The organism is Pseudomonas sp. W5-36 (assembly GCF_046540455.1).
GTDB classification, from domain to species: domain Bacteria; phylum Pseudomonadota; class Gammaproteobacteria; order Pseudomonadales; family Pseudomonadaceae; genus Aquipseudomonas; species Aquipseudomonas graminis_B.
Genome location: NZ_JAXCIQ010000017.1, coordinates 55860 through 113530, shown reverse-complemented (window position 1 = coordinate 113530; position 57671 = coordinate 55860). Strand labels below are relative to the sequence as shown.

Annotated in this window: 40 protein-coding genes and 1 pseudogene (1 of these 41 only partly in view); 27 read left to right on the top strand and 14 right to left on the bottom strand. The window is 62.4% G+C overall.

Annotation, left to right across the window (positions count from 1 at the left end; all coding sequences use genetic code 11):
• Positions 1-124: 124 nt before the first annotated feature.
• From SLW74_RS22385 to SLW74_RS22355, 7 genes are all read right to left on the bottom strand, one after another.
• Positions 125-2101, bottom strand: a complete 1977-nt coding sequence (locus SLW74_RS22385; protein ID WP_410930157.1) for an acetyl/propionyl/methylcrotonyl-CoA carboxylase subunit alpha — start codon at positions 2099-2101, stop codon at positions 125-127.
• On the bottom strand, positions 2101-2952 hold the full coding sequence (locus SLW74_RS22380; RefSeq protein ID WP_410930156.1) for a gamma-carboxygeranoyl-CoA hydratase: 852 nt from the start codon (positions 2950-2952) through the stop codon (positions 2101-2103). Before SLW74_RS22380 ends, SLW74_RS22385 begins: the two co-directional genes overlap by 1 nt.
• A 17-nt stretch (positions 2953-2969) precedes the next feature.
• The gene (locus SLW74_RS22375; protein ID WP_410930155.1) at positions 2970-4577 is read right to left on the bottom strand and encodes a carboxyl transferase domain-containing protein; all 1608 of its coding nucleotides are present in this window, start codon (positions 4575-4577) and stop codon (positions 2970-2972) included.
• Positions 4578-4593: 16 nt separating this feature from the next.
• Positions 4594-5757: an isovaleryl-CoA dehydrogenase gene (locus SLW74_RS22370; protein WP_410930154.1), complete on the bottom strand. Its 1164-nt coding sequence runs from the start codon at positions 5755-5757 to the stop codon at positions 4594-4596.
• 690 nt (positions 5758-6447) lie between these two features.
• On the bottom strand, positions 6448-7347 hold the full coding sequence (locus SLW74_RS22365) for a hydroxymethylglutaryl-CoA lyase (RefSeq protein WP_410930153.1): 900 nt from the start codon (positions 7345-7347) through the stop codon (positions 6448-6450).
• A gap of 54 nt (positions 7348-7401) precedes the next feature.
• Positions 7402-7782, bottom strand: a complete 381-nt coding sequence (locus tag SLW74_RS22360; protein ID WP_410930152.1) for a MerR family transcriptional regulator — start codon at positions 7780-7782, stop codon at positions 7402-7404.
• A 232-nt stretch (positions 7783-8014) separates the two neighbouring features.
• Positions 8015-8959 carry a LysR family transcriptional regulator gene (locus SLW74_RS22355; RefSeq protein WP_369317842.1) on the bottom strand — a complete coding sequence of 315 codons (945 nt, stop codon included), beginning with the start codon at positions 8957-8959 and terminating at the stop codon, positions 8015-8017.
• A 157-nt stretch (positions 8960-9116) separates the two neighbouring features.
• Between SLW74_RS22355 and SLW74_RS22350 the strand changes: the two genes are divergently transcribed.
• Positions 9117-10349, top strand: coding sequence for an acyl-CoA dehydrogenase (locus SLW74_RS22350; RefSeq protein WP_369317843.1), 1233 nt, complete (start codon positions 9117-9119; stop codon positions 10347-10349).
• Positions 10350-10401: 52 nt separating this feature from the next.
• Here the strand turns inward: SLW74_RS22350 and SLW74_RS22345 are convergent, their stop codons facing one another.
• Positions 10402-11757 carry a substrate-binding domain-containing protein gene (locus tag SLW74_RS22345; protein WP_410930151.1) on the bottom strand — a complete coding sequence of 452 codons (1356 nt, stop codon included), beginning with the start codon at positions 11755-11757 and terminating at the stop codon, positions 10402-10404.
• Positions 11758-11887: 130 nt separating this feature from the next.
• Positions 11888-12700, bottom strand: coding sequence for an exodeoxyribonuclease III (gene xthA, locus SLW74_RS22340; RefSeq protein WP_410930150.1), 813 nt, complete (start codon positions 12698-12700; stop codon positions 11888-11890).
• Between the two features lie 211 nt (positions 12701-12911).
• Here xthA and SLW74_RS22335 point away from each other — a divergent pair, with 211 nt between their 5' ends.
• From SLW74_RS22335 to SLW74_RS22325, 3 genes are all read left to right on the top strand, one after another.
• On the top strand, positions 12912-13562 hold the full coding sequence (locus SLW74_RS22335) for a GNAT family N-acetyltransferase (RefSeq protein WP_065990601.1): 651 nt from the start codon (positions 12912-12914) through the stop codon (positions 13560-13562).
• A gap of 66 nt (positions 13563-13628) precedes the next feature.
• On the top strand, positions 13629-15359 hold the full coding sequence (locus SLW74_RS22330) for an autotransporter assembly complex protein TamA (RefSeq protein WP_192131762.1): 1731 nt from the start codon (positions 13629-13631) through the stop codon (positions 15357-15359).
• A gap of 68 nt (positions 15360-15427) precedes the next feature.
• Positions 15428-19048, top strand: coding sequence for a translocation/assembly module TamB domain-containing protein (locus SLW74_RS22325; protein ID WP_410930168.1), 3621 nt, complete (start codon positions 15428-15430; stop codon positions 19046-19048).
• A gap of 106 nt (positions 19049-19154) precedes the next feature.
• Here the strand turns inward: SLW74_RS22325 and SLW74_RS22320 are convergent, their stop codons facing one another.
• On the bottom strand, positions 19155-20150 hold the full coding sequence (locus tag SLW74_RS22320; RefSeq protein ID WP_410930149.1) for an aldo/keto reductase: 996 nt from the start codon (positions 20148-20150) through the stop codon (positions 19155-19157).
• A gap of 126 nt (positions 20151-20276) precedes the next feature.
• On the opposite strand from SLW74_RS22320, the gene SLW74_RS22315 reads away from it, so the two are divergent.
• The 8 genes from SLW74_RS22315 (at position 20277) to SLW74_RS22280 (ending at position 34125) form a co-directional block, all read left to right on the top strand.
• Complete coding sequence (locus SLW74_RS22315; protein WP_410930148.1) at positions 20277-21206, top strand: LysR family transcriptional regulator; 930 nt, start codon at positions 20277-20279, stop codon at positions 21204-21206.
• Between the two features lie 87 nt (positions 21207-21293).
• Positions 21294-21794: a thiol peroxidase gene (tpx, locus tag SLW74_RS22310; protein ID WP_192131756.1), complete on the top strand. Its 501-nt coding sequence runs from the start codon at positions 21294-21296 to the stop codon at positions 21792-21794.
• Positions 21795-21991: 197 nt separating this feature from the next.
• Positions 21992-23332, top strand: a complete 1341-nt coding sequence (locus SLW74_RS22305) for an MdtA/MuxA family multidrug efflux RND transporter periplasmic adaptor subunit (protein ID WP_410930167.1) — start codon at positions 21992-21994, stop codon at positions 23330-23332.
• Complete coding sequence (locus tag SLW74_RS22300) at positions 23329-26424, top strand: MdtB/MuxB family multidrug efflux RND transporter permease subunit (RefSeq protein WP_410930147.1); 3096 nt, start codon at positions 23329-23331, stop codon at positions 26422-26424. The genes SLW74_RS22305 and SLW74_RS22300 overlap by 4 nt, the downstream gene beginning before the upstream one ends.
• Before the next feature lie 94 nt (positions 26425-26518).
• Complete coding sequence (locus SLW74_RS22295; RefSeq protein ID WP_410930146.1) at positions 26519-29626, top strand: efflux RND transporter permease subunit; 3108 nt, start codon at positions 26519-26521, stop codon at positions 29624-29626.
• 8 nt (positions 29627-29634) lie between these two features.
• Complete coding sequence (locus SLW74_RS22290; RefSeq protein WP_296306357.1) at positions 29635-31113, top strand: efflux transporter outer membrane subunit; 1479 nt, start codon at positions 29635-29637, stop codon at positions 31111-31113.
• Positions 31114-31239: 126 nt separating this feature from the next.
• Positions 31240-33330 carry a putative bifunctional diguanylate cyclase/phosphodiesterase gene (locus tag SLW74_RS22285; protein WP_410930145.1) on the top strand — a complete coding sequence of 697 codons (2091 nt, stop codon included), beginning with the start codon at positions 31240-31242 and terminating at the stop codon, positions 33328-33330.
• 48 nt (positions 33331-33378) lie between these two features.
• Positions 33379-34125, top strand: coding sequence for an SDR family oxidoreductase (locus tag SLW74_RS22280; RefSeq protein WP_410930144.1), 747 nt, complete (start codon positions 33379-33381; stop codon positions 34123-34125).
• A gap of 166 nt (positions 34126-34291) precedes the next feature.
• Here SLW74_RS22280 and mapR read toward each other — a convergent pair whose 3' ends face one another.
• Complete coding sequence (mapR, locus tag SLW74_RS22275; protein ID WP_410930143.1) at positions 34292-35728, bottom strand: GntR family transcriptional regulator MpaR; 1437 nt, start codon at positions 35726-35728, stop codon at positions 34292-34294.
• Between the two features lie 228 nt (positions 35729-35956).
• Here mapR and SLW74_RS22270 point away from each other — a divergent pair, with 228 nt between their 5' ends.
• Complete coding sequence (locus SLW74_RS22270; protein WP_065990617.1) at positions 35957-36502, top strand: MgtC/SapB family protein; 546 nt, start codon at positions 35957-35959, stop codon at positions 36500-36502.
• Positions 36503-36776: 274 nt separating this feature from the next.
• Here SLW74_RS22270 and SLW74_RS22265 read toward each other — a convergent pair whose 3' ends face one another.
• Positions 36777-36953: a hypothetical protein gene (locus tag SLW74_RS22265; protein ID WP_369317850.1), complete on the bottom strand. Its 177-nt coding sequence runs from the start codon at positions 36951-36953 to the stop codon at positions 36777-36779.
• Positions 36954-37328: 375 nt separating this feature from the next.
• On the opposite strand from SLW74_RS22265, the gene SLW74_RS22260 reads away from it, so the two are divergent.
• From SLW74_RS22260 to glgB, 3 genes are read left to right on the top strand one after another with little or no spacing between them, the layout of a single operon-like run.
• On the top strand, positions 37329-39365 hold the full coding sequence (locus tag SLW74_RS22260; protein WP_410930142.1) for an alpha-1,4-glucan--maltose-1-phosphate maltosyltransferase: 2037 nt from the start codon (positions 37329-37331) through the stop codon (positions 39363-39365).
• Positions 39366-39381: 16 nt separating this feature from the next.
• A complete protein-coding gene (treS, locus tag SLW74_RS22255) occupies positions 39382-42702 on the top strand; it encodes a maltose alpha-D-glucosyltransferase (RefSeq protein WP_192131744.1) in 3321 nt (1106 codons plus the stop codon).
• A gap of 2 nt (positions 42703-42704) precedes the next feature.
• Positions 42705-44954 carry a 1,4-alpha-glucan branching protein GlgB gene (glgB, locus tag SLW74_RS22250; protein ID WP_192131743.1) on the top strand — a complete coding sequence of 750 codons (2250 nt, stop codon included), beginning with the start codon at positions 42705-42707 and terminating at the stop codon, positions 44952-44954.
• Positions 44955-45190: 236 nt separating this feature from the next.
• On the opposite strand, the gene SLW74_RS22245 is transcribed toward glgB, so the two are convergent.
• Entirely contained in the window at positions 45191-45382 is a 192-nt protein-coding gene (locus SLW74_RS22245) for a hypothetical protein (protein WP_410930141.1), read from the bottom strand.
• Here SLW74_RS22245 and SLW74_RS22240 point away from each other — a divergent pair.
• From SLW74_RS22240 to SLW74_RS22230, 3 genes are all read left to right on the top strand, one after another.
• Positions 45381-46064 (top strand): TIGR04211 family SH3 domain-containing protein, encoded by a 684-nt coding sequence (locus SLW74_RS22240; protein ID WP_410930140.1) that lies wholly within the window; start codon positions 45381-45383, stop codon positions 46062-46064. The genes SLW74_RS22245 and SLW74_RS22240 overlap by 2 nt on opposite strands.
• 162 nt (positions 46065-46226) lie before the next feature.
• Entirely contained in the window at positions 46227-47954 is a 1728-nt protein-coding gene (ggt, locus tag SLW74_RS22235; protein WP_410930139.1) for a gamma-glutamyltransferase family protein, read from the top strand.
• 193 nt (positions 47955-48147) lie between these two features.
• Complete coding sequence (locus SLW74_RS22230; RefSeq protein WP_410930138.1) at positions 48148-49332, top strand: DUF1624 domain-containing protein; 1185 nt, start codon at positions 48148-48150, stop codon at positions 49330-49332.
• Between the two features lie 37 nt (positions 49333-49369).
• Here the strand turns inward: SLW74_RS22230 and SLW74_RS22225 are convergent, their stop codons facing one another.
• Entirely contained in the window at positions 49370-50512 is a 1143-nt protein-coding gene (locus SLW74_RS22225) for a MalY/PatB family protein (RefSeq protein WP_410930137.1), read from the bottom strand.
• A 249-nt stretch (positions 50513-50761) separates the two neighbouring features.
• On the opposite strand from SLW74_RS22225, the pseudogene SLW74_RS22220 reads away from it, so the two are divergent.
• From SLW74_RS22220 to SLW74_RS22185, 8 genes and pseudogenes are all read left to right on the top strand, one after another.
• Positions 50762-53077 (top strand): annotated as a pseudogene (locus tag SLW74_RS22220) (type VI secretion system Vgr family protein); the annotation flags it as partial.
• Positions 53078-53224: 147 nt separating this feature from the next.
• On the top strand, positions 53225-54787 hold the full coding sequence (locus tag SLW74_RS22215; protein ID WP_410930166.1) for a T6SS phospholipase effector Tle1-like catalytic domain-containing protein: 1563 nt from the start codon (positions 53225-53227) through the stop codon (positions 54785-54787).
• A complete protein-coding gene (locus SLW74_RS22210) occupies positions 54784-55422 on the top strand; it encodes a DUF2931 family protein (RefSeq protein WP_065990638.1) in 639 nt (212 codons plus the stop codon). Before SLW74_RS22215 ends, SLW74_RS22210 begins: the two co-directional genes overlap by 4 nt.
• A complete protein-coding gene (locus SLW74_RS22205) occupies positions 55409-56083 on the top strand; it encodes a hypothetical protein (RefSeq protein ID WP_410930136.1) in 675 nt (224 codons plus the stop codon). Before SLW74_RS22210 ends, SLW74_RS22205 begins: the two co-directional genes overlap by 14 nt.
• Complete coding sequence (locus SLW74_RS22200) at positions 56080-56391, top strand: DUF2931 family protein (RefSeq protein ID WP_410930135.1); 312 nt, start codon at positions 56080-56082, stop codon at positions 56389-56391. Before SLW74_RS22205 ends, SLW74_RS22200 begins: the two co-directional genes overlap by 4 nt.
• On the top strand, positions 56340-56717 hold the full coding sequence (locus tag SLW74_RS22195; RefSeq protein WP_279615260.1) for a DUF2931 family protein: 378 nt from the start codon (positions 56340-56342) through the stop codon (positions 56715-56717). Before SLW74_RS22200 ends, SLW74_RS22195 begins: the two co-directional genes overlap by 52 nt.
• Positions 56718-56814: 97 nt before the next feature.
• On the top strand, positions 56815-57453 hold the full coding sequence (locus SLW74_RS22190) for a DUF2931 family protein (RefSeq protein WP_410930134.1): 639 nt from the start codon (positions 56815-56817) through the stop codon (positions 57451-57453).
• A 217-nt stretch (positions 57454-57670) separates the two neighbouring features.
• Position 57671, top strand: partial view of a PAAR domain-containing protein gene (locus SLW74_RS22185; RefSeq protein ID WP_065990645.1) — a 1-nt sliver only. The gene runs 263 nt beyond the window's last position; a 1-nt sliver of its 264-nt coding sequence is all that appears in the window; its start codon straddles the right edge of the window (only 1 of its three bases is visible, at position 57671); its stop codon lies beyond the right edge, outside the window.

Genomic DNA, 57671 nt, shown 5'->3' with positions numbered 1-57671 from the left:
CGCTTAGTAGGACCGGCTTTAGCCGGGAAGAGGCCGGTGTTAACACCCTCAATTGTGTGGTGTACCCACTGCCGCTTTCCCGGCTGAAGCCGGTCCTACATAACTGCAGCCGGCCAGCAGCCGATCATTCGGCCTGTACCACAGCTTCCAGTTCCACCAGCACTGTCCCTTCCTTGACCATCTCACCTTCGCTGCAATACAGCGCTGTCACGGTGCCGGCGGTGTTCGCGCGGATGCTGTGTTCCATTTTCATCGCTTCCAGGACCACAAGCGGAGTGCCGACCTGCACCTGTTCGCCCACGCCGACCAACACCCGAACGATGCTGCCGTTCATGGGGGCGGTGAGGCCGCCGTGGTGGCCGTGGTTTGAATCCACGTCGGCAATCGGGTCAACCGGGCGGATCCCATGCACATCGCCCTGCCATTGCAGGTAAAGCGTGTCAGCCCGGCGGATCGCAAGGGTCTGCCGGCGCACGCCGTCCTGCTCGATCAGCAAATGCTCGCCGTTCAGCCGAACGCCCTGCCGGGAGTCACTTCGCAACACCATGCTTCGAGACTCTGCGCCACACGCCAGGTGCAACGTCACTTCGCTTGGGCCGCCCAGGCGCAGCCCGGTGCGGGCCGACCAGGGCGAATGGGCGTCGTCGGCTCTGACCGTCACTGGCGCGGTGCTCAGGTATGCCTGCGCCGCCACCTGCCAGAATTCCTCTGTCAAACCCTCGGCCGCTGGCAGCAGATCCTCTTGATAGCGAGGGATAAAGCCGGTGTCCAGCTCCGCGTCGGCGAAGGCCGGGTGGGCGATGATGCGGCGCAAAAACCCGAGGTTGGTGCGCAAACCGCCGATGGCGAATTCGTCGAGCATCGCCAGCAATCGCAAGCGCGCTTCTTCGCGGGTCTGGCCCCAGGCAATCAGTTTGCCGAGCATCGGGTCGTAGAACGGCGAGACCTCGTCGCCTTCCGCGACGCCGCTGTCGACGCGACGCCCCGGCCCCGCAGATGATTCGCGATACAGCGTCAGCGTCCCGGTGGCGGGCAAAAAGTCGTTGGCCGGATCTTCCGCATACAGCCGCACTTCAATCGCGTGGCCGTTCAGCGGCACTTCGGCCTGGGTGATCGGCAGCGGCTCGCCCTGGGCCACGCGAATCTGCCAGGCCACCAGGTCCAGTCCGGTAATCGCTTCGGTCACCGGGTGCTCGACCTGCAGGCGCGTGTTCATTTCCATGAAGAAGAAATCGCCTCCGGCCTCCAGCAGAAACTCCACCGTGCCGGCGCCGACGTAGCCGATCGCCTGTGCCGCGCGCACCGCCGCTTCGCCCATGGCCTGACGCATGTGCGGTGTCAGGCCCGGCGCCGGGGCTTCTTCGACGACTTTCTGGTGACGGCGCTGAATCGAGCAGTCGCGCTCGTTGAGGTACAGGCAGTGGCCGTGCTGGTCGGCAAACACCTGAATCTCCACATGGCGCGGCTTGAGCACGTACTTTTCGACGAGCATGCGCGAGTCGCCAAACGACGACTGGGCCTCACGTTGCGCGGACGCCAGCGCCTCGGCCAGATCCTCGTCGCGCTCGACCACTTTCATGCCCTTGCCGCCACCGCCGGCGGTGGCCTTGAGCAGCACCGGGTAGCCGATGCGGGCGGACGCTTCGCGCAAGGTCGCGGCGTCTTGGGCCTCGCCGTGGTAGCCGGGTACCAGTGGCACGCCAGCGGTTTCCATCAGCGACTTGGCCGCTGATTTGCTGCCCATGGCGTCAATGGCCGAGGCGGGCGGGCCAAGGAAAATCAGGCCGGCCTGTTCCACCGCGCGGGCAAAACCTGCGTTTTCCGAGAGAAACCCATAACCGGGATGGATGGCCTGGGCGCCGCTGGCTTTGGCTGCTTCGATCAGCTTGTCGATTTGCAGGTAGCTTTCGCTGGCCTTGCTGCCACCCAGGTTCACCGCGATGTCCGCCTCGCGGACGTGCCGCGCGTTGCTGTCATTCGCGCTGTGCACGGCGACGGTGGTGAGGCCCATGGCCTTGGCCGTGCGCATGACGCGGCAGGCGATTTCGCCACGGTTGGCGATCAGCACCGAATTCAGTGGTTGCATGTGCGGGACGCTCATCAGTGCGACTCTCCTTGTGGGGGCCGCGGGCCTTGCAGCGGTTGGGATAGCGTGCGGGGCTCGCCGCGCCAGGCGGGTTCGCGCTTCTGCAGAAACGCGCGCAGACCTTCCTGGCCTTCGGCGCTGACGCGGATGCGCGCGATGGCGTTCTCGCAATAGCGGCGCAGGGCAGGGGTCAGCTCACCGTCGGCGACTTCGCGCAGCAGGTCTTTGCTGACGCGCATGGCCTGGGGGCTGTTGAGCAGCAGGTTGGCGATCCAGTGTTCCAGGTGCTGTTCCAGCTCGGCAGCGGGGTAACACTCGGCCAACAGGCCGATCTCCCGCGCCCGGGTGCCGTCGAAACGTTCGGCGGTCAGCGCGTAGCGTCGCGCGTGACGTTCGCCAATCGCCTGCACCACGAACGGGCTGATCACCGCCGGAGCAAGGCCGATCTTCACTTCCGAGAGGCAGAACTGCGCGTCATCGGCGCCGATGGCCATGTCGCAGCAGCTGATCAGGCCCAGTGCGCCGCCATAGGCCGCGCCTTGCACCACGGCGAGGGTCGGCGCCTTGAACTTGGCGAGGTTGTACATCAACTCACCCAGCTCGCGGGCATCGCCCAGGTTGGTGTTGTAGTCGAGGTTGGCCGACTCCTGCATCCAGGCCAGATCGGCACCGGCGCTGAAGTGCCGGCCGCGTCCGCGCACCAGCAGAAACCGCAGGCTGTCGTCCCGCTGCAACTGGTCAAGGGCGATGATCAGCTCGCGAATCATCTGCGCGTTGAAGGCGTTGTTTTTCTCCGGCCGGTTGAGCCAGAGCGTGGCGAACCCGCGTGGGTCGAGGGCGATGTCGAGGGTGGCGAAATCATTCATGGGGCGATTCTCTCGGGTCACATCCGGAACACGCCGAAGCGGGTCGGTTCGATGGCGGCGTTGAGCGAGGCGCTGATGGCCAGGCCGAGAATGTCGCGGGTCTGCGCGGGGTCAATGACACCGTCGTCCCACAGCCGGGCGCTGGAATACCAGGGATGGCCCTGATGCTCGTACTGATCGAGGATCGGCTGGCGCAACGCCGCTTCCTCCTCGGCGCTGAACGTCTGGCCGCTGCGTTCGGCCTGTTCACGCTTGACCTGCACCAGCACGCCTGCGGCCTGTTCGCCGCCCATGACGCCGATCCGCGCGTTGGGCCACATCCACAGAAAGCGCGGGTCATAAGCGCGGCCGCACATGCCGTAGTTGCCCGCGCCAAAACTGCCGCCGATGATCACCGTAAACTTCGGCACGTTCGCGCACGCCACGGCAGTCACCAACTTGGCGCCGTGCTTGGCGATGCCCCCGGCTTCGTACTTCTGGCCGACCATGAAGCCGGTGATGTTCTGCAGAAACAACAGCGGAATGCCGCGCTGGCAGGCCAGTTCGATGAAGTGCGCGCCTTTCTGCGCGGCTTCAGCGAAGAGAATGCCGTTGTTGGCGAGGATGGCGATCGGGTAGCCGTGCAGATGGGCGAAGCCGCACACCAGCGTGGTGCCGAACAGCGCCTTGAATTCATCGAACACCGAAGCGTCCACCAGCCGCGCAATGACTTCGCGCACGTCGAACGGCTGCTTGGCGTCCGCCGGGATCACGCCGTACAGCTCGTCATCCCCATATAACGGCGACTGGGGTTGGCGGGTCTGCAACTGGCCGAGCTTGCGCCAGTTCAGGTTGGCCACGCAGCGCCGGGCCAGCGCCAAGGCGTGGTCATCGCTGTCGGCGTAGTGATCGGCCACCCCGGAGACCTTGCAGTGCACATCGGCCCCGCCAAGGTCTTCGGCGCTGACCACTTCGCCTGTGGCGGCTTTCACCAGCGGCGGCCCGGCGAGAAAGATGGTCGCTTGTTCGCGGACCATGATGGTTTCGTCGGCCATGGCCGGCACATAGGCGCCGCCGGCGGTGCAGGAACCCATGACCACGGCGATCTGGGCGATGCCCTCGGCGCTCAGGTTGGCCTGATTGAAGAAGATCCTGCCGAAGTGCTCGCGATCGGGGAACACCTCGTCCTGGCGGGGCAGGTTGGCGCCGCCGGAGTCCACCAGGTAAATGCACGGCAAGCGATTCTGTTGGGCGATGGTCTGGGCGCGCAGGTGTTTTTTCACGGTCAGCGGGTAGTAGGTGCCGCCTTTCACCGTGGCGTCGTTGGCGATGATCATGCATTCGACGCCTTCGACCCGGCCAATGCCGGCGATCAGCCCCGCAGCCGGGACGTCTTCGCCGTACACGTCATGGGCGGCGAGCTGGCTGAGTTCGAGGAAGGGCGAGCCGAGATCCAGCAGGCGGTTGATCCGCTCCCGGGGCAGCAATTTGCCCCGGGAGGTGTGGCGTTCCTGCGCCTTGGCACCGCCGCCGCGCTGAACGTGGTCGAGCAGGTTGTGCAGCGCGTCGAGCTGCTTGCGCATAGCCTCGCTGTTGGCGGCGAATTCCGGCGAACGCGGGTTGATCTGGGTGTGCAGAGTGGTCATGGGGCCTCCGGCGCTGTCAGCGGGTTTCGTTGAACAGCTCACGCCCGATCAGCATGCGGCGGATTTCGCTGGTCCCGGCGCCGATCTCGTAGAGCTTGGCGTCGCGCAGCAGTCGTCCGGCGGGGAATTCGTTGATGTAGCCGTTGCCGCCGAGAATCTGGATGGTGTCCAGGGCAAATTGCGTGGCGCGCTCGGCGGCGTAGAGGATCACCCCGGCGGCGTCCTTGCGCGTGGTCTCGCCGCGCTCGCAGGCCTGGGCCACCGCATACAGGTAGGCGCGGCTGGCGTTGAGCTGGGTGTACATGTCGGCAACCTTGCCCTGGATCAGCTGGAACTCGCCGATGCTCTGGCCGAATTGTTTGCGGTCGTGAATGTAAGGCAGGACGACGTCCATGCACGCCTGCATGATCCCGACCGGCCCGCCCGAGAGCACGACGCGCTCGTAATCCAGGCCGCTCATCAGCACCTTCACGCCGCCGTTGAGCGCGCCGAGCAGGTTTTCTTCCGGCACTTCGACGTCATCGAAGAACAGCTCGCAGGTATTGGAGCCGCGCATGCCGAGCTTGTCGAACTTGTTGCCTCGGGAGAAGCCGTGCCAGTCGCGTTCGACGATGAACGCGCTGATGCCGTGGGCGCCTTTTTCCAGGTCGGTCTTGGCGTAGATCACGTAAGTGTTGGCGTCAGGGCCGTTGGTGATCCAGGTCTTGCTGCCGTTGAGCACGAAGCGGTCGCCCCGACGGTCGGCGCGCAGCTTCATCGAGACCACGTCGGAGCCGGCGTCGGGTTCGCTCATCGCCAGGGCGCCCACGTGCTCGCCGCTGATCAGCTTGGGCAGGTAGCGGGCTTTCTGTTCGGGGGTGCCGTTGCGGTTGATCTGGTTGACGCAGAGATTGGAATGGGCGCCGTAGGACAGTGCCGCTGAGGCAGAACCCCGGCTGATTTCTTCCATGGCGATGACATGGGCCAGGTAGCCCAGGCCTGCGCCGCCGTACTGCTCATCGACGGTGATGCCCAGCAGGCCCATGTCGCCGAACTTGCGCCACATGTCGGCGGGAAAGAGGTTGTCTTTGTCGATCTGTGCGGCACGCGGGGCAAGCTCGGCGGCCACGAAGGCGCGCACCTGGTCGCGCAGCATGTCGAGGGTTTCGCCGAGGCCGAAATTGAGCGTGGGGTAATTCATGGACTGCATCCCGTGTTGTTATTGGAGGGCTGACAGGGGGAAAAGAAACTGCGTCACCTTTACGTTAACGTAAGCCTGCAGTCGTGGTGATGTCAACGACGATGAAGTGCTATCGCTGGGGATAATCGGGAGGGGAGGTTTACGAATGACGAATAGCACGAAGGGGAGCCTGGGCTCCCCTTCAAGTTCGATTGCATGCTCGTTTTTATTAGTAAGTGGCCTGTTGTTGTTTTTGGCAGCCAGCTTCTTTTGCTTTTCTGAGCGACCCCCAAGCGGGGGCCAAGAGCAAACGTATTTTTTTGAGCGCTGATCCGCTTCGATCTTTCGATCCGACTCGTCTGGTAGCTGCCTGAACGCAGTTTTATTGTTCTCAGTCCGGTCGTGAGGCCAAGGCCTCAAGTAGAGCGATCCACTCCAAAAAAATCAGTTAGCTGCGTCTCTGTCCGTGTTGTTCTTGTTATGTCAGAGCCGATACATCTTGTTTTTATTGGGTGATTGAATTTGTTATTTTTGTTGTACGTAAGACATAGCAGAAGCCATGCCAACTTTTCAGAGTTCCCGGTTTGCGGGGCTTTGCGGATTTCACCGGCCTGGATTCACTGCTGAATCTGTCGCCAGGTGTTTCCGTGTTACCCGTTTCCCTGAACGCGATGGCGGGCAGGGTAACACTGTGTGACAAGTTGTCGCACATCAGGCCGACAGACGTGCCTTCGCCACCCGTGACCCATTTGCCCGACCGAGGGTGTCGCTGATGCGCTGACCGGCTGCAATCAGCTTGTCCAGATCGATACCCGTCTCAATGCCGAGGCCGTTCAGCAGGTAAACCACGTCCTCGCTGGCCACGTTGCCGGTCGCGCCTTTGGCGTAGGGGCACCCGCCGAGGCCGGCCACGGAGCTGTCGAACACGTGAATGCCTTCCAGCAGGCTGGCGTAGAGGTTGGCCAGCGCCTGGCCGTAGGTGTCGTGGAAATGCCCGGCCAGCTTGCCCCGGGGGATTTGTCCGGCGACCACGTCGAACAGCGTGCGGGTGGCGCCCGGCGTGCCAGTGCCGATGGTGTCGCCCAGGGACACCTCGTAGCAGCCCATGGCGAACAGCTCGTTGGCGACTGACGACACTTGCTTCGGTGAAATGTCACCTTCATAGGGGCAACCCAGTACGCACGACACGTAGCCGCGAACGCTGATGCCGTGCAGGCGCGCGGCTTCCATGATCGGCACAAACCGGTCCAGGCTCTCGCTGATCGAGCAGTTGATGTTGCGCTGGGAGAACGATTCCGAGGCGGCGGCGAATACCGCGACCTCTTTCACGCCCGCTGCCAGCGCGTCTTCGAATCCGCGCAGGTTGGGTGCCAGCGCGGCGTAGGTCACGCCTTCCTTCGGCTGGATGCCGGCGAACAGTTCAGCGGAGCCGGCCATCTGCGGCACCCATTTCGGCGACACGAAACTGCCCGCTTCGATATAGCTGACGCCCGCGTCGGCGAGGTCGTGCACCAGTTGCAGCTTGTCGCTGACGCTGACCGGGCGGGATTCGTTCTGCAGGCCATCCCGAGGGCCGACTTCAACCAGACGCACACGTTGAGGGAGAGACATAGCGGCATCGTTCCTGAAAGATTTGGCTTTAAGTTGTTCTTCTATGCAACTGAATCAGCTGGATATTTCCAGTGCGGCCTTGCAGCGTTCTTCTGCTGTGTCGAGTTCCAGTTGCATGTGTTGAATGTCCAGAAGCTGCTGATCCAGTTGCGCGCGACGCTCGGCGATTTTTTCCAGCATGGTGCTCAATTGTTTGTGGTTGCCGCCGTCGGGGTCGTACAGACCGATGAGGTCGCGGCATTCGGCGAGAGAGAAGCCGATGCGCTTGCCGCGCAGAATGAGTTTGAGGGTGACCTTGTCACGGGCCGAATATACCCGCTCCATCCCCCGGCGTTCGGGGCTGAGCATGCCTTGTTCTTCGTAGAAACGGATGGTGCGGGTGGTGATGTCCAGCTCGCGGGCGAGGTCGGAAATGCTGTAGGTGGTGGCGGTCATGGCAGTGCTCGATACGGAAGGCCTGGGCGTAACGTAAGTGGGGCTTTACGTTAACGTCAAGGGTGTTATCAAACACTGGACAGCTTTTGCCAATCGTAGGATGGCGTTTTGAATGTAGGACCGGCTTCAGCCGGGAAAGGGCTAGCAGCGACACCGCAAAATGGATGGTGTTCATACGGGCCTCTTCCCGGCTAAAGCCGGTCCTACATTGACTGCAGGCGCCGCTGAACCTTCACTTCACTGCTTCAAGGGTCTTGCCCAATTTACGTTCCTGGGCGGTAACGAGTTGGCAGAGCTCGATGATCTGCTCACGCATCCATCGGTTGGCGGGGTCCTGATCGGTGCTTTCGTGCCAGTAGAGGTGGGTTTCGACGGTCGGCACGTCGTTGACCGGCAGGTACACGAAATGCAGGTCATTGCGCCGGGCGAAGCGCTCGGGAACGGTCATCACCATGTCGGTTTGCTGCAACACCTGCGAGGCCATCAGGTAATGCTGCGAACGCAACGCCACCTTGCGCTGAATACCCATTTTTCCGAGCGCCAGATCCACATAACCCAAGCCACTGCGCCGGCTGGAAATATGGATGTGCGCGACGCCGAGGTAGTCATCCAGGCTGATGGCCTCCTTGTTCGCCAGCGGGTGGCCCCGGCGCATGGCGCACACATAGCGGTCTTCCATCAGCTTGACGTGGCGCACCTGGGGGTCGGTATTCAGCGGCGCGTCGACGGCGAAATCCAGTCGGCCCGCCGCGAGTTCCTTGGTCGTCTCCCGGCGCTTGGACAGAAAGCTTTCGATGGTCACGGCGGGCGCCAGGCGCCGCAGCCGCTGGAACAGTGCCGGCAGAATCACCGCTTCGGTGAGGTCGGTCATGCTGATGCGGTAATTCTTGTTGGCCTGCAGCGGATTGAAAATCCGGCTCTCCTGCACCGACACCCGCAGCAGCGACAGGGCGTTGCGCACCGGGCCGATGATGTTCTGCGCCATCGGGGTGGGCACCATGCCCTGGGCGGTGCGCACGAACAGTGGATCGTTGAAGGTTTCGCGAAGGCGCGACAGGGCGTTGGACACCGCAGGCTGGGTGATGCCGACGATCTGACCGGCGCGGGTCAGATTGGCTTCGGTGTAGATGGCGTCAAACACAATAAAGAGATTGAGATCGACCTTGCTCAGGTTCATTGCTGTGCGCCTCGTGCAGTTCTTGTTGTTTGGAATGCGCCGAATCATATATCGGTTATGAATGTTTATACACGCCGAGAATAGGTTAGATAAATGGGGGGCGCTGATCTAGCATCGGCTCACGACCTGACAACACCTCATAGAAGGCAGCCGCCCCATGGATTTCGCTTACTCCCCCAAGGTTCAGGCACTGCGCGAGCGCGTGACGGCCTTCATGGACACTCACGTGTACCCCGCCGAGCCCGTGTTCGAGCGCCAAGTGGCTGAAGGCGACCGCTGGCAGCCGACGGCGATCATGGAGGCGCTCAAGGCGAAGGCAAAGGCCGAGGGGCTGTGGAACCTGTTCCTGCCGGAATCCGAATGCGGGGCAGGGCTGTCGAATCTCGAGTACGCGCCGCTGGCGGAGATCATGGGCCGCTCGCTGCTCGGCCCGGAGCCGTTCAACTGTTCGGCGCCGGACACCGGCAACATGGAGGTGCTGGTGCGCTACGCCAGTGAGGCGCAGAAGGAACGGTGGCTGGAACCTTTGCTGCGCGGCGAGATTCGCTCGGCGTTTGCGATGACCGAACCCGATGTGGCGTCCTCGGATGCCACCAATATGGCCGCGACCGCAGTGCGTGATGGCGATGAGTGGGTCATCAACGGCCGCAAATGGTGGACCTCCGGCGCCTGCGACCCGCGCTGTAAGATCATGGTGTTCATGGGCCTGAGCAACCCGGACGGCCCGCGTCATCAGCAGCATTCGATGATCCTGGTGCCGACTGACACGCCAGGGGTAAAAATCCTGCGGCCGCTGCCGGTGTTCGGCTACGACGATGCGCCCCACGGTCACGCCGAAGTGCTGTTCGAAAACGTGCGCGTGCCGTACGAAAATGTCCTGCTGGGTGAAGGACGTGGTTTCGAGATCGCCCAGGGTCGCCTCGGCCCGGGCAGGATTCACCACTGCATGCGTTCGGTCGGCATGGCGGAGCGCGCGCTGGAACTGATGTGCAAACGCTCGGTGCAGCGCACTGCGTTTGGCCGACCGTTGGCGCGACTGGGGGGCAATATCGACAAGATCGCCGACTCGCGCATGGAAATCGACATGGCCCGCCTGTTGACCCTGAAAGCCGCCTACATGATGGACACCGTAGGCAACAAGGTGGCGAAGAGCGAGATCGCGCAGATAAAAGTGGTCGCGCCGAACGTCGCTCTGCGGGTGATCGACCGGGCGATCCAGATGCATGGCGGTGCGGGGGTGTCCGGCGATTTCCCGCTGGCCTACATGTACGCCATGCAGCGCACCCTGCGCCTGGCCGACGGCCCGGACGAAGTCCACCGCGCGGCGATCGGCAAATTCGAGATTGGCAAGTACGTGCCCAAGGAGATGATGCGCAGCGAACATCGGTGACCGACCACGACGTCGCCGGTAAGCCGTACAGTGCTGGCGGGCTTGAACCGCATCACTCCACCCACACCTCCACCCGGCGGTTCTTGATCCGGCCTTCATCGCCGTCATTGGTCGCCACCGGCATTTCGTCGCCGAAGCCGCGCACTTCACGCAGCACCACCTGATGTTTCAGCAACTCCCGGCGCACTGCCATCGCGCGCAGTCTGGACAGCAACTGCGCCCGCGCCGGGTCGCTCTTGGCATCGCCAAATCCCACCAGCGTGACCTTCTGATCCAGCTTGTCATGGGCCTTCAGATAGTCGACCACGCGCTTGAGATCGAGCATGGCCTTGGTGTCGAGGGTCGCGCTGCCCTGGGCGAAACGGAAATTCACCGACAGCCGCTCGGCCTCCCGCGCCAGATTTTGATACGCCAGCGGCATCTGCGTCGTCGCCCGCACTTTTACCGCCTGCACCGTCTGCGCCACAAACCCGTTTTGCGCCACGATGGACTGTCCCTGCGGACTCTGGGCGAACCGCACCAGCGCCTTGGCCCAGCGCTGTTTCGCCTCAGGCGGCAGGTAGAAATACAGGCGGCGTGACAGCGGATAGTCTTCGGTGGCGATCAGGCTGACCGTGGGCAGCATCGGTTTGGACTCGCCATCGATGATCGCCACGGCCTTGGCCTGCCGGACGTAGGGCAGGCCGATGAAACCGATGCCCTGGCGGTCCTGGCTGACCTGATCGGACAATTCCTCGCTGGACTCGAACCGCCGGGCCTCCTTCGACAACGTCTTGCCGGACTTGGCCAGCACCAGCTCGTTGAAGGTGTCGAAGGTGCCCGACTGCTGATCCCGCGCATATAAATGAATGGCCCCGGCAGTGCCGCCCAATTGCTCCCAGTCGCGGACCTCCCCGGCAAAGATTTTCGCCAGTTGCACTGTGCTCAGCTCCCGCAGCGGGTTGCCGGGATGGAGAATCACCGCAACGCCGTCGATGGCGATGACCTGCTCGGCCTGATGGCTGCGCAAGTCGCCCAAGGCTGCCAGCTCCATGGCTTCACTGTTTTTGATGGGGCGCGAGGAGGCTGCTACATCTGCCAAGCCGTCCTTCAGGGCCACGAAACCTGTGCTCGATCCGTGTGCCGCAATGTCGATGCTGACATTCTGGCCGGACGGCAACTGGGCGGTGATACGCCGCTCGTTGGGGTGCGCGCCCGCTTGTTCCTGAATGGACTGTGCGCCTTGCTGCGCCAGCAGGCCTTTGACCAGCGCCGGCCCCAGTTGCGCGCCAATCGTGTTCGAGCCCTGAATGCGCAAGGCCGGCGAGCCGTCACTGGGCGCGGGCAGGGCAGCGGCGTGGGTATCTACCGAAAAAGCGAAGAGTGAAGCGAGGAAAATGAAAACACCGGTGCGCAGCATGTGCGGCATCTTTATAGGAGTGGAGGTGGCCGGAGAATAAGACAGGCCAATGACGCGCAGATGACAGCCCGCGGCTTATAGCGCCTCGGACGATGAAGCCGCGGGCAGGGCGCCGCGCGGCTCACCTGTGATGGTTCGGTTATTCCAGCTCAAGCCAGATCGGCGCGTGGTCGGAAGGCTTGTCCATCGACCGCAAATGGTAGTCCACGCCCGCCGCCTTGATGCGCGGTTGCAGGCCATGGGACGTGAGGATCAGGTCGATGCGCAGGCCACGCTTGGGCTCGTCTTCAAAGCCGCGGCTGCGATAGTCGAACCAGCTGAACTGATCGACCACTTCCGGGTACAAGTGACGGAAGCTGTCCACCAGGCCCCAGTTCTTCAGCTTGCCGAGCCACTCGCGCTCTTCCGGAAGGAAGCTGCACTTGCCGGTTTTCAACCAGCGCTTGGCGTTGTCGGCGCCAATGCCGATGTCGCTGTCCTCCGGGGAGACGTTGACGTCGCCCATCACCACCAGCGGCTGGTCGTTGCTGAATTTCGTTTCCAGCAGGTTCTGCAGATCTGCATAGAAGCGCAGCTTGGCCGGGAACTTGGTCGGGTGATCACGGCTTTCGCCTTGTGGGAAATAGCCGTTCATGACCGTCACCGGATTGCCGTTGCGATCAGCGAATGTACCCCAGATGAAACGGCGCTGGGCCTCTTCGTCGTCATTGTCGAAGCCCTTGTGGATCGACAGCGCCGGCTGACGCGAGAGCAGGGCGACGCCGTAGTGACCTTTCTGACCGTGGAAGTGCACGTGGTAACCCAGCGCTTCGATATCGGCCTGGGGAAACTGCTCGTCGGACACCTTGGTTTCCTGCAGGCCAATGACGTCGGGCTGATGTTTCTCGATTAACGCCGCCAGTTGATGCGGTCGGGCGCGAAGGCCGTTGATATTAAAAGACACAATTTTCATGGGCGGCGGTCCTGGCAAAAACAAACGGCGATGCTAGCCGACCTGCCCGGCCACGGCCAGCGTCAGAGGCGCTCTGTGCGATGGCGGTTGCGCTGTGTGCATTTCTGATCGGCGGCCACGTCGCGGGAACTGCGCTGGCGGGCGGCGACTCGAAGCCTTGAAGTCAAGCACCCGAGCGGCCGCCCCGGGGCTCATCAAAAGGACGCACACCATGCCTGAACTGCCTAGCGAAACGGCGGAGATCCGTCAGCTCGACAGCGGCTACTCCCGCGAAACCCGCGCGCTGCTGTACCTCGCCTACCGCCAGGAGCCGAGTTTTGCCTACCTCTTCGAATCCGGCCGCTCCGGCTACGACCATCGGGTTAAAGCGACCATCCGGGCGCTGGTCAAACAGCACTATCTGCAGGACCTGCCGGCGTTGGGGCTGTTCGTGGCGGACCGCCTGGTCGGCGTTGCCCTGATTGCGCCTCCGCAGCGGCGGCTGGGGATCACCGAAAGCTGGGCCTGGCGCATTCGCATGTTGATGACCACCGGCCTGCGCTGCACCCAGCGCTATCTGGAGTACTACCACGCCGTGCTGGCCTGCGTGCCTTCGGAAGCGGTGCATGTCCTGCCGTTGTTCGGCGTCCATCCCGACTTCCAGGGGCGGCACTACGGCGAGCGGTTGCTGCTGGCGTTGCATGACTGGTGTGCCCAGGACAGAAATTCCCAGGGCATCGTCCTCGACACCGGCAATGGCGATTATCTGGAGTTCTATAACCGACAGGGTTATGAGGAAATCGGTGAGGTGGCAGTAGGACCTGTCCGCGAACACATCTTTTTCCACCCAAATCCGCAGGTTTCATTGGGTTCTGTGGCCTGAGCCGCGCACGCTTCTCCATTTCCGCGGGTTCCAGCAGCCCGCGTCGCTCGTGTAGCATTCGCGCCTATGAAGTTTCCCCATCGATACACCAGTGGCTTTCTCCTGATGTTGTCCAGTTGCGCGGCGTTTGCCGATGCGCAGCTGGAAGTCCGGGTCAAGCCGTCCAATGCCGCGCTCAAGTCCAACATCGAAGGGTATGTGGGCAGCCTCGGCGAGCGCGACGAGCCAGCGCTCGAACGCTTCAGCGTCGGGGCCGTCGAGCAGGCGCAAAAGGCCGCTCAGGCCCTTGGCTATTATCAGGCGCAGATTGACAGCGAAGTCCGCCACGTCGACAACAACCTGCAACTGCTGTTGAAGGTTCAGGCCGGCGAGCCTGTGCACCTGCGCAACGTTTCCATCCGCGTGACCGGGCAGGCGACCCAGCTTAAAAGCTTCCGGGTGCCGAAGGGTGACGCCCTGAAGCCCGGCGCGGTGCTCAACCATGGTGTCTACGAGGACGCCAAGCACCTGATTGAAACCCAGGCGGCGCGCTACGGCTTCTTCAAGGGCCGGTTCGTGACCCAGCGCCTTTCCGTCGACCCGCGCGCCGGTGTCGCCGACATCGAACTGGTCTACGACAGCGGGCCGCGTTTCTCCCTTGGCAAAGTGACCTTCAGCGGCGACGCGCCATTCGATGAAGACTTGCTGCGGCGCATGGTGCCGTTCAAACAAGACACGCCCTACGACTCCGAACTGATCGCCGAACTCAATCAGGCCATGCAGTCGAGCGGCTATTTCGAAGGCGTTCGGGTCAACGCATCGCCCACCGATGCCCAGGCCCAGGTCATTCCGGTCGACGTGCAGTTGCAGACCCGCAAGCCGCGGACCATGGGGCTCGGGGTCGGCTATTCGACCGACGTCGGCCCACGGGTAAAGGCCAACTGGACGCGCCACTGGGTCAATCCCCAGGGCCACAGTTATGGCGCCGAGGCGGAAATCTCCGCCCCTCGGCAGAACGTCGGCCTGTTCTACGACATTCCGCTGGACCCGCCCCTGACCGACAAATTGCGATTTGCCGGTGGCTATCAATATGAAGAAATCGCCGACACCGACAGCCTCAGCAAACTGCTGACCGTTGGGCCCGAATGGCACAGCAAACTGCCCAGCGGCTGGGAGCGCGTGATATCGCTGAAGTGGCAGCGCGAAGAATACCGGCTGGGCAACGACGAAGGCCTCAGCACCTTGCTCATGCCCGGCGTCAGCTATTCGTACCTGCGCAGCGACAACCGCATCGACCCGCACAACGGCTACCGGCTGCGGTTCGACACCCAGGTCGCCAAGGAAGGGCTGGGTTCTGACGCCAACCTGCTGCACGGCACGGTGATGCTCAAAGGGCTGACCACCGTGGCGCAGAACCACCGCTTCCTCGGGCGTGTGCAGGTTGGGGGCAGCGCCAGCAACGGCTACAAGTCGATCCCGCCATCCCTGCGCTTTTTTGCCGGTGGCGACCAGAGCGTGCGCGGCTATGACTACCAATCGCTGTCCCCGGAGAACTCCGACGGTGACAAGATCGGCGGCCGTTACATGATCGCCGGAAGCGCCGAGTACCAATACTCGATCGCCGAAAAATGGCGGGTGGCGGCGTTCGTCGATCAGGGCAACTCGTTCAATTCACTGGACCTGCCGAGCCTGAAAACCGGCGTCGGCATTGGCGTGCGCTGGGTGTCGCCGGTGGGGCCGCTGCGCCTCGACCTCGCCCACGCGCTGGATGAAGACGGCGGTATTCGTCTGCACTTCTCGATGGGACCTGAACTGTGACGAAGCTGGCTTTGTTGAAACGCACCGCGGCAATCACGGCGATTACGCTGCTGTCGCTGATCATTTTGATGGTGCTGACGGCCACCATCCTCCTCGGTACGCAAAGCGGCAGCCGTTGGGCCCTCGGGTGGGTGCCGGGCCTGACGGTCGAAGGGTTTTCCGGTCGTCTGGGCGGCGCGTGGCAGGCGGATCACCTGGTCTGGCAGCAAGGCCAGAGCAAAGTCGAAGTCGACGCACCGGTTTTCGACTGGTCACCCGCGTGCCTCGCGCGCATGACGCTGTGCATCGACAACCTGCAGACGGGCGACATCAGGCTGCAGTTTCCGCCTTCCAGCGACGAGGCTGCCAGCGGGCCGATCACGCTGCCGGACCTCAAGCTGCCGCTGGCCCTGCAACTGGGGCGCGTGCAGATCGGCAGTCTTCATCTGGACGGCACCGAACAGGTTCGCGACGTGCGGCTGGCGGCGCACTGGACCGCTGAGGGGTTGAAGATCGATTCGCTGCACGCCGGTCGTGATGACATCGCCCTTGATCTGTCGGGCCTGCTCAAACCCGAGGGTAACTGGCCGTTGACCGCCGAAGGACAGCTGAAGCTACCCGACGTCAGTGGTCAGCCGTTGTCACTGGCGCTGAACATTCAAGGGGACCTGCTCAAGACTTTGACCCTCAACGCGCAGAGCAAGGGCTACCTCGACGCCACGCTCGTCGGGCAGTTGCAACCGCTGGTGGAGAACCTGCCGGCGGACATCGCCATCACCAGCGACCACTTCAAGCCAAGTGCTGATCTGCCGGACACGTTGCAGCTCGATCATCTGCTGCTCAACGCCAAGGGCGATCTTGCTCAAGGCTACGCCATCACCGGCAACGCCAGCCTTCCGGCGGAAAAAGGCCCGGTGGCGCTGGCATTACAAGGCCGGGTCGACGCCAAGGGCGCGGACATTACGGCGCTTGATCTGACCGCCAGTGACAACCAGCGCCTCAAGGCGAGCGGCAAACTGGACTGGCAACAGGGCCTGCGCGCCGACGCGAAAATCGACTGGCTCGACTTTCCCTGGCATCGCCTGTACCCGTTGATCGACGAGCCCCAGGTCAGCGTGCATACGTTCACCGGGGAAGTGTCCTACACCGACGGCAAATACCTCGGCCATTTCGCCGGCGACTTCAAGGGCCCGGCGGGTCCATTCACGTTGCAGAGCCCCTTCAGCGGCGATTTGCAGGAGATCTTCCTGCCTCAACTTGAGCTGGCAGCCGGGCAGGGCAAGGCCAGCGGTCACCTGAATCTGCAATTTGCCGACGGCATCGCCTGGGACACGGCACTGGATCTCAGCGCCATCGATCCCGCTTACTGGGTCGCGGAATTGCCGGGCTCCCTGGCGGGTCCGCTGCGCAGCAAGGGTTCAATGCGCAACGAGCAACTCACCCTGAACGCCGATCTGGACCTGAAGGGGCGCCTGCGCGGTCAGCCCGCTGTGCTGCAGGCCAAGGCCGATGGCGCCGACAACAAATGGAACCTCAACGCCCTGGACATCCGCCTGGGCGACAACCGGATTCAGGGCACAGGAAGCCTTCAGCAGAAAATCGCCGGCCAGCTGGACATCAACCTGGCGCGACTGGGTCAGCTATGGCCTGGCCTGCAAGGCCAGATGAAAGGGCGCCTCGACGTCGCCGGTACGGTACAGGCGCCCCAGGGGCAACTGGCCTTGCAAGGCACGCAACTGGCGTTCCAGGCGAACACGCTGCAGAGCTTGACCTTGGCCGCCAGGCTCGACAGCGCCCAGCGCGCCACCCTTGACCTGAAGACCTCCGGCATTCAGGCCGGCGACACGGCGCTGGGCGCGCTGACGGTTAATGGCCAGGGCGACATCAAGCGTCAGCAAGTCAAACTCGATCTCAAAGGGCCGCTGCTCAAACTGGCCCTGGCGCTGGATGGCAATCTGGACAAAGGTAATTGGCGCGGGCGTCTGGCCAGCGGCGACATCCAGAGCGGCGGGCAGGACTGGAAGCTGCAACAGCCGGCCAAGCTGGAGCGTCTGGCCGACGGCAAGGTCAACTTTGGTGCTCATTGCTGGGTGTCGGGGCCTGCGAGCCTGTGCGGCGAAGATCAGCGCCTGATGCCCGAACCGCGCCTGCGCTACCACCTCAAGCGCTTCCCGCTGGAAAGTCTGGCGCAGTGGCTGCCCAAGGATTTCGCCTGGAAGGGCGCGTTGAATGCCGACATCCAGCTGGACGTTCCCGCTGCCGGCCCCAATGGCCAGGTGGTCATCGACGCCAGTGGCGGGACGCTGCGGGTCAAGGACAAGAACCAGTGGCTGGATTTCCCCTACGACACGCTGAAGCTGACCAGCAGCCTGACCCCGAAGAAAGTCGACACCAGCCTCAATTTTCGTGGGGGCAAGCTCGGTGAACTGCTGGCGCGGCTGAGCATCGATCCGATCGCCAGGAACAAGCCCGTGACCGGCGACTTCACCCTCAGCGGCCTGGACGTGTCGGTCGCAAGGCCGTTTGTGCCCATGGTGGAAAAGCTCAACGGCAAGCTCAACGGCAGCGGGCGGATCTCGGGCGGCCTGCTGGCGCCTCAGGTCAACGGCAACGTGACGCTCAACGACGCCGAAGTCTCCGGTCCCGAATTGCCGGTGAGTCTTGAAAAGCTCAATGTGCAGGCCCTGATTGCCGGCGAGCGCGTTGATCTGACCGGCAACTGGCGCAGCGGCACGACGGGTCAAGGCAGCATTGGCGGGCATGTGGCCTGGGCCAATGCGCTGGATGTCGACGTTGACCTGAAGGGCACGCACCTGCCGATCACCGTTGAACCGTACGCCAAGCTGGAAGCGGCGCCGGACCTGAAGATTACCCTGCAGGGCGACAGGCTCGCGGTATCCGGCAAGGTGCTGATCCCGAAAGGCGAGATCACGGTGCGCCAGCTGCCGCCTTCAACGGTGAAAGTCTCTGATGACACCGTGATCGTGGGCCAGCAGACCGAACAGGGCAAAACCCCCTTGGCCATCGCCATGGATGTGAACGTCGAAGTGGGCCAGGAGACCTTGAGTTTCAGCGGCTTCGGTTTGACTGCGAATCTGGTCGGCCACGTGCACATCGGCGACAACATGGACACCCGCGGCGAGCTGAACCTCAACGAAGGCCGCTACCGCGCTTACGGCCAGCGCCTGACCATTCGCAAGGCGCGCCTGCTGTTCGCAGGACCGGTCGACCAGCCGTATCTGGACATCGAAGCCATCCGCCAGACCGACGACGTGATCGCCGGCATTCGCCTGAGCGGCAGCGCCGAACAGCCGACCACCACGGTGTTCTCCGAACCGGCCATGAGTCAGGAGCAGGCGCTCTCGTATCTGGTGCTGGGCCGTCCGCTGAGCACCAAGGGCGAAGACAGCAACATGGTCGCCCAGGCGGCGCTGGCATTGGGCCTGGCGGGCGGTTCGTCGACGGCGGGCAAGCTGGCGTCCGGGCTGGGGATTCAGGATTTCGATCTGGACACCTCGGGCAGCGGCGACAAGACGGCGGTGGTCGCCAGCGGCAAGATCACCGACAAGCTCAGCCTGCGTTACGGCGTGGGGGTGTTCGAGCCGGCCAACACCCTGACCTTGCGCTACCTGCTGAGCAAGAAGGTGTACCTGGAGGTCGCGGGCGGTGTGGCGAGTTCGCTGGACATCTTCTACAAGCGGGACTTCTGACAACCCGGCGAAACGGGGCGGGACAGGGCCTGCTGGCGGCGGAGTGTCGCCGCTAACAGGCCGGGGTTCATCGAAGACGCAGCGATGATTGGAGAGCGTTACCCGCTTACCCGTTGACCAGCTTCATCGCCGCATCGGGATAACGGCCGCCTGCGACAGCGTTAACCGGGAACAGGTCTTTCAGCGCCTGCAACTCTGCTGCGCTGAGGGTCACGTCCAGCGCAGCGACGTTCTCTTCCAGGTATTTGCGCTGCTTGGTGCCGGGAATCGGAATCACGTCATTGCCCTGGGCGAGGACCCAGGCCAGCGCCAATTGGCCAGCGGTGATGCCTTTTTCTCCCGCCAGTTGCTCGACCTTCTTCACCAGCAGCAGGTTTTTCGCGAAGTTCTCGCCCTGGAACCTCGGACTGCTGCGGCGATAGTCATCGGCGGCGAAGTCGTCCGGGCTCTTCAGTGCGCCGGTCAGAAAACCGCGCCCCAACGGGCTGTACGGCACAAACGCAATGCCTAGCCGGCGGCACGTGTCGAGCGCGCCGTTTTCTTCCGGCTCGCGGCTCCACAGTGAATATTCGGTCTGCAGGGCGGCAATGGGATGAACCTTGTTCGCGCGTTCGAGGGTGCTTGCCGACGCCTCGCTCAAGCCGAGAAAGCGCACCTTGCCTGCCTTGACCAGCTCGGCCATGGCGCCAACGGACTCTTCGATCGCCACGCCGGGATCAATGCGGTGCTGGTAATACAGATCCAGGGTGTCGATTTTCAGACGCTGCAACGTGCCATCGATCGCGGCGCGGATGTATTCGGGGCTGCCATTGACCCCGCGCGCGCCGGCGTCGCCTGGCGTACGCACGATGCCGAACTTGCTGGCGATGAACGCCTGATCCCGCTTGCCAGCCAGCGCCTTGCCCAGCAGTTCCTCATTGGTGTGGGGGCCGTACATATCGGCGGTGTCCAGCAGGGTGACGCCCATCTCCAGCGCCCGGTGCAGGGTGGCGATGGCTTCGTCGGCGTTGCCGCCCGTCGTATAGAAGTCGGTCATGCCCATGCAGCCCAGGCCCAGGGCCGAGACATGCGGGCCGTTTTTGCCAAGTTGACGCGTTTGCATGATGGGTGCCTTGTCGATCAAGAGGACCACCATTCTTGCGCCTCGACAGCGTCGGGATAAACCGGCTAAAAGTGCTTTCACTATTGGTGATTTCTAAACAATCTCTCAGCGGAACCGTGACAAGCCATGGATAAATTCAACGCGATGCGGGCCTTCACGCGCATTGTCGAGCTGGGCGGTTTCGCCAGGGCCGCCGACAGCCTGCACATGCCCCGGGCGTCGGTGACCATTCTGATCAAGCAGCTGGAGGCACAGCTTGGCGTGCAATTGTTGATGCGCACCACGCGGCAGGTGACGCCGACGCCGGACGGTCAGGCCTATTACCACCGCTGCGTCAGCGTGCTGAACGAGCTTGAAGCGGCCGAATCGTTGTTCTCTTCGGTGGCCCGGGATCCGGAAGGGGTGTTGCGTGTCGACATGCCGTCGGGCATCGGCCGACTGATCATCATGCCGCTTCTGCCGGAGTTCACCGAGCGTTATCCCCGGCTGGCAATGGAAGTGGGCATGAACGATCGTCCCGTGGACCTTATCCGGGAGGGCTACGACTGCGTGATTCGCGGCGGACAGCCCCTCGATCACTCCCTGGCGGCCCGACCGCTCGCTCACATGCGCCAGGTGGTGTGTGCCAGTCCCGGGTATCTGCAGCGCAGGGGCACGCCGCTCTGCCTGGCCGATCTGCAGCACCACCAGATCATCGAATACTTCTCTTCCACCACCCACAAACGCTATGGGCTTGAGTTCGTCATTGATGGCCGAGTTCAGGCGCCCGACCTGCCCAAGGCCCTGGCGACCAACAGCGCCGATGGCTACCTCGCGGCGTGCAGCGCAGGGTACGGACTGGTGCAGACGCCGTACTACCACGTCGCCGAATCGTTGCGCCGCGGCGAGCTGATCGAAGTGCTGGGCGACATCGAACAACCGCTGTTGCCCCTGACCGCGCTGTACCCGGCACACCGGCAGACGTCGCGGCGGGTGAGGGTATTCGTCGACTGGGCAGTGGACGTCTGCGCCCGCCCGGGGCTGATGGACAAACCGGTAATGCCCCCCGTTTCCTGACAATAAAATCGTTTCTGGCGGTAGGTTGCCACGCTTTTTCATGGTTAACTTCCGCCCTTGAATGCCACTCAAACAAGGACTCAGCTCATGCCACAAGTGACTCGTAGAGGCTCTCCGGTACAGATCAGCGGCGAACTGCCGACCGTCGGCAGCAAGGCGCCGGCCTTCAAACTGGTGGCGGCCGATCTGTCCGACGCAACCCTGGAAACCTTCGCCGGCAAGCGCAAGGTGCTGAACATCTTCCCGAGCGTAGACACCCCGACCTGCGCCACCTCCATCCGCACGTTCAATGCCCAGGCCAACGAGCTGAATAACGCCGTTGTGCTGTGCATCTCCGCTGACCTGCCGTTTGCCCAGGCGCGTTTCTGCGGCGCCGAAGGTCTGGAAAACGTGAAGAACCTGTCGACCATGCGCGGCGCGCAGTTCATGCAGGACTACGGCGTTGCCATCGCCGACGGGCCGATGGTGGGGCTGACCACCCGTGCTGTCGTGGTGCTGGATGAAAACGACACGGTGCTGCACAGCGAACTGGTACCGGAGATCGGCCAGGAGCCGAACTACGACGCGGCGCTGGCCGTATTGAAGTAAGCTGGCAAGCGGCGTATTGCCATCAGTCGGCGGCATTACCCGGCAACATCCAGGCGGCCTGACACCCTCAGGCCGTTTTTTATGGGTACGTCAGCACCTTATTCCAAGTAAGCACTAGGTAAATTGCCGGTAAAGCCCCTTTGCCTTGCCGGACTCTATGCTTATTGTTCAGCCTCCCGAAGACGCTCACGCGCACACTGGTTGATTTATCCATGCAATTGTCTGGCCCCCGTAATTCCCGTCGCTGGCTGATGAGCCTGTTGGTTCTGTTGATCGTCGCTGGCCTGTGCTGGCGCTTCTGGCCGGGATCCGCGTCGCAACCGAACGCCACGGCGCAGAAAGGCGATCAGGCCCAGGCCAGCGCAAGCCGCAGCGGCGGCAACGGCAAGGCGGTGGCCAAGCGTCCCGGGTTCGGCGGCTCCACCGCCCCGGTACCGGTGCGGGTCGCAGTCGCGAACACCGGCGACTTCCCCATCTACTACAAAGCCCTTGGCACTGTGACCGCGCTGAACACGATCAACGTGCGCAGCCGCGTGGCAGGCGAATTGATGAAGATCAATTTCCAGGAAGGCCAACAGGTCAAGGCCGGCGATTTGCTGGCGGTGATCGACCCGCGCAGCTACCAGATCGCGCTGCAACAGGCGGAAGGCACGCTGATGCAGAACCAGGCGCTGCTCAAGAATGCTCAACTCGACGTACAGCGTTATCGGGGCCTGTACAAAGAAGACAGCATCGCCAAGCAAACCCTGGACACCGCCGAATCCCTGGTCGGCCAGTACCAGGGGACGATCAAGACCAATCAGGCAGCCGTGGGCGACGCGAAGCTCAACCTGGAGTTCTCGCAGATCCGGGCGCCGATCTCGGGCCGCATCGGCCTGCGCCAGCTGGACGTCGGCAATCTGGTCGCTGCCAACGACACCACCGCCCTGGCGGTGATCACCCAGACCAAACCGATCACTGTCAACTTCACGCTTCCGGAAAAAGACCTCGCCGAGGTGCTGAGCCGTTACCGCAGCGGCGGCAAGTTGCCGGTCGAGGCGTGGGACCGTGGCGACCTGAAGCTCCAGGCCACCGGCGTGCTCGCCAGCATCGATAACCAGATCGACATCACCACCGGCACGTTGAAGTTCAAAGCGCGGTTTGATAACGACAACGAAGCGCTGTTCCCCAATCAGTTCGTGAACGCACGCCTTCTGGCCAATACCCTGAAAAACGTGGTGCTGGTGCCGTCGGCCGCGGTGCAGTTCGGCGTCAACGGCACCTTCGTGTACGTGATGGACGGCGACAAGACCGTGCGCATTCGCGCCCTCAAGACCGGGCCAAGCGACGAGAACTCCACGGTGATTACCGAAGGTCTGACGGCCGGCGACCGTGTGGTGCTCGAAGGCACCGACCGCCTGAAAGACGGCAGTGCGGTGGACGTGGTCAACGACAGCAAGGACGTGCCGGCCTCGCCGGGTCAGCAGTTGCAGGGCAAGCCCTCGAAGGAGCCCGGTGAGTCAGCGGGCACCGAGACCGCGAAGAAAGGCAACGTATGAACCTGTCACGCCTGTTCATCCTCAGGCCGGTCGCCACCACGCTGAGCATGCTCGCCATCGTGCTGGCCGGTCTGATCGCGTACACGCTGCTGCCGGTGTCGGCGCTGCCGCAGGTGGATTACCCGACCATTCGGGTGATGACGCTGTACCCGGGCGCGAGTCCGCAAGTGATGACCAGTGCCGTGACCGCGCCCCTTGAGCGCCAGTTCGGGCAGATGCCGGGCCTGACCCAGATGGCCTCGACCAGTTCCGGCGGGGCCTCGGTCATCACCCTGCGTTTCAGCCTCGACATCAACATGGACGTCGCCGAGCAGGAGGTGCAGGCGGCCATCAACGGCGCGACCAACCTGCTGCCGAGCGACCTGCCGGCGCCCCCGACGTATAACAAGGTCAACCCGGCCGACACGCCGGTGCTGACTTTGGCCATTACGTCGAAAACCATGCTGCTGCCCAAACTCAATGATCTGGTCGACACGCGCATGGCGCAGAAGATTGCGCAGATCAGCGGGGTGGGCATGGTCACCATCGCCGGCGGCCAGCGTCAGGCGGTGCGGATCAAGGTCAACGCCGACGCACTGGCGGCCAACGGCCTGAACCTCGCGGACGTCCGGACGCTGGTCAGCGCCTCCAACGTCAACACGCCCAAGGGTAATTTCGACGGCCCGACGCGGGTGTCGATGCTCGACGCCAATGACCAGCTCAAGTCCCCCGAGGAATACGCCAACCTGATTCTGGCGTACAACAACGGCGGCCCGCTGCGACTCAAGGACGTCGCCGAGATCGTCGACGGCGCCGAAAACGATCGCCTTGCCGCGTGGGCCAATGAGAACCAGGCCGTGCTGCTGAACATCCAGCGTCAGCCAGGCGCCAACGTGATCGACGTGGTCGACCGGATCAAGGCGCTGCTGCCCAGCATCACCGAGAATCTGCCCGCCGGGCTTGACGTCACCGTGCTCACCGACCGCACCCAGACCATCCGCGCGTCGGTCAGCGACGTGCAGCACGAGCTGATGATTTCCATCGTGCTGGTGGTGCTGGTGACCTTCCTGTTTCTGCGGCGCTTCAGCGCGACGATCATTCCCTCGGTGGCCGTACCGCTGTCGCTGATCGGCACCTTCGGCGTGATGTACCTGGCCGGCTTTTCGGTCAACAACCTGACGTTGATGGCGATGACCATTGCCACCGGTTTCGTGGTCGATGACGCCATCGTCATGCTGGAGAATATTTCCCGGCACCTGGAGGAGGGCGAGACGCCGTTGCAGGCGGCGCTCAAGGGCGCCCGGCAGATTGGTTTCACGCTGATCTCGCTGACCATCTCGCTGATTGCCGTGCTCATTCCGCTGTTGTTCATGGCCGATGTGGTCGGGCGGCTGTTCCGCGAGTTCGCCATCACCCTGGCCGTGGCGATCCTGATTTCCCTCGTGGTGTCCCTCACCCTGACGCCAATGATGTGCGCGCGCTTGCTCAAACGTGAGCCGAAAGAAGAAGAGCAGGGCCGGTTCTACCGGGCCAGTGGTGCCTGGATCGACTGGCTGGTGGCCGCCTACGGGCGCAAGTTGCAGTGGGTGCTCAAGCACCAGCCACTGACCCTGCTGGTCGCCATCGCCACCCTCGGGATTACGGTATTGCTGTATCTGGCCGTGCCCAAGGGCTTCTTTCCGGTGCAGGACACAGGCGTGATTCAGGGCATTTCCGAAGCGCCCCAGTCGGTGTCGTTCGCCTCCATGAGCCAGCGCCAGCAGGCCCTGGCGAAAATCATCCTGAAGGACCCCGCGGTCGCCAGTCTGTCGTCGTACATCGGCGTCGACGGCGACAATGCGACCCTCAACAGCGGTCGCATGCTGATCAACCTCAAACCCCACAGCGAGCGGGATGTGACGGCGTCCGAAGTGATCCAGCGCCTGCAGCCCGAAGTCGATCAGCTGTCGGACATCCGCCTGTTCATGCAGCCGGTGCAGGACCTCACCATCGAGGACCGGGTCAGCCGCACCCAGTACCAGTTCAGCATGTCCTCGCCGGACGCCGACCTGCTCAATCTGTGGAGCGGCAAACTGGTGGAGGCGCTGGCTCAGCGGCCGGAGTTGACCGATGTCGCCAGCGACTTGCAGGACAAGGGTCTGCAGGTGTTTCTCAACATCGACCGCGATGCTGCCAGTCGGCTGGGCGTGACCGTCGCCAACATCACCGACGCGCTCTATGACGCCTTCGGCCAGCGGCAGATTTCTACCATCTACACCCAGGCCAGCCAGTACCGGGTGGTGTTGCAGGCCGACTCGCGCAGTGAGCTGGGGCCCGAGGCGCTGGAACAGATTCACGTCAAGACCACCGACGGCGGGCAGGTCAAGCTGTCGAGTCTGGCCCGGGTCGAGCAGCGTCAGGCGCAACTGGCGATTGCCCATATCGGGCAGTTTCCGGCGGTGATGATGTCGTTCAACCTGGCGCCGGGCGTCGCGCTGGGCAAGGCCGTGGAAGTCATCGAGCAGGTGCAGAAAGACATCGGCATGCCGATCGGCGTGCAGACGGAATTCCAGGGCGCAGCCGAAGCCTTCCAGGCCTCGCTGTCCAGCACGCTGCTGCTGGTGCTGGCGGCGGTGATCACCATGTACATCGTGCTGGGCGTGCTCTATGAGAGCTACATCCACCCGATCACCATTCTGTCGACCCTGCCGTCGGCGGCCATCGGTGCGCTGCTGGCGCTGATCCTCAGCGGCAATGACCTGGGCATGATCGCCATCATCGGCATCATCCTGCTGATCGGCATCGTCAAGAAGAACGCGATCATGATGATCGACTTCGCCCTCGACGCCGAACGCAACCGCGGCATCGACCCGGAGACCGCGATCTACGAAGCGGCCCTGCTGCGTTTCCGCCCGATTCTGATGACTACCCTGGCGGCACTGTTCGGCGCGATCCCGCTGATGTTCGCCTCGGGCTCCGGGGCCGAGCTGCGCCAGCCCCTGGGTCTGGTGATGGTCGGCGGCTTGCTGGTTAGCCAGGTCCTGACGCTGTTCACCACGCCGGTCATCTATTTGTACTTTGATCGGTTGGGGCGCCGGTTTGCGCGGCAGCCCAAGACCGAGGCGGCGCTATGACCGGCAGCCACAAGCTTCAAGCGGCAAGCTACAAGAGTGGAGTTCGCCGCAGATTCACTTGCAGCTTGAAGCTCGCCGCTTGGAGCTCCCGCCCATGAATCTGTCCGGGCCCTTCATCAAACGCCCCGTAGCGACCATGCTCTTGAGCCTGGCAATCATGCTGCTGGGCGGGATGAGCTTCGGTCTGCTGCCGGTGTCGCCGCTGCCGAACATGGATTTTCCGGTGATCGTGGTCAGCGCTTCGTTGCCCGGCGCCAGCCCGGAAATCATGGCGTCGAGCGTGGCGACGCCGCTGGAGCGCTCCCTCGGGGTGATCGCCGGGGTCAATACCATGAGCAGCCGATCGAGTCAGGGCTCGACGCGGATCATTCTGCAGTTCGACATGGACCGCGACATCAACGGTGCTGCCCGGGAAGTGCAGGCGGCCATCAATGCGTCGCGCAGCCTGCTGCCCAGCGGGATGCGCAGCATGCCGACCTACAAGAAGGTCAACCCGTCCCAGGCGCCGATCATGGTGCTGTCGCTGACCTCCGACGTGCTGGAGAAGGGCGAGCTGTACGACATGGCGTCGACGATCCTTTCCCAGAGCCTGTCCCAGGTGAACGGCGTCGGCGAAGTGCAGATCGGCGGCAGCTCGCTGCCCGCCGTGCGCGTGGAGCTGGAGCCCAAGCTGCTGTCCCAGTACGGCGTGTCGCTGGACGAAGTGCGCACGACCATTTCCAATTCCAATGTGCGCCGCCCGAAAGGCTCGGTGGAGAACAGCGAGCACAACTGGCAGGTGCAGGCCAACGACCAGCTGGAGAAGGCCAAGGATTACGAATCGCTGATCATCCATTACGCCAACGGCGCGGCGTTGCGGCTCAAAGATGTGGCCAAGGTCAAGGATTCGGTGGAAGACCGCTACAACAGCGGCTTCTTCAATGACAAGGCCGCCGTGCTGCTGGTGATCAACCGCCAGGCCGGCGCCAACATCATCGAAACCGTAGCGGCGATCAAAGCGCAGTTGCCAGCGTTGCAGGCCGTGCTGCCCGCCAGCGTCAAGCTCGACCTGGCCATGGACCGCTCGCCGGTGATCAAGGCCACCCTGCACGAAGCCGAAATGACCCTGCTGATCGCCGTGGTGCTGGTGATTCTGGTGGTGTTCCTGTTTCTCGGGAATTTCCGTGCCTCGCTGATCCCGACCCTGGCCGTGCCGGTGTCGCTGGTGGGCACCTTCGCGATCATGTACCTGTACGGGTTCTCGCTGAACAACCTGTCGCTGATGGCGCTGATTCTCGCCACCGGTCTGGTGGTCGACGATGCCATTGTGGTGCTGGAGAACATTTCCCGGCACATCGACGACGGCGTGCCGCCCATGGAGGCGGCTTATCTCGGCGCCAAGGAAGTCGGCTTTACGCTGCTGTCGATGAACGTGTCGCTGGTGGCGGTGTTCATCTCGATCCTGTTCATGGGCGGGCTGGTGGAGAGTCTGTTCCGCGAGTTTTCCATCACCTTGTCGGTGTCCATCGTCGTTTCCCTGGTGGTTTCGCTGACCCTGACGCCGATGCTGTGCGCGCGCTGGCTCAAGCCCCATGTGCCGGGCTCGGAAAACCGCCTGCAGCGCTGGAGTCAGCGGGTCAACGACCGCATGGTTGCCGGTTATGACCGCAGCCTGCGCTGGGTGCTCCGCCATCGGCGCCTGACCCTGCTGACGCTGCTGCTGACCATCGTCGGCAACATCGCCCTGTACGTCGTGGTGCCCAAGACCTTCCTGCCGCAGCAGGACACCGGCCAATTGATGGGGTTTGTACGGGGGGATGACGGCCTGTCGTTCTCAGTGATGCAGCCGAAGATGGACACGTTTCGCTCGGCGATCCTCAAGGACCCGGCCGTGGAGAGCGTCGCGGGCTTCATTGGCGGCAACGGCGGCACCGGCAACGCGTTCATCATCGTGCGCCTGAAGCCGATCAAGGAACGCAACATCGGCGCCATGGAAGTGGTCGAGCGGCTGCGCAAGGAAATGCCGCTGGTGCCGGGCGGGCGCCTGTTCCTCCAGCCGGATCAGGACCTTCAACTGGGCGGCGGCCGCGAGCAGACCACCTCGCAATACCAGTACATCCTGCAAAGTGGCGACCTGGAAACCCTGCGCCTGTGGTATCCGAAGGTCGTCGCGGCACTGAAGTCGCTCAAGGAGCTGACTGCCATCGACGCTAACGATGGCGGCGGCACCCAGCAGGTGACGCTGATCGTCGACCGCGATGCGGCCAAGCGCCTGGGCATCGACATGAACATGGTCACCACCGTGTTGAACAACGCCTACAGCCAGCGTCAGGTGTCGACCATCTATGACCCCCTGAACCAGTATCAGGTGGTCATGGAGGTCAACCCGAAATACGCCCTCGACCCGACCACCCTGGAGCAGGTCCAGGTGATCACTGCCGACGGCGCGCGGGTGCCGCTGTCGACCATTGCCCGTTACGAGCGCAGCCTGGAAGACGACCGGGTCAGCCACGACGGTCAGTTCGCCTCGGAAAACATCTCCTTTGACCTGTCCGACGGCATCACCCTCGACCAGGCCAACGCCGCCATTGAACGCGCCGTCGCGGCGGTGGGCCTGCCCGAGGACGTGATCGCCAAGATGGCCGGGACCTCCGACGCTTTCGCCGCCACCCAGAAGAGCCAGCCGTGGATGATCCTTGGCGCGCTGGTGGCGGTGTACCTGGTGCTGGGCATTCTCTACGAAAGCTACATCCACCCACTGACCATTTTGTCGACGCTGCCCTCGGCGGGGGTCGGCGCGCTGTTGAGCATCTACCTCACCGGCGGGCAATTCAGCCTGATCTCGCTGTTGGGGCTGTTCCTGCTGATCGGCGTGGTGAAAAAGAACGCGATTCTGATGATCGACCTCGCCCTGCAGCTTGAGCGCCAGGGCGGCATGACCCCGGTGGAATCCATTCGCAACGCCTGCCTGCAGCGCCTGCGACCGATCCTGATGACCACGCTGGCGGCGATTCTCGGCGCCGTGCCGTTGCTGCTGAGCAGCGCCGAAGGGGCGGAAATGCGTCGGCCACTGGGCCTGACCATCATCGGCGGCCTGATCCTCAGCCAGATCCTCACGCTGTACACCACGCCCGTGGTTTACCTTTATCTCGACCGTCTGCGCCATCGTTTCAACCAATGGCGCGGTGTGCAGACGGATGCTGCCCTGGACACTCCGCTATGAACGACTCGATGAAAGCGCCTGGCCCACAGCGGACGTTGCCGTTTCACAGGACCTTCGGCGTTGCCTTGTGCGCGCTGCTGCTCAGTGCCTGCGCCGTCGGCCCGGATTACAAGACACCGGACATGCCGACCCCGGCGCACTTCAAGCAGGCCGAAGGCTGGACCCAGGCCAACCCGAGCGATGCGATGGCGCGCGGCGCGTGGTGGGAAATCTACGGCGACGCCCAGCTCAACGCGCTGGTGGAAACACTCAATACGTCCAACCAGACCGTGGCGCAGTACGAGGCGCAGTACCGGCAGGCCGCCGCCCTGGTGCGCAGTGCGCGGGGTGCGTTTTTCCCGACGCTGGACCTGACCACCAGCAAGAACCGCTCGAGCCAGGGCACCGGCAGTAGCAGTTCCAGCCTGAGCAGTTCCAGCAGCGGCATTCGCGACACCTACAACGCGCAACTGGGCGTGAGCTGGGAGGCCGACGTGTGGGGCAAGTTGCGCCGCGGGCTGGAAGCCGACAAGGCCAGCGCCCAGGCCAGCCTCGCCGATCTGGCGTCGATGCGCCTGAGCCTGCAATCGCAGCTGGTGCAGAACTACCTGCAACTGCGGGTGATCGATGAGCAGAAGCGTTTGCTCGAAGCGACCGTCGACGCCTATCAGCGCTCGCTCACCATGACCCAGAACCAATACCGCGCCGGGATTTCCGGCCGCGATGCCACGGCCCAGGCGCAGACGCAACTCAAGAGCACCCAGGCCGACCTGATCGACCTTCAATGGCAGCGCGCCCAGTTCGAAAACGCGATTGCCGTGCTGATGGGGCAGGCGCCGGCGGACTTCAGCCTAGCGGCGACCACCTCGATTCCGGCGGTGCCGCAGATTCCGGCGCAGCTGCCGTCGCAATTGCTCGAACGCCGCCCGGACATCGCCGCAGCCGAGCGATCGGTGATGACCGCCAACGCCAATATCGGCGTGGCCAAGGCCGCGTATTACCCGGACCTGACCCTGAGCATGAGCGGCGGCTACAGCAGCAGCACCGTCAGCAACTGGATTTCCCTGCCCAACCGCTTCTGGTCGGTCGGCCCGCAATTGGCGATGACCCTCTTCGACGGTGGCCAGCGTGCGGCCGAAGTGGACCGCACCGAAGCGGTCTACGACCAGACCGTCGCCCAGTACCGCCAGACCGTGCTCGACGGCTTCAAGGAAGTCGAAGACTACATGGCCCAGTTGCGCGTTTATGAGCAGGAATCCGGGGTGCGCGACGAGGCGCTGCAATCGGCGCGCGACTCCCTGCGCCTGACCAACAACCAGTACAAGGCCGGGCTGATCGGCTACCTGGACGTGGTCAACGTGCAGACCACCGCGCTGAGCAACGAACGCAGTGTGCTGAATGTGCTGGAAAGCCGGTTGGTTGCCAGCGCCCAATTGATCGCGGCATTGGGCGGCGGTTGGGACGCTGCCACCGGGCTGAAAGCGGGCGCCGAAGTCTCCGACCGCTGATGTGAATTAAATAGCGATGTGCCACCTTCGCAACGGAGTGACGGGACTTTCACAGGAATTTCGGTACAATCGCGGCCGAATTGATCAGGGCTGAAAGGCCGCACTCCGTTGAGCCAAGAGCCAGCCATGTTGATCGGCCATTACACCAATTCGCTGGTTCTGATTTCAGTCCTCGTAGCGATTCTCGCGTCTTACACGACCCTTGATCTGGCCGGGCGCATTGCGTCGGCCCGCGGTCGGGCGAGGATGCTGTGGGTGTGCGGCGGCGCGCTCTCCATGGGCATCGGCATCTGGTCGATGCACTTCATCGGCATGCTTGCGTTCACGCTGCCCATCGAGCTGGCGTACGACATACCGCTGACACTGCTCTCGTTGCTGATGACCATTTTCTCCTCGGGTTTTGCCTTGTGGCTGGTCAGTCACGACCGCGTCCCGTTGTCGAATATGCTGTTCGGCGCACTGGTCATGGGCCTGGGCAGCTGCGCCATGCATTACACCGGCATGGCGGCGATGCGCATGCAGCCGGGCATAGACTACGACCCCACCTTGTTCGGGTTGTCGTTGGTCATTGCCGTCACCGCGTCCGCCGTCGCGCTGAGCATCGCCGTGCGGCTGCGCAAGGAAACCCCTTACGTTCGCCTGGCACGCGGGGGCGCGGCGGTGGTCATGGGGTTTGCGATCCTGGGCATGCACTACACCGCCATGACCGCCGCCAACTTTCCACAGGGCAGTTTCTGCGGCGCGCTTTCCAATGGCCTGCGCACCGACGGTCTGGACAAGGTGGTCCTGGTCACCAGTCTGGCGGTGCTGGGCATCACCTTGCTGACGTCGGTGCTGGACGCGCGCATGGCGGCGCGTACCGCCCAACTGTCACTGTCGTTGAAAGAGGCCAACCGCGAGCTCACGCAACTGGCCCTGCACGACAACCTGACCGGGCTCCCCAACCGCATGTTGCTGGCCGATCGTATCGATCAGGCCATGCGCAAGGTCGATGCCCAGGGCGGCATGTTCGCCCTGATGTTTCTGGATCTGGATGGCTTCAAACCGGTGAACGATGCGTTCGGCCATCACGTCGGCGACCAGCTCTTGCGGGCCGTGGCCTTCCGATTGCGCGAGAACTTCCATCGCCATGACACCCTGGCGCGCATCGGCGGCGATGAATTCGTGTTGCTGGTCGAACTCGACGATGGCGAAGAGGCGGTCAGCGTGGCGTCGCGTCAGGTCTCGCTGGTGAACCAGCCGTTCAGCGTGCAGGAACACGATCTGCAGGTGACAGTGAGCATCGGCATCAGCCTGTACCCGGGGAACGGCCGAACCCAGCAGGAATTGCTGATGAACGCCGACGCCGCGATGTACCACGCCAAGAACGCCGGCAAGAACGGCTACAGCTTCTTCGACGCGTCGATGAACACCAATGCGCGCAACAAGCTGCAGTTGCAGCAGGACCTGCGCCTTGCGCTGCGTGACGGGCAATTCTGCCTGCATTACCAGCCCAAGTTCAGCACAAGCTCCCACCGGCCGGTCGGTGCCGAAGCACTGTTGCGCTGGAACCATCCGCAGCTCGGGCTGCTGATGCCGGATACCTTCATCGGTCTGGCGGAAAAAACCGGCTTGATCATTCCGGTCGGCGAATGGGTAATGAGCGAGGCGTGCCGGCAGATGAAGTGCTGGTACGACGCCGGCAACACTGACTGGCGCGTTGCCGTGAACCTGTCGGCATTGCAATTCAGCCATGTCGGGCTGATCGAAGCCGTCGCGGATGCATTGACGACCCACGGGCTGCCGGCCAACTGCCTGACCCTGGAAATCACCGAAACCACCGCCATGAGCGATGCCGACGCGAGCATGACCGTGCTGCGCAAGCTCTCGGACATGGACGTGGACCTGTCCATCGACGACTTCGGCACCGGCTTCTCCAGCCTGATGTACCTCAAACGCCTGCCGGCCAACGAATTGAAAATCGACCGCGGTTTCGTGCGCGACCTGGAGCCCGACAGCGACGTTGCGGCCATCGTGTCGGCGATCGTTGCGCTGGGTCAGGCGCTGAACCTGCGCATCGTTGCCGAAGGGGTCGAGACCGCCAGCCAACAGAGTTTCCTGACGCGGCTGGGCTGCGACGCGTTGCAGGGCAACCTGCTGGGTTCTCCATTGCCGGCCGAGGGTTTCATGGCTGACATTGAAGCTGCCCGGCGTCGTGTCCGCGAAATCACCGATTGAGTGTTAACACCCACCCCACCTCCACGCATTGATCGACTGGGAACGTTTATGGATAAAAATCTCCTCATCACCGGCGGCTCCCGGGGTATCGGGGCCGCCACGGCGGTGCTGGCCGCAGCGCAGGGATATCGCGTGTGCATCAACTATCTGTCCGATCATGCTTCGGCCGAGCGGTTGTGCGGGCAGATTCGCGAGGCGGGCGGGCATGCCATTGCGGTACAGGCGGACGTCAGCAACGAGGATGAGATCATTCGTCTTTTTGCCCGGATCGATGCCGACATGGGCCGAATCACTGCGCTGGTCAACAACGCCGGCACGGTGGGCGAGGCTTCGCGGCTGGACACGATGTCCGAGTTTCGTCTGCTGAAGATCATGATGAGCAACGTGGTCGGGCCCATGCTCTGCAGCAAGCACGCTTTGCTGCGCATGTTGCCCCGTCACGGCGGGCGCGGCGGCAGCATCGTCAATGTGTCGTCCGTGGCGGCACGGCTTGGATCACCCGGTGAATACGTCGACTACGCGGCGTCCAAGGGCGCCCTGGACACCTTCACCGTCGGGCTGGCCAAGGAAGTGGCGGGCGAGGGGGTGCGGGTCAACGCCGTGCGCCCCGGTTACATCTTCACCGAATTCCACGCCCTGAGCGGCGACCCTCACCGCGTCAGCAAGCTGGAACCGACCATCCCCATGGGCCGTGGCGGACTGGCCGATGAAGTGGCGGAAGCGATTCTGTGGCTGCTGTCGGACAAGGCGTCCTATTCAACGGGGTCGTTCATTGATCTGGGCGGCGGTCGGTAGTCACCGCTGAATGTGCCGCCGTCTTCCCGGCTGAAGCCGGTCCTACATCCGCGTTCACAGTCAATTCCGCTGACTGCACGGGGTCCCTTGTAGGACCGGCTTTAGCCGGGAAGGGGCCAGTCGTGGCACTTAAGATTTGCAGCGCTGCCCCTTCGCCCGGCACTTTTTAACCCCTCATCGAGCGAATGATCTTCCCCAGTGTCTCCATCGCCCGCTCGGGCGATTCACCCCACGGGCTGCCGTAGTTCAGGCGGATGAAGGGCTGGAAGCGCCGCGTTGGCGAAAACATCGGGCCGGGGGCGATGCTGATGCCCTGAGCGAGGGCGGCCTGGAACACTTTCAGCGAATCGATCTGTTCCGGCAGCTCCACCCACAGGAAATACCCGCCGGTGGGCTGGCTGACGCGGGTCTGCGCGGGGAAATACCGGGCGATGGCGCCGAGCATGGCACGCTGCTGATCTTCCAGGCTGTGGCGCAACTTGCGCAGGTGCCGGTCGTAGCCACCGTGTTGCAGGTAATCGGCGATGGCGGCTTGGGCCGGCATCGAGGCGCACAGCGAGGTCATGATCTTCAGCCGCTCGACCTTCTGCGCATAACGCCCGGCAGCGACCCAGCCCACCCGATACCCGGGCGCCAGGCTCTTGGCGAACGAGCCGCAATGCAGGACCAGGCCTTCGGTGTCGAACGCCTTCGCCGGTTTCGGCGCGTACTGGCCGTAATACAGCTCGGCGTACACGTCATCCTCGATCAGCGGCACCTCATGCTTGCGCAGCAGCTGCACCAGCTCCCGTTTGCGCGCCTCTGGCACCGTCGCGCCGGTGGGGTTCTGGAAGCTGGTCATGCTCCAGCAGGCCTTGATCGGGTAACGCTCGAGCGCCTGCTCAAGCACCGCCAGGTCAATGCCCTGTTGCGGGTGCACCGGGATTTCCACCGCCTTGAGCTTCAGCCGTTCGAGCACCTGCAGGCAGGCGTAGAACGCCGGTGCCTCGATGGCCACCAGATCACCGGGCTCGGTCACCGCTTGCAGGCACAGGTTCAGGGCTTCAAGGGCGCCGTTGGTGATCAGCAGCTCGTCCATGGGCAGCATCTGTCCGGCGACCATGTAACGCAGGGCGATCTGCCGGCGCAGGGCTGGATTGCCGGGCGAGAGGTCGCTGACGACCATGCGCGGGTCCATGTCGCGGGTGGCACTGGCGAAGGAGCGGGCCATGCGCTGCAACGGGAACAGCGCGGCGCTGGGGAAGGCGGAGCCGAATGGCACGGTGTTCGGGTCCTTGATCGATTCCAGCACCGAGAACACCAGTTCGCTGACGTCGACTTCGGTGGATTCGCTCAGCTGTGGCGCGGGGCGCGCATCCTGCTCGATGGCGTTGTCACTCAGGCCTTGCAGGCGAATGCTGTCGTTGACGAAGTAGCCGGAGCGCGGCCGCGCCCGGATCAGGCCTCGACGTTCCAGCAAGTAGTAGGCCTGGAACACCGTCGACGGACTGATGCCGTGGGTTTGGCTGGCGTAGCGCACCGACGGCACACGCTGCCCCGCAGCAAGCACCCCGGTGCGGATCAGCTCGGCAATGTCATCGGCAAACTTTTCATAACGCTTCATGGCGGGGCTCGTGCTGAGGGGCGTCTGGGGCGCAGCCGCCAGTGGGTGGCTGGCGGGAAGGGCGGGTGACCCGGTGCAGGCGGAATATGCGCGTCGTCTGCGAATTAGTACAGATGCAGATATGCCCCCGAGAACCGGATCAGGGGTGAGGGTCGTCGGGCACCTCCCGCACTCTCGGCCCCTGCTGCGGTCCATACGGCACTGACGCTGAATGAGGGGAATGCACTGATGAATGCCTGGTGGGAAGAAGTGGTGGAAACACTGCAGGCCGAGTTTTCTGACATCACCGATGCCGGGCAGATCACCCGCGTGACCATACGCCTGGTGATTGCGGCGCTGCTGGGCGGGATTCTGGGTTTCGAGCGGGAACACAAAGGCAAGGCGGCCGGGGTTCGAACTCACATGCTGGTGTGCATGGGCGCTGCGCTGTTTGTGCTGGTGCCGCGTATGGCCGGTGCCGACGACGCTGCACTCAGCCGGGTGGTGCAGGGCATTGTAGCGGGGATCGGCTTTCTCGGCGCCGGGACCATCCTCAAGGGCGATGCGCTCAACGCGACGCAAGTGAAGGGCCTGACTACGGCAGCCGGTCTGTGGATGACGGCGGCGATCGGTATCGCGGCGGGAATGGGCAGGGAGATGACGGCGGTGCTGAGTACGGTGCTTGCGTTGGGCATTTTCAGTCTGATGCCGCGAATTGTGAGGCGCTTTGAATCGCCGGAAGAGCGCGCCAGGGACCCGGCTCGCAGCACAGGTGGCGAAGCGCAGGAGCCGTGAGCCTGGGGTCATTCGGCAACATCGGTGGTGGGGCTGCTGACGCGTTCCCGGCTGAATCCGGTCCTACGGAAAACACGCGCAGTCGGTGCTACGGAAAACATGCGCAGTCGGTTCTACGGAAAACATGCGCAGGTAGGACCGGCTTCAGCCGGGAAGAGGCCAGTCGGCGCACCCTCGAAATCGCAGCTGGCCCGCTAAAAGCTTCCCGGCTAAAGCCGGTCCCACAAAACGTGTTGCGTCAGCAGGGACCGGCTTCCCCGGGGAGGGCCTTCAATCATTCAGGAAACTTCTCATCCAGAATCGCCGGCGGCTCGCTGCTCGGCGGGTCACCGGCCGGCGGTTCGATCACCGGGGGCATAAGCGGGGAAGGCGGCTCGTCCGGCTTGGGCACCGGCAGCTCGGGGTCATCGATGTTCGGATCGGGCGTTTCTGCGGGAACGGGAATGCTCATGGTGTTACCTTCCTTTGGTTATCGAGGCATGGGTTATCGAGGCATGCGTGAGGTTATCGAGGCAAGCGTGTCGAGCGGCTGTTCATCAACGCCGCAGCACTCCCAGGTTACGACCGCTCCCCGTTGCCAATGATTCACTGCAACCGTTGCGCTGCTGCCTTCCCGGTGCTGAGCAAAACCAGTCCGCGTGCCGTGCGCTGAGTTGATCAACCGTCACGCAAGCTCTTTGAACTTTTGCCCGAGGCTGGCGTTCGGAACCTATGCTGCCACGTCAGGATGCGTTGATCCCGTGGCTCTCTCTTATGTTATGGACAAAGACGCTGAAGCAATGGGCGCCCCACAGCGGGCGTCCCTGGGCGTGAGGAGTGATGCTCGATGAATGATACTGCTGATCAGCCGTACGGCCCGGATTCCCTGGCCAACGATGTTCTCCACTCTATCCACCCTATCCCCCTGACCCAAGCCTTGCAGCTGCCGCGGATCGTGATCGAGGACACCCAACCGGTGATCGATAACGGTCAGCTCGCTGCCAAGGCCGTTGTCGGTCAGCCGGTCACGGTCACCAGCAAAATCTATGCGGACGGCCACGACAAGATGGCCGTACGTATCGTCTACCGGGCCGCTGACGATGAAGAATGGCAGTCCGTGCCCATGCGCGAGCTGGGCAACGACAGCTGGATTGGCGAATTCACCCCGCCGACCTTCACCCGCTATATCTACCGCCTCGAAGCCTGGATCGATCAGTTCGGCAGCTACCGCTACGAGCTTGAAAAGAAGTACGCCGCGGGCGTGACGATCGACCTGGAGCTGGAAGAAGGGCGCCTGCACCTGGTGCACGCCGCCGAGCGCAGTACCCTGGAATTGCGCGGTCAGCTCGACAGCCTGATCAAGCGCCTGGGCGAGGCCACCGAAAACGAGGCCAAAGTCGCACTGCTGCTGAACAGCGAAACTGCCGCCGTCATGGCCAAGGCGGACAACCACGCGTTCCTCAGTCGGAGCCTGGAATTCCCGCTGGACGTCGAGCGTGAGCTGGCCCAGTTCGCCAGCTGGTACGAGCTGTTTCCGCGTTCGATCACCGATGACAAAAAGCGCCACGGCACCTTCAAGGACGTTCACACGCGCCTGCCGATGATCCGCGACATGGGCTTCGACGTGCTGTACTTCCCGCCGATCCACCCGATTGGCCGTGCGCACCGCAAAGGCCCGAACAACTCCCTCACCGCAGGCCCGGATGATGTGGGCAGCCCTTACGCCATCGGCAGCGCTGAAGGCGGCCATGACGCCATTCACCCGCAACTGGGCACCCGTGAAGACTTCCGCGAGCTGGTCGCCGCCGCAGCCGAGCATGGCCTGGAAATCGCCCTCGATTTCGCCATCCAGTGCTCCCAGGATCACCTGTGGCTCAAGGAGCACCCGGGCTGGTTCTCGTGGCGTCCGGACGGCACCATCCGCTATGCGGAAAACCCGCCGAAGAAATACCAGGACATCGTCAACGTCGATTTCTATGCGCCGGACGCCATTCCAGGCCTGTGGACCGAGTTGCGTGACGTGATCCTCGGCTGGGTGAAAGAGGGCGTGAAGATCTTCCGCGTCGACAACCCGCACACCAAACCGCTGCCGTTCTGGCAGTGGATGATTGCCGACGTGCGCAGCCAGCACCCGGAAGTCATGTTCCTCGCCGAAGCTTTCACCAAGCCGGCGATGATGGCGCGCCTGGGCAAGGTCGGTTATTCCCAGAGCTACACCTATTTCACCTGGCGCAATAACAAGGCCGAGCTGAGCGAGTATTTCACCCAGCTCAACGAGTCGCCGTGGCGTGAATGCTACCGGCCGAACTTCTTCGTCAACACGCCGGACATCAACCCGCCGTTCCTGCACGATTCAGGGCGCCCCGGCTTCCTGATCCGCGCGGCGCTGGCGACCATGGGTTCGGGCCTGTGGGGCATGTACTCGGGCTTCGAGCTGTGTGAATCGGCGCCGGTACCGGGCAAAGAGGAATACCTGGATTCCGAGAAGTACGAGATCCGTCCCAGGGACTTCACCGCGCCTGGCAACATCATTGCCGAGATCGCCCAGCTCAACCGCATCCGTCGCCAGAACCCGGCGCTGCAGACGCACTTGGGCCTGAAGATCTACACCGCGTACAACGACAACATCCTGTACTTCGGCAAGCGCACGGCGGATGGCAGCAACTTCATTCTGGTGGCCGTGAACCTTGACCCGCGCAACGCGCAGGAAGCGCATTTCGAACTGCCGCTGTGGGAAATGGGCCTGTCGGATGACGCCGCGACGTTGGGGGAAGACTTGATGACCGGGCATTCCTGGACCTGGTACGGCAAGACCCAGTTCATGCGTCTGGACCCGTCTTACCAGCCGTTCGGCATCTGGCGCATCAAAGCCACAAACCAATAATTCAAAGGATGTGGTCATGGCAAAGAAACCCCGCAACGCTGCCTTTATCGAAGACCCGCTCTGGTACAAGGATGCGGTGATTTACCAGGTCCACGTTAAGTCGTTTTTCGATTCCAACGACGATGGCATCGGTGACTTCCCGGGGCTGATCGCCAAGCTCGATTACATTGCCGAGCTGGGCGTCAACACCATCTGGCTGCTGCCGTTCTACCCGTCGCCCCGCCGCGACGATGGCTATGACATCTCCGAATACCGGGGTGTGCACAGCGACTACGGCACCATGGCCGATGCCAAGAAATTCATCGCCGAGGCGCACAACCGCGGCCTGCGGGTGATCACCGAGCTGGTCATCAACCACACCTCGGACCAGCACGCCTGGTTCCAGCGCGCGCGGCATGCCAAGAAAGGCTCCAAGGCGCGGGACTTCTACGTGTGGTCCGATGACCCGCAGAAATACGACGGCACCCGGATTATCTTTCTCGACACCGAGAAGTCCAACTGGACCTGGGACCCGGTCGCCGAGCAGTACTTCTGGCACCGTTTCTATTCCCACCAGCCGGACTTGAACTTCGACAATCCGCAGGTGATGAAGGCGGTCATCGAGGTTATGCGCTACTGGCTGGACATGGGCATCGACGGCCTGCGTCTGGACGCGATTCCGTACCTGATCGAGCGCGACGGCACCAACAACGAGAACCTGCCGGAGACCCACCAGGTCCTCAAGCAGATTCGCGCTGAAATCGATGCCAATTACCCCGATCGCATGCTGCTGGCCGAAGCCAACCAGTGGCCGGAAGACACCCAGCTGTACTTCGGTGATCGCAAGGGCAAGGACGGCGACGAATGCCACATGGCGTTTCACTTTCCGCTGATGCCGCGCATGTACATGGCGGTGGCCCAGGAAGACCGTTTTCCGATTACCGACATCCTCCGCCAGACCCCGGAAATTCCGGAAAACTGCCAGTGGGCGATCTTCCTGCGCAATCACGATGAACTGACGCTGGAGATGGTCACCGACCGCGAGCGTGATTACCTGTGGAATTACTACGCTTCGGACCGTCGCGCGCGGATCAACCTGGGCATCCGTCGTCGCCTGGCGCCGTTGCTGGAACGTGACCGCCGCCGCGTTGAACTGCTCAACAGCATGCTGCTGTCTATGCCCGGCACGCCGACCCTGTATTACGGCGACGAAATCGGCATGGGCGACAACATTTACCTCGGCGACCGCGACGGTGTGCGCACGCCGATGCAGTGGTCGATCGACCGCAACGGCGGCTTTTCCCGCGCCAACCCGGCGAGCCTGGTGCTGCCGCCGATCATGGACCCGCTGTACGGCTATCAGTCGGTCAATGTCGAGGCGCAGGACCATGACCCGCACTCGTTGCTGAACTGGACCCGCCGCATGCTTGCCGTGCGTCGGCAGCAGAAAGCCTTCGGCCGCGGCACCCTGAAAATGCTCTCGCCGAGCAACCGCCGCATCCTGGCCTACACCCGCGAGTACACCGGCCCGGACGGCAAGACCGAAATCATCCTGTGTGTCGCCAACGTTTCGGCCGCCTCCCAGGCCGCCGAGCTTGAACTGGCCCCGTACGCCGGGACCGTTCCGGTCGAGATGCTTGGCGGCAGCGCCTTCCCACCTATTGGCCAGCTCAATTACCTGCTGACGTTGCCGCCCTATGGCTTCTACTGGTTCTTGCTGGCCGCGGAGAATCAAATGCCCAGTTGGCACGTTGAACCGGCCCAGAGCATGCCGGACTTCCCGACCCTGGTGCTCAAGCAGCGCCTGGAAGAACTGCTCGAAGAACCCCTGCGCCAGACCATGGAGCAGCAGTCACTGTCGGTCTATCTGCCGAAACGCCGCTGGTTCGCTGGCAAAGGTACGGCCATCGACAACATCCACATCGCCTACGCCGTGCGCTTCGGCACCACGGTGCGTCCGGTGTTGCTGAGCGAAATCGAAGTCACTTCCGGCGGCGAAACGGTGCGCTACCAGTTGCCGTTCGGCCTGTTGCCGGAAGACGACATCAGCAGCGCCTTGCCGCAACAGCTGGCCCTGTCTCGCGTGCGTCGCGGCCGTCAGGTCGGTTTGATCACCGATGCCTTCACCCTTGAGCCGTTCATTCGCAGCGTCATCCGCGGCATGCAGGAAAACACCGTGCTGGCGACGCCGGATGGCGAGTTGCAATTCCAGAGCACCTCGCAACTGGCGCCGCTGGGCCTGAACGAAGACGCCGAGGTGCGCTACCTCTCGGCCGAGCAGTCCAACAGCTCAGTGGTGGTCGGCAAAAAGCTGGTGCTGAAAATGATTCGCCGTGTGGCGGCCGGTACTCACCCCGAGCTGGAAATGGGCGCGTACCTCACCGAAGCCGGTTACCCGCACATCTCGCCGCTGTTGGGCGCAGTCGTGCGCGTCGACGGGCAGGGCGAGAAGAACCTGCTGATGATCGCCCAGGGTTACCTGAGCAATCAGGGCGATGCGTGGGAATGGACCCAGAACAACCTCGAACGCGCGGTGCGTGATCACATGGCCCATGGTCAATCGGCGCTGGAGCAACAAGCCAACGCGCTGATCGAGCTGAAAGACTTCGCCGGCTTGCTGGGTCAGCGTCTGGGCGAGATGCACGTGATCCTCGGCGCGCCGACGGACAACCCGGACTTCAAGACCGAAGTGACCAGCGTCAAGGACAGCGAGGCCTCGGCGAAGAGCGTTTCGGCGCAGATCGAGCGTGCCTTGCAGCTGCTCGAACAGCACCGTGACTCTCTAGAAGCCCAGGATCAGCAGCTCATCACCGAACTGCTGGGCAAGCGCAAAGCGCTGCTGGCTCAGGTCAAAACCCTGGCGAAGCAGTCGGTCGGCGGCTTGAGGATGCGCGTCCATGGCGACCTGCACCTCGGGCAGATGCTGGTGGTGAAGGGCGATGCCTATCTGATCGACTTCGAAGGCGAGCCGGCGCGTCCCCTTCAGGAGCGTCGGGCCAAGTACAGCCCGTTCAAAGATGTCAGCGGCGTGCTGCGCTCTTTCGACTACGCTGCGGCGATGGCCATGCGCAACGCGCAGAGTGCCGACACCTCGGTGCAGGCCGACACCGCCCGCCAGCAAGTGGCCGAGACGTATTTGCTGCAGGCGCGGGAAGCCTTCCTGGAGGGCTACCGCAAGGCCACCGTCGAGGTGGGTCACGACTGGAAAGATGCCAAAGGTGAGGCGGCCGCGCTGGCGCTGTTCACCCTGGAAAAAGCCGCTTATGAAGTGGCCTACGAGGCCGAGAATCGGCCGACTTGGTTGTCGGTTCCGCTTCAAGGCTTGCGCGGGCTTCTAGACCTGTCTGATGGAGAATGAAAATGAGTGCCTCTGACCAATTCGGTAATGGCAACCACGCAGCATTGCCAAGCGCCGTTGACATGGACGCGTTGATCCGTGCGGAGCACCGCGACCCGTTTTCGATGCTGGGCCCCCACAGCGATGGCGCTGAAGGCCAGGTGATCCGCGCCTATCTGCCCAATGCGCTGGCGGTGCGCGTGCTCGCTCGCGATGGCGAACGTGATCTTGGCGAACTGAGCATGACCGACAAGCCGGGCTTCTTTGCCGGGCACTTTGCGGTGCGTGAACCCTATCTGCTGAAAATTTCCTGGGCCACCGGTGAGCAAATCACCGAAGACCCGTATAGCTTCGGCGAGCAACTGGGCGAGATGGATTTGTACCTGTTCGCCGAGGGTAACCACCGTGACCTGAGCAGCGCGCTGGGCGCACAGGTGAAGAACGTCGACGGCGTGGACGGTGTGCGTTTCTCGGTGTGGGCACCGAACGCCCGCCGCGTCTCGGTGGTGGGTGATTTCAACAGCTGGGACGGCCGTCGTCATCCGATGCGCCTGCGTCACCCCACCGGGGTGTGGGAAATCTTCATCCCGCGCATTGGCCCGGGCGAGGCCTATAAGTACGAGATCCTCGGCCAGCACGGCGTCTTGCCGCTGAAAGCCGACCCGATGGCCCTGGCGACCCAGCTGCCGCCGGCCACGGCGTCGAAAGTCGCTGCGCCGCTCGCCTTCGAATGGCAGGACAGCGACTGGATGCAGTCGCGGGGCGAGAAGCATGACATCCACCAGCCGCTGTCGATCTACGAGCTGCACGCAGGGTCGTGGAAGTGGCACCACGGTGGCGATGATGAGCCCGATCGCCCTTACAACTGGCGCGAGCTGGCCGAGCATCTGATTCCTTACATCAAGGAAACGGGCTTCACCCACATCGAACTGATGCCGATCATGGAACACCCCTTCGGCGGGTCGTGGGGCTATCAGGTGTTGTCGCAATTCGCCCCAAGTGCGCGTTACGGCAAACCGGAGGATTTCGCCGCATTCGTTGACGCGTGCCACCGCAACGACATCGGCGTGATTCTTGACTGGGTGCCGGCGCACTTCCCGACCGATGCACACGGTCTGGCCCAATTCGACGGCACTGCGCTGTACGAATACGCCAACCCCCATGAAGGCTTCCATCAGGACTGGAACACGCTGATCTACAACCTCGGTCGCACCGAAGTCCACGGGTTCATGATCGCGTCCGGGCTGCACTGGCTGAAGAACTTCCACGTCGATGCGTTGCGCGTGGATGCGGTGGCGTCGATGTTGTATCGCGACTATTCCCGCAACGCCGGGGAGTGGGTGCCGAACCGTTACGGCGGCCGCGAGAACCTGGAGGCCATCGACTTCCTGCGTCACCTCAATGACGTGGTCGCGATCGAAGCACCAGGGGCGCTGGTCATCGCCGAGGAATCCACCTCGTGGCCTGGCGTTTCCCAGCCGACCCAACAGGGCGGGCTGGGTTTCTCCTACAAGTGGAACATGGGCTGGATGCACGACACGCTCAAGTACGTCGAGCAGGACCCGATCAATCGCCAGCATCACCATGATCGTCTCAGTTTCGGTCTGGTGTACGCCTGGTCCGAGCGTTTCGTGCTGCCGATTTCCCACGACGAAGTGGTCCACGGCAAGCATTCGCTGATCGACAAGATGCCCGGCGACCGCTGGCAGAAATTCGCCAACCTGCGCGCGTACCTGTCGTTCATGTGGACCCACCCGGGCAAGAAGCTGCTGTTTATGGGCTGCGAGTTCGGCCAGTGGCGCGAGTGGAACCACGACACCGAGCTGGACTGGCATTTCCTGCAGTACGCCGAGCACAAGGGTGTGCACACGCTGGTCAGCGACCTCAACCGTTTGTATCGGACCGAAAAGGCACTGTACGAGCAAGACTGCCAGCCCCAGGGTTTCCAGTGGGTCATCGGTGACGATGCCGGCAACAGCGTCTATGCCTACCTGCGCTGGAGCAAGGAGGGCGAGCCGTTGCTGGTGGTCGCCAACCTGACGCCTGTGCCGCGTGAGGCCTATCGGGTCGGTGTTCCGTTCAGCGGCAAGTGGGCCGAGCTGTTCAACAGCGACGCGGGGATCTATGCCGGTTCGAACTTCGGCAACGGCGGGGGCGTGCGCACCGACGAGATCAAGAGTCACGGCCAGGCGTTCTCGCTGTCCCTGAACCTGCCGCCGTTGGGTGTGGTGATCCTCAAGCCGACCGTGGAGCAGCTGCACCACGAGGTCTGACACCTCCTGCTCTGGCGTTGTGCGCGTGTAGCCGCAGTGCACTCGCCGAGTAGTCTCTCAGCGGAAAACCTGTGGGAGCGAGCTTGCTCGCGAATAGCTTTCCATCAGTCGACATCGTCGCCTGATGAAGCATTCGCCAGCGGACCCGCTCCCCCAGTTGTATCAGTCACTTCGACAAGCGTTGTGAGACCTTTCCCGGACGAATGTCATCCCTCCCCAGTGAACCTGACCTCTTTTCAATGGTCTGTTGACCACTGCGCGCGCAGTACGCCCGGGCCACGGCCTTCGGCGTGCGGCTGAATTTCGCCCGCGCCAGATGCCTTTTCCAGCCGTTGCAGCGCGTTGTTCGTCGCTGTCCGATCAGGCGTGATTCCCTTGCATGCGGCCCGCCCATCGGCCTTCTTTTCAATTTGTCGAAGATTATCCATGCCTATTTCTGCCTCCGATGCCTCCCTTCGCTTTACCCCCGTGTCGGGCGTTCGACGCCGTTTGCTCAACGCCGGCCTGCTGACTGCCGTCTTAACCGCGAGCTGTGCCAGCCCCTTCGCACTGGCCGAAACCACGAGCAAGGATCGCTGGGTCAGCGATACCCTCAGCACCTACGTGCGCAGCGGCCCCACCGATGGCTACCGCATCGTCGGCACGCTGAAATCCGGCCAGAAGGTCGAGCTGATCAACACCCAGGGCGATTACAGTCAAGTGCGTGGCAGCGCCGGCGACAACGTGTGGATTCCCACCGCTGACCTGCAGGAAGTGCCGGGTCAGGCCGAGCGCTTGCCGCAATTGACCCAGAAGGCCGCTGACCTCAGCGCGCAACTCAAGACCATCGACGATGACTGGAAGACCAAAGTTCAGGGCATGCAGGAAACCCTGGAATCGCGCAAGAAGCTGGTCGACGAGCTCGAAGCCCGGACCAAGGACCTGAACGCGCAGTTGGCCAGCGCCCAGTCGGATTTGCGCACCACCCAGGCAAAGCTGGGTGACGAGAACAATCAGGTGCTGATGCGCTATATGGTGTACGGCGGCAGCATTGCCGGCGCCGGCTTGCTGCTGGGCCTGATCCTGCCGTCCCTGACCAAGGGCCGCAAGCGCAACGATCGCTGGTTCTGAAGCAAACCCAGTTCTGCCGTCCGCCTAAACACGGACCGGGCCCGGCATTCTCCATGCCGGGTTTTTAACCCCCACTGACAACTTTCCCCCCATGCGCTAGTTTAGTGCGGGGCGCCTTCTGCCCACCGTTTTCCCCATCACAAGAAAAAGAGAATCCCGCCCATGAAGTTCGAACCCTTCGCCCAGTCGCTCGTTGCTACGGTGCTCACCCTTGGCTTGTCCTGCGCTCACGCCGCTTCCGTGGCCCCGGCCGCCGCTGAAAACGGCATGGTCGTTACCGCCCAGCACCTGGCGACCCATGTCGGTGTCGACGTACTCAAGTCCGGTGGCAATGCAGTGGATGCGGCCGTTGCCGTGGGCTACGCGCTGGCCGTGGTCTATCCGGCCGCTGGCAACTTGGGCGGCGGTGGTTTCATGACCATTCAGCTGGCAGACGGGCGCAAGACCTTCCTCGACTTCCGCGAAAAAGCGCCCCTGGCGGCCACCGCCAACATGTACCTGGACAAGGACGGCAACGTCGTGCCGGACCTGAGTGCCAAGGGGCACCTGGCCGTCGGCGTGCCCGGCACGGTGTCCGGGATGGAAATGGCGCTCAGCAAATACGGCACCCAAAAACGCGCCGAAGTCATTGCGCCGGCGATCAAACTCGCTGAAAGCGGTTTCGTCCTGGAGCAAGGCGATGTCGACCTGCTCGGCACCGCCACCGACGAGTTCAAGGCAGATGCGAAGGACCTGGGCACGATCTTTCTGAACAAGGGCCAGCCGCTGCAAGTGGGTGACACCCTGGTGCAGAAAGACCTGGCCAAAACCCTCAAGGAAATCTCCGCCAAAGGCCGCGACGGCTTCTACAAAGGCTGGGTGGCCAAGGCGATCGTCGATTCGAGCCAGGCAGGGAAGGGCATCATCACCCAGGCGGATCTCGACAAATACGCAACCCGAGAGCTGGCGCCGATCGAGTGTGATTACCGCGGCTACCACGTGGTCTCGGCGCCGCCGCCGAGTTCCGGCGGGGTAGTGATTTGCGAGATCATGAACATCCTCGAAGGCTACCCGATGCAGGAACTGGGCTATCACTCCGCCCAGGGGCTGCATTACCAGATCGAGGCCATGCGTCACGCCTACGTCGACCGCAACAGCTACCTGGGCGATCCGGATTTCGTCAAAAACCCGATCAGCCATCTGCTCGACCGCGACTACGCGGCCAAGCTGCGCGCCGCCATCGAACCGCAGAAAGCCGGGATCTCCCAGAATATCAAACCCGGCGTCGCGCCCCACGAAGGCAACAACACCACGCACTATTCCATCGTCGACAAATGGGGCAACGCCGTATCCGTCACCTACACCCTCAACGACTGGTTCGGCGCTGGCGTGATGGCGAGCAGCACCGGCGTGATCCTCAACGACGAGATGGACGACTTCACCTCCAAGGTCGGCGTGCCGAACATGTACGGCCTGATTCAGGGCGAAGCCAACGCCATCGCACCGGGCAAGTCGCCGTTGTCATCGATGAGTCCGACCATCGTCACCAAGGACGGCAAGACGGTAATGGTCGTCGGCACGCCGGGCGGTAGCCGCATCATCACCGCGACCTTGCTGACCATGCTCAACGTCATCGACTACGGCATGAATATTCAGGAAGCGGTCGATGCGCCACGCTTCCACCAGCAGTGGATGCCGGAAACCACCAACCTGGAAGCCTTCGCCGTCAGCCCTGACACACGGAAGATCCTGGAAAGCTGGGGTCACACGTTTGCCGGTCCCCAGGACGCCAACCACCTGGCCGCGATCCTCGTTGGCGCACCTTCGCTGGGCGGCAAGCCGGTGGGCAATAACCGGTTTTACGGGGCCAACGATCCGCGTCGTAGCACGGGGTTGTCCTTGGGCTATTGAGTCACCTAGGACCTGACTTCATCGGACGGGGCAGGGTGCTCCTGTCCGGTGACGGGAGGGTTTAGCGCTTCCCAAGCCAGACCCTGCGCGTGAATCAGGTTGCGCACAGGGCGCTCCGAAGTGTTATGTTATAACTCGGTTTTCAGGTCGATCACGGGCCTGTCGGTTATCGCGCTTTGAGAGTCCACCGCGTATGCAAACCCTGTCTGTCCCTCTGCAATCTCCCGCCACGTCCATCACCCATCCCGGCCGCCTGCAATCGATCGATGCCCTGCGTGGGCTGATCATCATCTTCATGCTGCTGGATCACGTGCGCGAGACCTTCTTTCTGCACCATCAGGTCAGCGATCCGATGGATGTCGCTCACACCAGCGTTGACCTGTTCATCAGCCGCACCCTCGCGCATTTCTGCGCGCCGCTGTTCGTGTTTCTGACGGGGCTTTCCGCCTGGCTGTACGGCGAACGGCATGCGGGCAAGGGCGCGGTGGCGGGCTTTCTGTTCAAGCGCGGGCTGGTGCTGATCGCGCTGGAACTGACGCTGGTGAATTTCGCCTGGACGTTCCAGTTTCCGCCGACGGTGATCTATTTACAGGTCATCTGGGCGATTGGCTTGAGCATGATCGCGCTGTCAGCGATGGTCGCATTGCCGCGCGGCGTATTGGCGGCGCTGGGGCTGGCAATCATCGCCGGGCACAACCTGCTGGACAGCGTGCATTTTGCCGCGGGCTCGGCTTTGCACATCCCGTGGGCGATTCTCCATGACCGCGGCTGGATCGAGGTCGGCGACAGTTTGCGCCTGCGCACCTCGTACCCGCTGCTGCCGTGGATCGGCGTGATCGCCGTGGGTTACGCCGCCGGGCCGTGGTTTGGGCGAGGCGCGAATGGAGAAAAGCGCGAGATCAACCTGATTGCCTGGGGTTTTGGTGCGTTGACGCTGTTTCTCGCGTTGCGCGGCATCAATGGCTATGGCGAGAAGCCGTGGGTGGAGGGTGACACCACGACGCAGACGCTGATGAGCGTCCTCAACGTCACCAAGTACCCGCCGTCGTTGCTGTTTATCAGTCTGACCCTGGGGGTTGGCTTGCTGGTGTTGGCCTGGCTTGAGCGTCAACAGGGGCGGGCATGGCTGCGACCGCTGGTGACCTTTGGCGCGGCGCCGATGTTTTTCTACCTGCTCCACTTGTACGTGCTCAAGCTGCTGTATGTCGGCGCGGTGGCGATCTGGGGCACCACCCAAGGCCAGTACTTCGGTTTCACCTCGGTACTGGGCCTGTGGGGTTGCGCTGCGGTGCTGACCGTTGTGCTGTTGCCGGCGGTGAGCTGGTTTGCGGCGCTCAAGGCGCGACGTCGAGACATCGCCTGGCTGAAGTATTTCTGAGCAAGGCCATGTAGGACCGGCTTTAGCCGGGAAGGTGTCAGATGTCGCGCAGGCTGCGTTCCATACGCGCCAGGCCTTCTTTCAGCATCGACCGTGGGCAGCCGAAGTTCAGGCGCACGAACTGGCCGCAGTCGTCGCCGAATTCCAGCCCGTCGCTGAGCGCGACTTTGGCGTGTTCGAGGAAGAACTGCTGCGGATTTTTTAGTCCCAGGCCCGAGCAATCCAGCCACGCCAGATACGTGCTCTGGGGCAAATGCATCGTGATCCCCGGAAAACGGGTGTTGATCGCCTCGGCGAGGTAATCACGGTTGTCCTGCAGATACGCCACTACCTGTGCCAGCCAAGGACCACCTTCGCGATAGGCCACTTCGGTGGCCTCGAAGCCCAAGGCGTTGACGCTGTCCACCAGCCCCAGCCGCCCGGCATTGAAACGCTGGCGAAGTTCGGCGTTCTGCACGACGGCGAAGGCGGTTTTCAGGCCGGCAATGTTCCACGCTTTGCTCGCTGACATCAGGGTCACGCTGCGCGCCGCGATCTCCGGGCTCAGGGAAGCGATCGGCGTGTGCTGGCGGCCGTCGAACAGCAGGTCGGCGTGGATTTCATCGGAAATGATCAGCGCATCCCGTCGCACGCAGGCTTCGCCGATGGCGAGCAATTCGTCACGCTCAAAGACTTTGCCCAGCGGGTTGTGCGGATTGCTCAGCAGCAGTGCGCCATGGTCAGGCAGGGCGCGTTCCAGCGCCGCAATGTCGGTGGGGTATTCGCCCTGGGCGTTGGCATGGAAGGGCAGATCGATGCGCGGCAGCTTCCAGTTGGCCGGCGCGTGCAGAAGCGGCGAGTAGTTGGGCGTCTGCACCAGCACCGCGCTGGCCGGCGAGACCAGTGCGTGGAGCGCCATGTTCACGCCGGGCTCGACCCCGGGCAGAAACACCAGATCCTGCGCGTCGATCTCCCAGCCGTAGCGCTCGGTGAGATGCTTGACCAGGGTCTCACGCAGCGCCTGCTGGGGCACGGAATAGCCCAGCAGCGGATGCTCCAGACGGTTCTTCAGCGCCTGCACAATGGGCGCGGCCACCGGAAAATCCATGTCCGCCACCCACATTGGCAGCACGTCCTCGGGGTACTGGCTCCACTTTTTGCTGCCGGTGTTCAAGCGCTGAAAAACGTTATTCAGATCCATGTGCTGGCCTGTCCTGCTCGAAAAAAAGAGAGGATTGTGCCAGAGATTGGCGGGCGGGTTTGCTGTCGATTTACGGATTGTAGGATTAGTCCGTAAATGCCGCTGGAACCGTCTCCTTCGTGTCTCGCCCTCTGGAGTCACACTTTGAAATGCCTCATCTTCGCCGGCCTCAGCCCTCTCTCATGGACGAGTTGATCAGATCTTTACGCGCTGCTCAGGGGGGATTTTTCCTGCCAGGGACGCTCATTCATGCTCACCGTGTTGCCGCCTTTCTTCGACCACAGTCGCCATAAGCTTGTTGTTCATCGTCTGCCCATTGAACTCGATGTTCTGGCCTTCGAGGGCGAGGAACAGCTGAGTCAGCCGTTTCGTTACCGGGTGGAATTCACTTCCGCTGAGCCGGACATCGGCGCTGAGCGGATGCTGGGGCAGGATGCGCAGTTCAGTCTGCATGCTGCGGCGCATACGTTGCCGGTGGCGATTCGTGGTTTGCCGGTGCCTCCGGTTAAACCGTTGCGAACTTTGCATGGGGTTGTGACGGGGTTTAAACGGCTCTCTGGTTCGGCTGACGAGGCGCGTTATGAAGTGACGCTTGAACCGCGCCTTGCGTTGCTGAGGCGTGGGCGGCAGTTCCGGATTTATCAGCATCAATCGGTGCCGCAGATTGTCGAGAGCATTCTGCGTACTCGCCATGACTTTGAGGGGCAGGATTTTTTGTTTTCGCTGGTAAGGGAGTATCCGAAGCGCGAGCAGGTGATGCAGTACGGCGAGAGCGATCTGGCATTTATTTCCCGCCTGTTGGCCGAGGTGGGGATCTGGTTCCGCTTCACTAACGATGAGCGATTGGGGGTTGCGGTCGTTGAGTTTCATGATGACCAGCGGCATTACGTTCGGCCGCGGGTGAGCTTGCCGTTTCGGCCGCAGTCGGGGTTGGGCAGCAGTGGTCAGGACGTGGTTTGGGGGCTGAAAGTCAGTCATGAGGTGGTGGAGAAGAACGTACACTTTCGGGCTTATTACAATCGGGATGCGCACGCATGGCTCGATGGGCATGTTGATCAGACGCGTGGGGGTTCCACCACTTACGGCGAGGCGTATCACTATGCCGAGCCGTACAAGGTGCTCGGCGACAAGCTGGATCAGGATGAAGATTTAGAGGGTGAAAGCGGGTTTTTCTACGCCCGGTTGCGGCATGAGCGGTATCTGAATAATCAGACTCGCTTAAGTGGCGTGAGCAGCAGTGCTTCGTTGGGATTGGCGCAGGTGCTGCAGATCTCGGGTGGTGCGCCGCAAGCGTTTGAACCGGGTGCGGTGATCACTCGATTGCAGCTGCGTGCCGCGCGGGACCGCAGTTTCGAGCTGAGCTTTGAAGCGATTCCCTATTCGGAGAGCGTGTGCTTTCGGCCGCCGTTGCTGGCCAAGCCTGAGATAGTGGGCACTGTGCCGGCCCGTGTCACCAGTTCGCTGGCCAACGATCCCTACAGCCACATCGACAGTGAAGGCCGCTACAAGGTCAGCTTTCTGTTTGACCGCGACAGCTGGAAGCTGGGTCAAGAAAGCCTTTGGCTGAGGCTGGCCCGCCCCTATGCCGGGGATACCCACGGCCTGCACTTGCCGCTGATCTGCGGGACCGAAGTGGCGATTGCCTTTGAGCAAGGCGACCCTGATCGGCCTTACATCGCCCATGCCCTGCACGACAGTCGCCATCCCGACCCTGTGACGCTGCTGCGCAGCGATTACAAACGCAACGTCCTGCGCACCCCTGCCAACAACAAGCTGCGCATGGAAGACGACCGCGGCCAGGAACACATCAAACTCAGCACCGAGCACAGCGGCAAGAGCCAGCTAAACCTTGGGCATCTGGTCGACAACGAGAAGGATAGGCGCGGCGAAGGATTTGAATTGCGCACGGATAGCTGGGGCGCGATTCGGGCTGGGACTGGGCTGTTGATCAGTGCGGATGAACAGACCAAAGCCCACGGTCAGCAGCTCGACATGGACGCGGCGATCGACCAGCTTGAAACCGCGCTTTCCTTGGCACGCACCATGGCCCAGGCCGCGAGAAGTGCTGGTGCTATCGCCGCAGACACCCGCAGCCACTCGCAACTAAACGACGCGCTGACTCACCTCAGCGAGCCCGGGCTTCTGCTGCACGCACCGGCCGGCATCGGCATGGTCAGCCCCGAAGCGATCTGCGTTTCCTCCGGTCGCGAAAGCGTCGCCATCACCTCATCACGCTCAACTGACCTCAGCGCCGGACGCAACATCACCGGCACCGCCGAAGGTGCGATCAGCCTGTGTGCCGTCACCAAGGGTCTGAAAGTAAAAGCGGTTCAGGGCGACGTTCAGCTTCACGCCCAAACCGGCGCGCTACACGCACTGGCCAACGACGACATCAAGATTGAAAGCCTGGCCGGCCGGATCGAAATCAGCGCGCCGGAAGAGCTCCTCCTGAATTGCGGTGGCGCATTCATTCGTATCAAGGATGGCGAAATCGAGCTGGGCGCGCCAGGGAATATCTATCACCGGGCCGCTTACGTGCTGAAGGCCGGTGCCACCACGCTTACGACTCCGGTGACGCCAATACCTTATGGCTACGGGGCGGGGTACACCCTGGTCGATGCGCAAAAGGCCGCTGCGCGCTTCGTCCGGTACCGGATCACCACGCAGGACGGCGAAGTATTCAACGGCGTGACCGACAAGGACGGCAAGACCATGCCCGTCCACACAATGCTGCCCGGACACGTGGCGATCGACTTTCCGCAGCCCGAAGAATGGCTGACGCCGCGTCCCGCACCTGAACTTGAAGAAGAAGAAGAGGAAGAAGAAATCACCGAAGGCATCACCCTGCGCATCGGGCTGTTCTTTGATGGGACGGGAAATAACCAGAGCAATGCGGCGGCGACCGCACAGTGCCGACAATCGGATTTGGACAGTTTCAGTCGTGAAGAGCTTGAAAGCATTGCGGCGACGTGCAAGCAGTACGGGTTTGGAGAGTTTGACGGTAGTGCGTTTAACAGCGCGCCTAATAACAGTTACGGGAATGCACCGAGCAATGTGGCGTATTTGTATGACTTGTATCCGGATAACACCGCAACACCAGTCGGTAAGGATTCAGAGATTGGTTATATCAGGGCGTACATCGAAGGCATCGGCACCCGTAGCGGCGGCGAGGATGACGTGCTGATCGGGCAAGCTCTCGGGCAAGGTGAAACGGGCGTGGTGGCGCGGGTCAAAGAGGCGCCTACGTTGATCGAAAGACAGTTAGAGCAGTTCCTCCAAATCAATCCCGGCACAGCTATTCGCACCGTTGAATTCGACGTCTTCGGTTTCAGCCGCGGAGCCGCGGCTGCACGGCATTGCGCTAACGAAGTCCTTAAGCCTCATCGTGGGGTATTCAGCGAGCTGCTTGTCGGGGGGCGCGCTGGTCTATTAAGAAGTTTCGACTCGGCCGCTGATGTATGCATCAATTTGGTCGGCCTGTTCGATTCCGTTGCAGCCATCTCAGACCCACTACATGGCGACTTCAGCCCAGGCAATGACATTAATCGTGGCGTCAATCTCTACCTGCCACCTGACTGCGCTCGGCAGGTTATCCACCTTCAAGCGCTCGACGAATATCGCGCCGACTTTTCTCTCAATAATGTTCACCACACGCACCTTCAGATAGGTCTGCCGGGCGCTCACTCCGATGTCGGCGGGGGCTATCTCCCACGAGCACGAGAAAAGTCGTGGATGACGCAGCCCTGCAAGGCCAGCGTTCCGACCGGTCAAAAGGTTGAATTCCATGCCGCGTGGACCCGTGCAGAGGCGGACGCCAACGTATTGCGCGAATCAGGCGTGGCTCGCGATGGCTACGTTGCCGTGAAGGCCTGGCCTGCAGCAACTAACCCTCGCGGCAAAGCTGCGTCGGCCATGGAGCACTACTGGATAACCGTGCTGCTCGAACGCCCCGTGCATGGCGAACTGAGCCTGATTGCATTGCGTGTCATGCGTGAGCTGGGGATACGTCACGGCGTTCCATTCAAGGGTCTGGAGGAGCGGCCTGAACTCGCAATGCCGGATGAGCTCATGCCTATCGCGAATCGAATCTTGCAGCAGATAATGACGGACCGGCTCGTACGCCTTGAGCCGGCTCAAGAGGCGTTGCTGCGAGCGCGTTACATCCACATGTCCGCGCACTGGACGCCACGAGGCCCCTTTTTGCTTAGCAAGCCGGCACCGTTGAATCGTAGGAATGTGCATCTCAACCGCCCGCAAACAGGCTATCCAGAGTGAAGCGCCTGATCTTCGCTGTAGGGCTGCTTATTAGTCTGGGTGCCTGCGCTGGCGCGCCAAGATTCCCGCCTGCTCCGAAGTTGCCGTATCCGGCCTGGTACATAGGTTTCGCTGCACCCAAGCACATGGAAGTCTGGGTCGAAACCGTAGATGTGCTGGACAAGCGTGGACTCGCGTTTTTCCGGGTACACGGTGGCGTCGCAAGTTATACCGGGAACGTCGAGGGCTGGCACCGAGGGGGCTCGGGAGGGAAACCTATAAATAACGTCGATCTGCCCGACCAGATCTTCCTGCGCTGGCAGTCACTGGTGGAGTCACAGGCTTACAAGGTCAGAATAAAAATACCGCAGTGGGTGCGAAACGAGATGATTCGTCCAGAACGAGCGTTTTGCTTGGTCCCAAATGATTGGAAGGATGACTACCGGAATGTGATTTCCTTAGGCATGGCCCCCGGAGGGGTCGTGAAAGTCTGGGTCGGTGGTCCATGCGTGGGTTTCAAAGAAGTCGGCCGCTACCAAGCTAAAGTCGAACCGCTCGGCCCCTATCGTGGCGCAAGCAAGGGCAAGTACATCCCACTCGAACCGGAGAACAAAGCCTACGTCGACCAGCACGGAATTCCCTATGGCAGTTGGTAACGCTGCTGCGGCCTCGCACCCATCGCGCCACTGCACAAATGAACGTCTCAGAATCCAGTGCGGCGCTCACTCCGATGTCGGCGGGGGCTATCTGCCACGCGCACGAGAAAAGCTGTGGATGACGCAGCCCAGCAAGGCCAGCGTTCCGACCGGTCAAAGGGTTGAGTTCCACGCGGCTTGGGCCCGTGCAGAGGCGGACGCTAAGGTACTGCGCGAATCATGTGTCGCTCGCGATGGCTACGTTGCGGTGAAAGCCTGGCCTGCAGCAACTAACCCTCGCGGCAAAGCTGCGTCGGCCATGGAGGACTACTGGATAACCGTGCTGCTCGAACGCCCCGTGCATGGCGAACTGAGCCTGATTGCATTGCGCGTAATGCGTGAACTAGCGGTGCGTCACGGCGTTCCATTCAAGGGGCTGGAGGGGCGGCCTGAGCTCGCGATGCCGGACGAGCTCATGCCTATCGCCAAGCGAATCTTGCAGCAGGTAATGACGGATAGGCTCGTAAGACTTGAACCTGCGCAAGAGTCATTGCTGCGAGTTCGTTACATCCACCTGTCCGCGCACTGGACCCCTGAGGGTCCCTTTCTATTCAGCAAGCCGGCGCCGCTGAATCGCAGGAACGTGCACCTCAATAGTCCGCAAGAAGGTTATCCGGAATGAGGTGCCTGGGTTTTGCAGTCGGATTCCTACTCAGCTTGAGTGCCTGTGCCACGGGTGGCTCAGTACCCCCACCTGTCAAGCTGCCATATCCGGCGTGGTATATCGGCTTCGCCGCGCCCAAACACATGGAAGTGTGGGTTGAAAGCGTCGATGTGCTCGATCAGCGGGGATACGTTTTTTTAACGTACATGCCGGAGTCGCCGGTTACACGCGAAAGCCCGAGGGCTGGCACAAGGGCACATCTGGCGGAAAACCCATCAACAACGTTGACTTACCAGACCAACTTCTTCTGCGCTGGCAGTCACTAGTGGAGCCTCAGGCTTACAAAATCAGCATCCGGATACCGCAGTGGGTACGCGATGAGATGGTGACGCCACAGCGCGTGTATTGCCGCAGTTCAAAAGAATGGATGAACGACTACCGTTTCGCGATTACGTTGGGAATGGCTCCGGGAGGTATCGTCAAAGTGTGGGTCGGTGGGCCATGCCTGAGCTTCAAAGAAGTTGGCCGCTACCAAGCCAAAGTCGAGCCCCTCGGACCCTACCGTGGCGAAAGCAAGGGCAAGTACATCCCACTCGAACCGGAGAACAAAGCCTACGTCGACCAGCACGGAATTCCCTATGGCAGTTGGTAACTCGGCCATGAGTGCTCACAAGGGGCATCACGGCACGCGACGGCTAGCGCACTTGCTGCTTTGTTCAAGGCTTACATTTGCAGACTGGGTTTCCCGAATGAGGCGTCTGGTCTTTGCGGTCGGATTGCTGATCAGCCTGAGTGCCTGCGCAACGGGTAGCTCAGTACCCCCACCTGTCAAGCTGCCATATCCAGCATGGTATGTCGGTCTGGCGGCTCCCCAACATATGGAGGTGTGGGTGGAGACGGTTGATGTGATCGATCAGCGGGGTCTGGTTTTTTTTCGTGTGCATGGTGGGGTCGCGAGTTACACAGGTCAGCCGGAGGGCTGGGGAAATGGCGCAGGCAAGTCGAAACCCATCAACAACGTCGATCTTCCTGAGCGAATCTTTCTGCGTTGGCAATCCCTGGTCGAGCCGCAAGCCTACAAGATCAGTATTCAGATACCGCAGTGGGTGCGCGATCAGATGATCAAGCCAGAGCAAGCCTTTTGCTTATGGGCAGGCAAATGGGAGGAGGACTATCGCGACGCGATCACCCTTGGAATGGCGCCGGGGGGAATTGTTAAAGTCTGGGTGGGTGGATCTTGTCTGGGATACAAAGAAGTCGGCCGTTATCAAGCTAAAGTCGAGCCGCTAGGCCCCAACCAAGACGGAAAAGCACTATTTTACCGACCACCAAATCCAGCGGCGCAAGCCTGGATAGACCAGCACGGCATTCCGTATGGCAGTTGGTAATTTCAACTGCCAAAGTTCGATGTGCGCCGATTTCCAGTTGAGTCGTGCTGGCCGTCAAATGGCACATCAATTCTGTTGCCTGATACAGCGCCTTCGCCAGCAAACAAGCTCCTACACCCGAATGCACTTCCAAAGAGTGAGCAGTTCCCAGCCGCTTACAAGCAATCACCGTAAACAGATAGTGACTGAATTAAACTAACCGAGAGACTTCACAACTA

What these genes read in the sequence shown, in the direction of transcription:
- mapR (WP_410930143.1), bottom strand. Translation starts at nt 35,728, where the DNA reads ATGAAGCGTTATGAAAAGTTTGCCGATGACATTGCCGAGCTGATCCGC.
- SLW74_RS22325 (WP_410930168.1), top strand. Translation starts at nt 15,428, where the DNA reads ATGGTGCTGACGGCCACCATCCTCCTCGGTACGCAAAGCGGCAGCCGT.
- SLW74_RS22285 (WP_410930145.1), top strand. Translation starts at nt 31,240, where the DNA reads ATGTTGATCGGCCATTACACCAATTCGCTGGTTCTGATTTCAGTCCTC.
- SLW74_RS22215 (WP_410930166.1), top strand. Translation starts at nt 53,225, where the DNA reads ATGCCCGTCCACACAATGCTGCCCGGACACGTGGCGATCGACTTTCCG.
- SLW74_RS22190 (WP_410930134.1), top strand. Translation starts at nt 56,815, where the DNA reads ATGAGGCGTCTGGTCTTTGCGGTCGGATTGCTGATCAGCCTGAGTGCC.
- SLW74_RS22260 (WP_410930142.1), top strand. Translation starts at nt 37,329, where the DNA reads ATGAATGATACTGCTGATCAGCCGTACGGCCCGGATTCCCTGGCCAAC.
- tpx (WP_192131756.1), top strand. Translation starts at nt 21,294, where the DNA reads ATGCCACAAGTGACTCGTAGAGGCTCTCCGGTACAGATCAGCGGCGAA.
- SLW74_RS22320 (WP_410930149.1), bottom strand. Translation starts at nt 20,150, where the DNA reads ATGCAAACGCGTCAACTTGGCAAAAACGGCCCGCATGTCTCGGCCCTG.
- SLW74_RS22360 (WP_410930152.1), bottom strand. Translation starts at nt 7,782, where the DNA reads ATGACCGCCACCACCTACAGCATTTCCGACCTCGCCCGCGAGCTGGAC.
- SLW74_RS22240 (WP_410930140.1), top strand. Translation starts at nt 45,381, where the DNA reads ATGCCTATTTCTGCCTCCGATGCCTCCCTTCGCTTTACCCCCGTGTCG.
- SLW74_RS22225 (WP_410930137.1), bottom strand. Translation starts at nt 50,512, where the DNA reads ATGGATCTGAATAACGTTTTTCAGCGCTTGAACACCGGCAGCAAAAAG.
- SLW74_RS22295 (WP_410930146.1), top strand. Translation starts at nt 26,519, where the DNA reads ATGAATCTGTCCGGGCCCTTCATCAAACGCCCCGTAGCGACCATGCTC.
- SLW74_RS22270 (WP_065990617.1), top strand. Translation starts at nt 35,957, where the DNA reads ATGAATGCCTGGTGGGAAGAAGTGGTGGAAACACTGCAGGCCGAGTTT.
- SLW74_RS22315 (WP_410930148.1), top strand. Translation starts at nt 20,277, where the DNA reads ATGGATAAATTCAACGCGATGCGGGCCTTCACGCGCATTGTCGAGCTG.
- SLW74_RS22345 (WP_410930151.1), bottom strand. Translation starts at nt 11,757, where the DNA reads ATGCCGCACATGCTGCGCACCGGTGTTTTCATTTTCCTCGCTTCACTC.
- SLW74_RS22200 (WP_410930135.1), top strand. Translation starts at nt 56,080, where the DNA reads ATGAGGTGCCTGGGTTTTGCAGTCGGATTCCTACTCAGCTTGAGTGCC.
- SLW74_RS22370 (WP_410930154.1), bottom strand. Translation starts at nt 5,757, where the DNA reads ATGAATTACCCCACGCTCAATTTCGGCCTCGGCGAAACCCTCGACATG.
- SLW74_RS22375 (WP_410930155.1), bottom strand. Translation starts at nt 4,577, where the DNA reads ATGACCACTCTGCACACCCAGATCAACCCGCGTTCGCCGGAATTCGCC.
- SLW74_RS22265 (WP_369317850.1), bottom strand. Translation starts at nt 36,953, where the DNA reads ATGAGCATTCCCGTTCCCGCAGAAACGCCCGATCCGAACATCGATGAC.
- SLW74_RS22365 (WP_410930153.1), bottom strand. Translation starts at nt 7,347, where the DNA reads ATGTCTCTCCCTCAACGTGTGCGTCTGGTTGAAGTCGGCCCTCGGGAT.
- SLW74_RS22335 (WP_065990601.1), top strand. Translation starts at nt 12,912, where the DNA reads ATGCCTGAACTGCCTAGCGAAACGGCGGAGATCCGTCAGCTCGACAGC.
- SLW74_RS22330 (WP_192131762.1), top strand. Translation starts at nt 13,629, where the DNA reads ATGAAGTTTCCCCATCGATACACCAGTGGCTTTCTCCTGATGTTGTCC.
- SLW74_RS22350 (WP_369317843.1), top strand. Translation starts at nt 9,117, where the DNA reads ATGGATTTCGCTTACTCCCCCAAGGTTCAGGCACTGCGCGAGCGCGTG.
- SLW74_RS22355 (WP_369317842.1), bottom strand. Translation starts at nt 8,959, where the DNA reads ATGAACCTGAGCAAGGTCGATCTCAATCTCTTTATTGTGTTTGACGCC.
- ggt (WP_410930139.1), top strand. Translation starts at nt 46,227, where the DNA reads ATGAAGTTCGAACCCTTCGCCCAGTCGCTCGTTGCTACGGTGCTCACC.
- SLW74_RS22300 (WP_410930147.1), top strand. Translation starts at nt 23,329, where the DNA reads ATGAACCTGTCACGCCTGTTCATCCTCAGGCCGGTCGCCACCACGCTG.
- SLW74_RS22380 (WP_410930156.1), bottom strand. Translation starts at nt 2,952, where the DNA reads ATGAATGATTTCGCCACCCTCGACATCGCCCTCGACCCACGCGGGTTC.
- xthA (WP_410930150.1), bottom strand. Translation starts at nt 12,700, where the DNA reads ATGAAAATTGTGTCTTTTAATATCAACGGCCTTCGCGCCCGACCGCAT.
- SLW74_RS22230 (WP_410930138.1), top strand. Translation starts at nt 48,148, where the DNA reads ATGCAAACCCTGTCTGTCCCTCTGCAATCTCCCGCCACGTCCATCACC.
- SLW74_RS22280 (WP_410930144.1), top strand. Translation starts at nt 33,379, where the DNA reads ATGGATAAAAATCTCCTCATCACCGGCGGCTCCCGGGGTATCGGGGCC.
- glgB (WP_192131743.1), top strand. Translation starts at nt 42,705, where the DNA reads ATGAGTGCCTCTGACCAATTCGGTAATGGCAACCACGCAGCATTGCCA.
- treS (WP_192131744.1), top strand. Translation starts at nt 39,382, where the DNA reads ATGGCAAAGAAACCCCGCAACGCTGCCTTTATCGAAGACCCGCTCTGG.
- SLW74_RS22245 (WP_410930141.1), bottom strand. Translation starts at nt 45,382, where the DNA reads ATGGATAATCTTCGACAAATTGAAAAGAAGGCCGATGGGCGGGCCGCA.
- SLW74_RS22205 (WP_410930136.1), top strand. Translation starts at nt 55,409, where the DNA reads ATGGCAGTTGGTAACGCTGCTGCGGCCTCGCACCCATCGCGCCACTGC.
- SLW74_RS22385 (WP_410930157.1), bottom strand. Translation starts at nt 2,101, where the DNA reads ATGAGCGTCCCGCACATGCAACCACTGAATTCGGTGCTGATCGCCAAC.
- SLW74_RS22290 (WP_296306357.1), top strand. Translation starts at nt 29,635, where the DNA reads ATGAAAGCGCCTGGCCCACAGCGGACGTTGCCGTTTCACAGGACCTTC.